This is a genomic window from Methylophilus sp. 42 (assembly GCF_000384155.1).
Classification (GTDB): domain Bacteria; phylum Pseudomonadota; class Gammaproteobacteria; order Burkholderiales; family Methylophilaceae; genus Methylophilus.
Genome location: NZ_KB913031.1, coordinates 2441850 through 2498651, shown reverse-complemented (window position 1 = coordinate 2498651; position 56802 = coordinate 2441850). Strand labels below are relative to the sequence as shown.

General features: G+C 51.2%; 60 protein-coding genes and 1 tRNA gene (2 of these 61 running past the window's edge). 45 read left to right on the top strand and 16 right to left on the bottom strand.

Annotated elements, in window-relative coordinates:
- The 5 genes from MET42_RS0111885 to MET42_RS0111865 form a co-directional block, all read right to left on the bottom strand.
- Window positions 1-109, bottom strand: the beginning of a protein-coding gene (locus tag MET42_RS0111885) for a trans-aconitate 2-methyltransferase (protein WP_019883247.1). Its footprint begins 527 nt before the window's first position; only the first 109 of its 636 coding nucleotides appear in the window; it begins with the start codon at window positions 107-109; its stop codon lies beyond the left edge, outside the window.
- A gap of 77 nt (window positions 110-186) precedes the next feature.
- Window positions 187-1215 (bottom strand): ABC transporter substrate-binding protein, encoded by a 1029-nt coding sequence (locus tag MET42_RS0111880; protein WP_019883246.1) that lies wholly within the window; start codon window positions 1213-1215, stop codon window positions 187-189.
- A 174-nt stretch (window positions 1216-1389) separates the two neighbouring features.
- On the bottom strand, window positions 1390-3231 hold the full coding sequence (locus MET42_RS0111875) for an ABC transporter ATP-binding protein (RefSeq protein WP_019883244.1): 1842 nt from the start codon (window positions 3229-3231) through the stop codon (window positions 1390-1392).
- Window positions 3224-5068: an ABC transporter ATP-binding protein gene (locus MET42_RS0111870; protein ID WP_019883243.1), complete on the bottom strand. Its 1845-nt coding sequence runs from the start codon at window positions 5066-5068 to the stop codon at window positions 3224-3226. The genes MET42_RS0111875 and MET42_RS0111870 overlap by 8 nt, the downstream gene beginning before the upstream one ends.
- Window positions 5069-5153: 85 nt before the next feature.
- Window positions 5154-7571 carry a TonB-dependent receptor gene (locus MET42_RS0111865; RefSeq protein WP_019883242.1) on the bottom strand — a complete coding sequence of 806 codons (2418 nt, stop codon included), beginning with the start codon at window positions 7569-7571 and terminating at the stop codon, window positions 5154-5156.
- Between the two features lie 375 nt (window positions 7572-7946).
- On the opposite strand from MET42_RS0111865, the gene MET42_RS0111860 reads away from it, so the two are divergent.
- The 16 genes from MET42_RS0111860 to MET42_RS0111785 all read left to right on the top strand — a co-directional run bounded on the left by MET42_RS0111860 (window position 7947) and on the right by MET42_RS0111785 (window position 23335).
- Window positions 7947-8252 (top strand): hypothetical protein, encoded by a 306-nt coding sequence (locus tag MET42_RS0111860; protein ID WP_232411546.1) that lies wholly within the window; start codon window positions 7947-7949, stop codon window positions 8250-8252.
- Between the two features lie 44 nt (window positions 8253-8296).
- Window positions 8297-9001: a class II aldolase/adducin family protein gene (locus MET42_RS0111855; protein ID WP_019883240.1), complete on the top strand. Its 705-nt coding sequence runs from the start codon at window positions 8297-8299 to the stop codon at window positions 8999-9001.
- 64 nt (window positions 9002-9065) lie between these two features.
- The gene (locus MET42_RS0111850; protein ID WP_019883239.1) at window positions 9066-10394 is read left to right on the top strand and encodes an LLM class flavin-dependent oxidoreductase; all 1329 of its coding nucleotides are present in this window, start codon (window positions 9066-9068) and stop codon (window positions 10392-10394) included.
- 8 nt (window positions 10395-10402) lie between these two features.
- A complete protein-coding gene (locus MET42_RS0111845; RefSeq protein WP_019883238.1) occupies window positions 10403-10945 on the top strand; it encodes a cytochrome b in 543 nt (180 codons plus the stop codon).
- Between the two features lie 228 nt (window positions 10946-11173).
- Window positions 11174-12235: a microcin C ABC transporter permease YejB gene (locus tag MET42_RS0111840; protein WP_019883237.1), complete on the top strand. Its 1062-nt coding sequence runs from the start codon at window positions 11174-11176 to the stop codon at window positions 12233-12235.
- Between the two features lie 13 nt (window positions 12236-12248).
- Complete coding sequence (locus MET42_RS0111835) at window positions 12249-13310, top strand: ABC transporter permease (RefSeq protein WP_019883236.1); 1062 nt, start codon at window positions 12249-12251, stop codon at window positions 13308-13310.
- Entirely contained in the window at window positions 13310-14911 is a 1602-nt protein-coding gene (locus tag MET42_RS0111830; protein ID WP_019883235.1) for an ABC transporter ATP-binding protein, read from the top strand. Before MET42_RS0111835 ends, MET42_RS0111830 begins: the two co-directional genes overlap by 1 nt.
- Before the next feature lie 16 nt (window positions 14912-14927).
- Window positions 14928-16796 (top strand): extracellular solute-binding protein, encoded by a 1869-nt coding sequence (locus MET42_RS0111825; protein ID WP_019883234.1) that lies wholly within the window; start codon window positions 14928-14930, stop codon window positions 16794-16796.
- 94 nt (window positions 16797-16890) lie between these two features.
- Window positions 16891-17493 carry a nitroreductase family protein gene (locus MET42_RS0111820; RefSeq protein ID WP_019883233.1) on the top strand — a complete coding sequence of 201 codons (603 nt, stop codon included), beginning with the start codon at window positions 16891-16893 and terminating at the stop codon, window positions 17491-17493.
- 23 nt (window positions 17494-17516) lie between these two features.
- Window positions 17517-17975, top strand: coding sequence for a bifunctional diaminohydroxyphosphoribosylaminopyrimidine deaminase/5-amino-6-(5-phosphoribosylamino)uracil reductase RibD (locus MET42_RS0111815; RefSeq protein WP_232411543.1), 459 nt, complete (start codon window positions 17517-17519; stop codon window positions 17973-17975).
- Between the two features lie 340 nt (window positions 17976-18315).
- Window positions 18316-19380: an LLM class flavin-dependent oxidoreductase gene (locus tag MET42_RS0111810; protein WP_019883231.1), complete on the top strand. Its 1065-nt coding sequence runs from the start codon at window positions 18316-18318 to the stop codon at window positions 19378-19380.
- Window positions 19381-19399: 19 nt separating this feature from the next.
- The gene (locus tag MET42_RS0111805; RefSeq protein ID WP_019883230.1) at window positions 19400-20560 is read left to right on the top strand and encodes an LLM class flavin-dependent oxidoreductase; all 1161 of its coding nucleotides are present in this window, start codon (window positions 19400-19402) and stop codon (window positions 20558-20560) included.
- Between the two features lie 86 nt (window positions 20561-20646).
- Complete coding sequence (locus tag MET42_RS0111800; protein WP_019883229.1) at window positions 20647-21198, top strand: hypothetical protein; 552 nt, start codon at window positions 20647-20649, stop codon at window positions 21196-21198.
- A gap of 14 nt (window positions 21199-21212) precedes the next feature.
- The gene (locus tag MET42_RS0111795; protein ID WP_019883228.1) at window positions 21213-21860 is read left to right on the top strand and encodes a class I SAM-dependent methyltransferase; all 648 of its coding nucleotides are present in this window, start codon (window positions 21213-21215) and stop codon (window positions 21858-21860) included.
- 50 nt (window positions 21861-21910) lie between these two features.
- Window positions 21911-22402, top strand: a complete 492-nt coding sequence (locus tag MET42_RS0111790; protein ID WP_019883226.1) for a GNAT family N-acetyltransferase — start codon at window positions 21911-21913, stop codon at window positions 22400-22402.
- 30 nt (window positions 22403-22432) lie between these two features.
- Window positions 22433-23335, top strand: coding sequence for a dienelactone hydrolase family protein (locus tag MET42_RS0111785; protein ID WP_019883224.1), 903 nt, complete (start codon window positions 22433-22435; stop codon window positions 23333-23335).
- Window positions 23336-23409: 74 nt separating this feature from the next.
- Here MET42_RS0111785 and MET42_RS0111780 read toward each other — a convergent pair whose 3' ends face one another.
- Together MET42_RS0111780 and MET42_RS0111775 are read right to left on the bottom strand one after the other, a co-directional pair.
- Entirely contained in the window at window positions 23410-23916 is a 507-nt protein-coding gene (locus MET42_RS0111780; RefSeq protein WP_019883223.1) for a DUF1993 family protein, read from the bottom strand.
- 35 nt (window positions 23917-23951) lie between these two features.
- Window positions 23952-25709 carry an ABC transporter ATP-binding protein gene (locus MET42_RS0111775; RefSeq protein ID WP_019883222.1) on the bottom strand — a complete coding sequence of 586 codons (1758 nt, stop codon included), beginning with the start codon at window positions 25707-25709 and terminating at the stop codon, window positions 23952-23954.
- A gap of 281 nt (window positions 25710-25990) precedes the next feature.
- On the opposite strand from MET42_RS0111775, the gene tatA reads away from it, so the two are divergent.
- Genes tatA through tatC form a run of 3 tightly spaced genes read left to right on the top strand, consistent with a single transcriptional unit; the run spans window position 25991 to window position 27260 of the window.
- A complete protein-coding gene (gene tatA, locus MET42_RS0111765) occupies window positions 25991-26164 on the top strand; it encodes a Sec-independent protein translocase subunit TatA (RefSeq protein ID WP_019883221.1) in 174 nt (57 codons plus the stop codon).
- Window positions 26157-26507, top strand: a complete 351-nt coding sequence (gene tatB / locus MET42_RS0111760) for a Sec-independent protein translocase protein TatB (RefSeq protein WP_019883220.1) — start codon at window positions 26157-26159, stop codon at window positions 26505-26507. Before tatA ends, tatB begins: the two co-directional genes overlap by 8 nt.
- A complete protein-coding gene (gene tatC, locus MET42_RS0111755; RefSeq protein ID WP_019883219.1) occupies window positions 26508-27260 on the top strand; it encodes a twin-arginine translocase subunit TatC in 753 nt (250 codons plus the stop codon).
- Window positions 27261-27297: 37 nt separating this feature from the next.
- On the opposite strand, the gene MET42_RS0111750 is transcribed toward tatC, so the two are convergent.
- Window positions 27298-28308 carry a helix-turn-helix domain-containing protein gene (locus MET42_RS0111750; RefSeq protein WP_019883218.1) on the bottom strand — a complete coding sequence of 337 codons (1011 nt, stop codon included), beginning with the start codon at window positions 28306-28308 and terminating at the stop codon, window positions 27298-27300.
- A 503-nt stretch (window positions 28309-28811) separates the two neighbouring features.
- Between MET42_RS0111750 and MET42_RS0111745 the strand changes: the two genes are divergently transcribed.
- From MET42_RS0111745 to MET42_RS0111680, 14 genes are all read left to right on the top strand, one after another.
- Window positions 28812-29654: a TorF family putative porin gene (locus MET42_RS0111745; RefSeq protein ID WP_019883217.1), complete on the top strand. Its 843-nt coding sequence runs from the start codon at window positions 28812-28814 to the stop codon at window positions 29652-29654.
- Between the two features lie 250 nt (window positions 29655-29904).
- Window positions 29905-30762: a methylamine utilization protein MauF gene (locus MET42_RS0111740; RefSeq protein ID WP_019883216.1), complete on the top strand. Its 858-nt coding sequence runs from the start codon at window positions 29905-29907 to the stop codon at window positions 30760-30762.
- A 61-nt stretch (window positions 30763-30823) separates the two neighbouring features.
- Entirely contained in the window at window positions 30824-32041 is a 1218-nt protein-coding gene (gene mauB / locus MET42_RS0111735) for a methylamine dehydrogenase (amicyanin) large subunit (RefSeq protein ID WP_029512424.1), read from the top strand.
- A gap of 7 nt (window positions 32042-32048) precedes the next feature.
- Window positions 32049-32621, top strand: coding sequence for a MauE/DoxX family redox-associated membrane protein (locus MET42_RS0111730; RefSeq protein ID WP_019883214.1), 573 nt, complete (start codon window positions 32049-32051; stop codon window positions 32619-32621).
- Window positions 32614-33249 carry a methylamine dehydrogenase accessory protein MauD gene (gene mauD, locus MET42_RS0111725; RefSeq protein WP_019883213.1) on the top strand — a complete coding sequence of 212 codons (636 nt, stop codon included), beginning with the start codon at window positions 32614-32616 and terminating at the stop codon, window positions 33247-33249. Before MET42_RS0111730 ends, mauD begins: the two co-directional genes overlap by 8 nt.
- Before the next feature lie 39 nt (window positions 33250-33288).
- Complete coding sequence (gene mauA / locus MET42_RS0111720; protein WP_019883212.1) at window positions 33289-33852, top strand: methylamine dehydrogenase (amicyanin) small subunit; 564 nt, start codon at window positions 33289-33291, stop codon at window positions 33850-33852.
- Between the two features lie 43 nt (window positions 33853-33895).
- The gene (gene mauG, locus MET42_RS0111715; protein WP_232411540.1) at window positions 33896-34903 is read left to right on the top strand and encodes a tryptophan tryptophylquinone biosynthesis enzyme MauG; all 1008 of its coding nucleotides are present in this window, start codon (window positions 33896-33898) and stop codon (window positions 34901-34903) included.
- Between the two features lie 48 nt (window positions 34904-34951).
- Window positions 34952-35449 carry a methylamine utilization protein gene (locus MET42_RS0111710; RefSeq protein WP_232411538.1) on the top strand — a complete coding sequence of 166 codons (498 nt, stop codon included), beginning with the start codon at window positions 34952-34954 and terminating at the stop codon, window positions 35447-35449.
- Window positions 35412-36092: a ferredoxin-type protein NapG gene (gene napG, locus MET42_RS0111705; protein WP_019883209.1), complete on the top strand. Its 681-nt coding sequence runs from the start codon at window positions 35412-35414 to the stop codon at window positions 36090-36092. The genes MET42_RS0111710 and napG overlap by 38 nt, the downstream gene beginning before the upstream one ends.
- Window positions 36093-36096: 4 nt before the next feature.
- Window positions 36097-36945, top strand: coding sequence for a quinol dehydrogenase ferredoxin subunit NapH (gene napH / locus MET42_RS0111700; RefSeq protein WP_029512422.1), 849 nt, complete (start codon window positions 36097-36099; stop codon window positions 36943-36945).
- Window positions 36946-37054: 109 nt separating this feature from the next.
- The gene (locus MET42_RS14435) at window positions 37055-37399 is read left to right on the top strand and encodes a c-type cytochrome (protein WP_051089056.1); all 345 of its coding nucleotides are present in this window, start codon (window positions 37055-37057) and stop codon (window positions 37397-37399) included.
- Between the two features lie 185 nt (window positions 37400-37584).
- The gene (locus MET42_RS14965; RefSeq protein WP_019883205.1) at window positions 37585-38364 is read left to right on the top strand and encodes a GAF domain-containing protein; all 780 of its coding nucleotides are present in this window, start codon (window positions 37585-37587) and stop codon (window positions 38362-38364) included.
- A 48-nt stretch (window positions 38365-38412) separates the two neighbouring features.
- Window positions 38413-39483, top strand: coding sequence for a sensor domain-containing diguanylate cyclase (locus MET42_RS14960; protein ID WP_019883204.1), 1071 nt, complete (start codon window positions 38413-38415; stop codon window positions 39481-39483).
- A 344-nt stretch (window positions 39484-39827) separates the two neighbouring features.
- Window positions 39828-40286 carry a DUF6232 family protein gene (locus MET42_RS0111680; protein WP_019883203.1) on the top strand — a complete coding sequence of 153 codons (459 nt, stop codon included), beginning with the start codon at window positions 39828-39830 and terminating at the stop codon, window positions 40284-40286.
- A gap of 11 nt (window positions 40287-40297) precedes the next feature.
- Here MET42_RS0111680 and MET42_RS0111675 read toward each other — a convergent pair whose 3' ends face one another.
- Window positions 40298-40687: a hypothetical protein gene (locus MET42_RS0111675; protein WP_019883202.1), complete on the bottom strand. Its 390-nt coding sequence runs from the start codon at window positions 40685-40687 to the stop codon at window positions 40298-40300.
- Window positions 40688-40850: 163 nt separating this feature from the next.
- Between MET42_RS0111675 and MET42_RS0111670 the strand changes: the two genes are divergently transcribed.
- Window positions 40851-41228: a DUF6232 family protein gene (locus MET42_RS0111670; RefSeq protein ID WP_019883201.1), complete on the top strand. Its 378-nt coding sequence runs from the start codon at window positions 40851-40853 to the stop codon at window positions 41226-41228.
- A gap of 81 nt (window positions 41229-41309) precedes the next feature.
- On the opposite strand, the gene MET42_RS0111665 is transcribed toward MET42_RS0111670, so the two are convergent.
- Window positions 41310-41945, bottom strand: coding sequence for a pyridoxamine 5'-phosphate oxidase family protein (locus tag MET42_RS0111665; protein ID WP_019883199.1), 636 nt, complete (start codon window positions 41943-41945; stop codon window positions 41310-41312).
- Window positions 41946-42066: 121 nt separating this feature from the next.
- On the opposite strand from MET42_RS0111665, the gene MET42_RS0111660 reads away from it, so the two are divergent.
- From MET42_RS0111660 to MET42_RS0111645, 4 genes are all read left to right on the top strand, one after another.
- Window positions 42067-42969, top strand: a complete 903-nt coding sequence (locus tag MET42_RS0111660; RefSeq protein WP_019883197.1) for a LysR family transcriptional regulator — start codon at window positions 42067-42069, stop codon at window positions 42967-42969.
- Window positions 42970-43080: 111 nt separating this feature from the next.
- Window positions 43081-43455: a DsrE family protein gene (locus MET42_RS0111655; protein WP_019883195.1), complete on the top strand. Its 375-nt coding sequence runs from the start codon at window positions 43081-43083 to the stop codon at window positions 43453-43455.
- A gap of 165 nt (window positions 43456-43620) precedes the next feature.
- A complete protein-coding gene (locus tag MET42_RS0111650) occupies window positions 43621-44241 on the top strand; it encodes a LexA family transcriptional regulator (RefSeq protein ID WP_019883194.1) in 621 nt (206 codons plus the stop codon).
- A 2-nt stretch (window positions 44242-44243) separates the two neighbouring features.
- Window positions 44244-45119, top strand: coding sequence for an alpha/beta fold hydrolase (locus MET42_RS0111645; RefSeq protein WP_019883193.1), 876 nt, complete (start codon window positions 44244-44246; stop codon window positions 45117-45119).
- A 74-nt stretch (window positions 45120-45193) separates the two neighbouring features.
- Here the strand turns inward: MET42_RS0111645 and MET42_RS0111640 are convergent, their stop codons facing one another.
- From MET42_RS0111640 to MET42_RS0111630, 3 genes are all read right to left on the bottom strand, one after another.
- Entirely contained in the window at window positions 45194-45445 is a 252-nt protein-coding gene (locus MET42_RS0111640) for a hypothetical protein (RefSeq protein ID WP_019883192.1), read from the bottom strand.
- Window positions 45446-45644: 199 nt separating this feature from the next.
- Complete coding sequence (locus tag MET42_RS0111635; RefSeq protein ID WP_019883191.1) at window positions 45645-46220, bottom strand: MOSC domain-containing protein; 576 nt, start codon at window positions 46218-46220, stop codon at window positions 45645-45647.
- Between the two features lie 27 nt (window positions 46221-46247).
- Entirely contained in the window at window positions 46248-46643 is a 396-nt protein-coding gene (locus tag MET42_RS0111630; RefSeq protein ID WP_029512419.1) for a YccF domain-containing protein, read from the bottom strand.
- A 724-nt stretch (window positions 46644-47367) separates the two neighbouring features.
- Here MET42_RS0111630 and MET42_RS0111625 point away from each other — a divergent pair.
- Complete coding sequence (locus MET42_RS0111625; RefSeq protein ID WP_019883188.1) at window positions 47368-48243, top strand: PhzF family phenazine biosynthesis protein; 876 nt, start codon at window positions 47368-47370, stop codon at window positions 48241-48243.
- A 317-nt stretch (window positions 48244-48560) separates the two neighbouring features.
- Here the strand turns inward: MET42_RS0111625 and MET42_RS0111620 are convergent.
- Window positions 48561-48637, bottom strand: a tRNA-Arg gene (locus MET42_RS0111620).
- A gap of 160 nt (window positions 48638-48797) precedes the next feature.
- On the opposite strand from MET42_RS0111620, the gene MET42_RS0111615 reads away from it, so the two are divergent.
- The 6 genes from MET42_RS0111615 to chrA all read left to right on the top strand — a co-directional run bounded on the left by MET42_RS0111615 (window position 48798) and on the right by chrA (window position 55398).
- Window positions 48798-49937: a sugar phosphate nucleotidyltransferase gene (locus MET42_RS0111615; protein ID WP_019883187.1), complete on the top strand. Its 1140-nt coding sequence runs from the start codon at window positions 48798-48800 to the stop codon at window positions 49935-49937.
- Between the two features lie 96 nt (window positions 49938-50033).
- Window positions 50034-51518 carry a choice-of-anchor I family protein gene (locus MET42_RS0111610; protein WP_019883186.1) on the top strand — a complete coding sequence of 495 codons (1485 nt, stop codon included), beginning with the start codon at window positions 50034-50036 and terminating at the stop codon, window positions 51516-51518.
- A 150-nt stretch (window positions 51519-51668) separates the two neighbouring features.
- On the top strand, window positions 51669-52172 hold the full coding sequence (locus MET42_RS0111605; RefSeq protein ID WP_019883185.1) for a cytochrome c5 family protein: 504 nt from the start codon (window positions 51669-51671) through the stop codon (window positions 52170-52172).
- A 78-nt stretch (window positions 52173-52250) separates the two neighbouring features.
- The gene (locus MET42_RS0111600) at window positions 52251-53090 is read left to right on the top strand and encodes a symmetrical bis(5'-nucleosyl)-tetraphosphatase (protein ID WP_029512418.1); all 840 of its coding nucleotides are present in this window, start codon (window positions 52251-52253) and stop codon (window positions 53088-53090) included.
- Window positions 53091-53104: 14 nt separating this feature from the next.
- Window positions 53105-53866, top strand: a complete 762-nt coding sequence (locus MET42_RS0111595; protein ID WP_019883183.1) for a TSUP family transporter — start codon at window positions 53105-53107, stop codon at window positions 53864-53866.
- A 164-nt stretch (window positions 53867-54030) separates the two neighbouring features.
- A complete protein-coding gene (gene chrA / locus MET42_RS0111590) occupies window positions 54031-55398 on the top strand; it encodes a chromate efflux transporter (protein ID WP_019883182.1) in 1368 nt (455 codons plus the stop codon).
- A 13-nt stretch (window positions 55399-55411) separates the two neighbouring features.
- On the opposite strand, the gene MET42_RS0111585 is transcribed toward chrA, so the two are convergent.
- Both MET42_RS0111585 and MET42_RS0111580 read right to left on the bottom strand, forming a co-directional pair.
- Entirely contained in the window at window positions 55412-56161 is a 750-nt protein-coding gene (locus MET42_RS0111585) for a 1-acyl-sn-glycerol-3-phosphate acyltransferase (RefSeq protein ID WP_232411536.1), read from the bottom strand.
- A gap of 1 nt (window position 56162) precedes the next feature.
- On the bottom strand, window positions 56163-56802 hold the 3' portion of the coding sequence (locus MET42_RS0111580; RefSeq protein ID WP_019883179.1) for a GNAT family N-acetyltransferase. 149 nt of this gene lie beyond the right edge of the window; only the last 640 of its 789 coding nucleotides appear in the window; its start codon lies off the right edge, out of view; the stop codon is at window positions 56163-56165.

Below are 56802 nucleotides of genomic sequence, written 5' to 3'. Positions count from 1 at the left end.
CTGCAATAAATTCAGTTCGCGCCGGGCGCTTGATCAATGCCGTGCGTGCCCACTCCTCGGCATCTGCCGTTTGCTTTAAGTCGATCGGGCTGGGAATCTCGGCAACCATGTGTCATGTCAATTATTGGTGTGGGTGAAACAACAGGTATTCCCGGTCGGCAATACCTGTCGATATGCGCTGGTGGATTAAGCGGCTTTTTTCTTCAGGCGGAACACTTCTGCCAGTGGTGCCGGGTCGATCCAGGCATTGACGTCAAAGTCGCCCTTGAGGAAGCCCCACTCCAGCAGGAAGTTTTTGTAGGCCTCCAGCCCGGCGATCGCTTGTGCATCCAGGTTGGTGCCTTGATGCAGATGCACGTCGTCACCGTAGGCTTTGCGTACCCACTCGTCAGTTGAACCAGATTCTTTGGCGATATAGGCCACAGTTTCAGCTTCGTGTTTGGCTGCCCATTCAGCCACATCTACAATGCGGCTCAAAAAACGGACTACCAGGTCAGGACGGTCGCGCAGCAACGCTGCGTCGACAGTAATTGGACGCGGTGCGCTGTTGTTTGATCGCACGATAGGATCGGGATGCTGACGAACATCGTAGATAATGGTGACGCCATGGGCATTGGCGCTTTCATAACCGCGGGCACCTTTCACATAAATGGCATCGACGAGGCCGCTCTCTAATGCCTTGTACTCCGCGGCATAGGCAGCACGCGTGCCTGCTGCCCAGCTGATGCTTGGCGGTTGTTTCTCAACTGGAATATCAACCAGCTCTACGTCTTTCGGTGTCAACCCAGCGGCTTCCAGGCTCACCACAATGCCGCGTAAAGCGCTGGCACGCTGGTGATCAATGCTGATGTCATGTACAGGCAACGCGATACGTTTGCCCTTGAGTTGTTCAACTTTTGTAATGCCTGAATTTGGCAGCGTCACGATCAATTGTGCTTCGTCTACCCAGTTGAGGCCGATGACTTTGGTGTCTGTGCCTCTGGCTTTGGCCCAGATCGCTGGCACGTTGCCGCCCTGGCGGAAAGAGTGCGGCAGGCGGTGGTCGTAGTGTGACTCCAGCAACTCTGGATCCTGGGTTTCCTGCAAGGTATTGATGGCGATGCCATCTTGCACAAATTCGCTGCTGATCCAGCCTTCGCGTGCGGCGAGGCCAAGTGGGGTGGGCACCGGGCAGCGGGTGTACCAAATGCTATCAATTTTGTTATCTGCGGACATGCTTGTCTCCTGATTGTGAGTGAATACGACTTGGGAACTCAATCAATTGCAGGAAGCGTGCCAGCGATTAATTCTATTAATAATCAAAAAGATAGCTGTTTTGGTATTGCACGGGAGCGGACACTTTGTTGCCTGTGCAACATCCGCTCCCGGCTAACTGTTGGTTTGACAGCATCAAGCGGCCAGCGAGGCCTCAGAGGCTTCCTGATAGGCTTTGTATAAGCCCGAATAATGGCCATCTAGTGCAATCAGCTGGCTATGCGAGCCTTTCTCTACCACTTGGCCATCACGAATCACGGCAATGGCATCGGCATCACGGATAGTCGATAAACGGTGCGCGATGATGATGGCGGTACGACCTTCACATAAGTGCCTGAAGGCAGTCTGGATTTTGCGCTCCGTTTGCAGATCGACGGCAGAGGTGGCTTCGTCCAGCACCAGGATGGCCGGGTTCGCCAGATAGGCCCTGACAATACACACCAACTGCCGCTGACCGTGGCTCAGAAACGCGCCCAACGGCCCGACTTGCGTCGCATACCCTTGCGGCAATCGCTCCAGAATTTCATCGGCGCCCAGTTCTTTGACCGCGTGTATCAGTTCAGCGTCACTGGCTTCGGGCGCGGCCAGGCGCAAATTCTCCAGCACGCTACCGCTGAACAACACATTATCCTGTAACACCAGGCCCACTTTACGTCGCAAGCTGGTTTGTGCGTAGTCTTTGACATTGATGCCATCAACCAGCACTTCGCCTGCATTCACTTCATAAAAACGGGTCAGCAGCTGCACAATCGTGCTTTTGCCGTGGCCGGTTGGCCCGACAATCGCCAGCACTTGGCCGGCCGGGATTTCCAGGCTCAGGTCCTGAATCACGTAGTGAGAGGCTTGCGGGTTGTATTTGAAATGCACATTATTAAAAGCAACATGGCCACGCACCGTCGGCAGTTGTGGCGTTGCCGGGTCCACAATTTCCGGCTCGGTATCCAGCAGCAGGAAGATGCGTTGTGCTGAAGAGGCACCCGTAGAATAACGTTCAAACAGGTCATTCAACTCTTGTAGCGGGCCTAGAAATAGCTGCACGTAAAACAGGCTCTGCGCGATCTGGCCGACGGTCATTTCATGTTCGACAATGCCCAAACTGCCGGTAGCGAGTAAAAAGGCCATGCCTACGGTGCTCAGTACTTGTGTCAGCGGTAAAAACCAGCTCGATCTGAGATTGCCTTTGATCAGGATGGTATTAAAGTCGTGCAATAACGCGCGGTAACGGGTCGCGTTATCTTCCTCAACGACCGTTTGTTTGATAATGCGTACGCCAGACACGGTTTCTACCAGGTGGGCGGTAAAGCGCGCCCTGGCCTCGGCCACTTTGGCCCAGTTTTTTTCCGAGATACGTTTAAATAACCAGGTCGCGGCAAACAGCACCGGCACGATGCTGGCCAGGGCGAGTAACAGCTTGGGGGAAATCACCCACAAGGCAACACTGGCAACCACAAAGCGTAACAACGCTGACAGAAGCTCTGGCGGGCCTTGAATCAGTAGCGGCTCCAGTGCATCAATATCACGGTCAGCACGCGAGATAATGCGCCCGGCTTTGGTCTGGTCAAAGTAGCGCATGCTCAGCTGTTGCAGGTGTGCGAACACCTGCACGCGCAAACTGTTGAGAATATGCACGGCCGCACTGCCGGAAAGATATTGCGATAAGCCGGACACACCGAAGCGCACGATCCAACTGAGGCCCATGCCTGCGCTCATCCAGACCAGCAAGGGCGTGTTGAGGGCTATGCCTTGGGCGGTCTGGATAAAGCCGTGATCAATGACTTCACGTAAAAACCATGGCCGGATAAAAATCACGCCGACTAGTAAGGCTTCAAGCAAAATAACCGCCGTCACTTTGCCTGAGACCTGTTTCAATAATGGCAGCAAGCGCCAGAACATATTACGGTCCAGGCTTTTTTTCGCTAACGCCTGCTCAAGCTCGATGTCATTCAGCGCGCGTTCTTGTCTTAATTTTTCAGCCATGTTGCACTCCAACTAAATCGCGGTAAGCGAAATGGGTTTGTATCAGGTCCTCATGCGTACCTTCGGCGATGATGCGTCCTTCAGCCAGCATTGCGACGCGATCTGCCAGTAAAATGGTTGAAAGCTTGCTGGCGATAATCAGCACCGTGGTGTTCTTGCCGCTGCTGTGGCGCAGGTTGCGGATGTTATCCAGCACCTTGCGTTCGGTAATGGCATCCAGTGCGCTGGTGGAATCATCCAGCACCAGTATCGATGGCGCCGATAAAAAAGCGCGTGCCAGGCTGATGCGTTGGCGTTGACCGCCAGACAGCGTGATGCCTCTGTCGCCGATTTTTGTCTGCAGGCCATCGCTGAGCTTTTCCAGTACTTCATCGGCGGCGGCGAGATGCAGCGCCTGTAACAGCTCTTCGTCGGTGGCATCCGGTTTAGCCAGGCGTAAGTTGGCCGCCAGCGTGTCAGAAAACAGGAAGCTTTCCTGTGGCACAACGTGTACAGATTTACGTAGCTGTTGCAGATTTAAGGTTTTGACATCGTGCCAGCCTGCCCAGGCTGAGCCGACTTCTACACTGCCGTGTTTGGCATCCAGCAACCGTGGCAGTAGTCCGGCCAGTGAGCTCTTGCCTGCGCCGGTTGCACCGACGATAGCCACGGTTTCACCCGGGCTGACTTCCAGGCTGCAATGATGCAAAATGGCCTGGTCACTATTCGGTGCCTGGGTTGTTACGTTAGTTAAACGAAACCCCAGTGCCTGCGTCGCCAGCGTGTGCGGGCCAGGCAGAATATGTGGTTCTTCATCCAGCAGCTCCCAGATGCGGGTGGCTGATGAGCGGGCATCAGCAAACACCTGCATCACGCGGCCGATACCTTCGACGCGGAACACCAGGGCATTGGCAATGAGCAAGGCCGCCACCAGTTGGCCAATATTCAAGCTACCTTTGCTGACCAGATACGCACCAAACGCCAGAATCCAAACCTGGCTAAAGCCAATCACAATCTGCGGTAAAGGAATTCTTTTGGCGGCAAATGCCAGGGCGGTATGCGCATGGGCGACAAAAGTATCGACCAGGCTGGCAAAGTGTTTAGTACGGGCGGACTCCAACCCGAACGCTTTAATCACACGAATGCCATTGACGCCTTCACTCAGCTCCTGGTTTACCTGGTCATAAGCATTGCCGACCTCGCGGTCGAGAATCACCAGCGTGTTGGTGTGTTTGACGAACAGCCACATGCCGGCAACGACCAGCAGTAGTGTGCCTAAACCAATCAGTGGGTGATACGCACTGAGGACCGCCACGGAGATCAGCACCCAGATGGTGGCCTCAAATACCTGTCGCCAGAAGTTAATCAGGGCGTCACGCACCTTATCAGCATCGCGCGTGGTGCGCGTCACAATTTCGCCAATGCCATGTTGCCAGTGATAGGCCAGGTCCAAACGTTGTACCTGGTGCAAAATGCGTTCGCGCAGGATATATAACAACTCCTGGCCAATAATGAGTGACATCACGCCACCGATATATTGCAAGACAGCGCGGCCAACAGCCACACCAATGAGCAGTGTCAGCCAGTGACGGGCATTGCTCACATCAAGCACACCCTGCGCATTGCGCGTAATAAATTCGCCAATATGGATGGATTGCACAATCTGTCCCACTAGCCACAGTTGCCATGCCATCCCCGCATTGACCAGGATAAACAGCAGGGCAGTGAAACTGAATTGCCACGGCATGTACGCATAGAGTGCGAGGCAGCGTAGCAAGGGTTGTTTTAATTGAAAGAAAGGTGCGCGCGGCGATGGCGCATGCAGCCCATTTTCTTGTGTATTGATATAGGACTTCAAGCAGTCCTCCTTTGTTTAAGGCTCAATCAAAAAACGCCAGAACACACGAGGTGCCCTGGCGCTGACAAAGGTGTTTTTACAGGCGTTAGAACGCTGCTGCGAAAGACACACCTACAGTTCTGACCGCACCCTGGTAAAGGTTGTCACCAAACACGCCTTGTCCGGCGCTGTATGATGGTGTCGAGTGTTGCAGATAGTGTTTATCAAACAGATTGTTGGCGTAGGCTGTCACCGTGTACTTATTGCCTGGGGTGATATACGAAATGCGCGCATTCACAATCGTAAAGGCCCCTTGCTCAAGTGCAGAGCGGTAAACGCCATTGCTATCAACTCCCTGAGGTGTGACAAAGTAGTATTGTTTGGACAGGAAACGTGCATCGCCCCCCACAACCACTTTGGCACCGTTATCGACATGGAATGTGTAATTGGTCAGCAGGTTGGCGGTGACGTTAGGCGCGCGCACCAGGCGGTTGCCATCAAAGTTACCACCGTTGTTCAAGATCTGGGCGTCTTCATATTTGGTGCTTAACAAGCCCAGGCTGCCGCTCACAAACCAGTCATTGGTTGGCAAGGCTTGCACTTCCAGTTCCAGGCCGTAAGACTTGGCTTTATTGACGTTTTGCAGGTAGGAGACCGTTGCGCCTGCCAATGCGTTAAAGCCTACCACGTTCACCTGGACATCTTGATAGTCGTAGTAGAACGCTGTGGCATTAAAATTCAACCGACCTGCCAGCCATTCAGACTTATAGCCTAACTCGTAAGAGTCCAGTTGCTCAGGTTTGACCTGGTTAACTGCGGCCAGGTTGGTTGCGGCCGTGTTAAAGCCGCCAGACTTGATGCCGTGCGCATACTTAAAGAAAACGCGGTCTGTTGGAGATAACTTGAGCTCAGGGGTGAAGTCGTAACTCCAGCGATCCCAGGTAGCAGAATCGTTGACACTGAAAGTCCCGGAGGTCAGCGTCCCGGCTGGAGAGAAGGCACCTGTATATGATTCCCACCAGCGGCCGAGGCTGCTGTATGAACCTACACCAGTGGAGCCTCTACGTTTTAAATCGTATTCCTTGCGCTCGCGACTCCAGCTCAACCCTGCAGACGTGGCGAAATCTTCAGTCCAGTTATAGGTCGTATTGCCAAATAATGAAAAGCTGGTGGTCTCGTGTTTGAGTACGCTGTCATTGTAGGTGACGCTGGCACCAGAGCCTGCATTACTGGAGTTTGCGACTTGTGAGGCCGGCAGCTTGCCCGTCTGTGTGGCGCTATCAATATTTTCCCTGAAGAGGTGTACGCCAGCCAGCCAGTTCCACTGGTCTTCGCGTGGCGAGGTGATGCGGAACTCTTGGGATACCTGGCGTGTTTCACTGTCCACGTGTTGACGGGAAAGTTCTAGTGGCGTGTTGTCATTATCGGTCAGGGCTTCGTTTTTAAAGCCTTCGAACCCCGTGATCGAAGTGAGGGCCAGTTTGCCGACATTCCATTTGAAGTTCAGATTGGCGCCGGTTTGCGAGGTGTTGCTCCAGTTGTCGGCATTGGTACTCACATCGTTATAACCGGTACTCGGTGCATAGCCACCACGTAATACCCCATTGGCGGCATAACTGTTGGTGTTAAGGATGGTGCCGTCCGTTTTGTACTTACGGTAGTGTACATTCAGCAAGGCTTCCGCATCGTCGGAAATCTTGCCTAGTAATTGGCCACGAATCGCGCCGTCTTGCAGGCCACCATCTTTGGTGCCGTTGAAAATATTGTTAAAACGGCCATCAATATCTTCCTGATAGACCGAAATACGTGCCCCCAGACGGTCTTCAATCAGCGGGACATTAAAACCTCCCTGTAGCACTTTATCGTTAAATGTGCCGTAATCTGCTTTGATATAGTCATCATTTTTGCCTTCTTTAAGTGAAGGTTTTTGCGAAATAATATTCACGGCACCGCCCGTGGTGTTTTTACCGTACTTGGTCCCTTGTGGGCCGCGCAGCACCTCTACACGCTCAAGGTCAAATAGCGGAAAACCTGTGGCAGAAGCGTTACTGATATACACCTCATCCAGGTAAAAACCAATCGGGCTCGCCAAGTCCAGCTGTTGCTGGCCTGCGCCGACCCCGCGAATCCACCAGCGTGGACGGCCATGTTGCTGACCCACTGCTGTGGCGTTAGGTACATAGTTGAATACTTCTTGTGCCGAGCGGCCGACACCTTGGTCCAGCAGGTCTTTGCCTTTCAGTACAGTGATTGGGGTAGCGATCTTTTGCGCGTTTTCCTTACGTCTGTTGGCGGTGACGGTCACGCTACCCAGTGAGGACTCTTGTGCCTGGGTTTCATCAGACTTTTTGTTGTCTGCCGTTTCTGCTTCCTGGCTTTCAACGACTTTTTCTTCTTCGGCCGCCCAGGCGGGATTGAGTGCTAATGAACCGGCAAATGCGCTTAACACGGCAGCTTTGACGGTGCGTTGTTTCCATAGATTGCTCGGCTGTTGCGCGCCGATGGTGTCTCTAGTTCTTTTCATAATGTTCCCTTGAGTTGAGATGAAGCACTTAAGAAAGTGTTGAAAGCTCAAGGGCATGAATCGTGCCAATCACTTGTTATGTTTTTAACTGTATGATTTTTAAGTGAAAAACATTTTTATGAGAGGTGCGGGAGGTAGTAAGAGTTGTTTTGTTAGCAACATTTTTCGCAAACAGTTAAGAGGCAGAATGTTGCTGAATGAACACTTGTAAGCAATCTGGATGACTTTCTCAACAGATCATCCCGGGCGGCATTCTTGACGGGAGAGCGCGTGAAAAAGGCCAGGTATTCAGCAGAAAAATAGTTGGCTTGGCTAGCACAAAAGCAGGTCGCACCCTCCAGAAAACGACATCCCCGCGATAAGTATGGATATTTGTTGCAACAGCAACAAAACAGGCATGGTGTGTTGCCAGATGAGCAGTGTGATGTTGATAGCAGCACTGTTTGTTTGATGTGCGCTAGCGTTGAGCAGGGGTGTGAAAAGGCTGAGCAGCCTCGTAGATACAGGGCTGTAGCGATATCACGCGGTGGCGCAGATGACGTTGGCATGTTGTTTGCCATTCAACCTGTCATTGACATCAAGACCGAAGTTGTCATGAGTCCGCTTGTCTCTTCGCAAAAACAGGCGATTCATTTGTCATGCCGTATGGGTCAAACAGCAACCGTAATTGACAACCTTTGAAGCCGCGCAAGCCGCGTAAGTTATTTAAACAGGAGACTTAAACCATGAGCGAAATCTTGACAGATTCAGATTTAATCAAATATGTAGAGCAGGCCAAGGCCGATGCTTTGCATTCTTTCAACTTTTTGAAAGAAACCGGTACCTTGTCTGCGACCTGGACTTATCACATCACGCACAAAATCCCAGGCCAGGACAAATTGCTCAATATCCGCTTTCCATGGCCATGGGAGCGTTCACGTGATCCAGTCGTGAGCATTGATACTTTCTCTGAAAAGAAAGATCACATCCTGCACGAATCGCGCATTGATGCCGACACTGTGATTCATGCACATACGCCTTATCTGGCGGCGTGGTCACTGGCACAAATCAACTTCCCGATTTTGTATGTGGCGGCGCAGCGTTATTTGCTGGCGCGCGAGATTCCTAACCATCTTGACCGCACCCGCAGCGTGTTGTCGATTATTTCCGAGCGCCTGGATAACCATCCCGAACTGGCACCACCGCCAGCCTTACTGGAGTCCAACGGTGGCGCCAATATCTGGGGCAAGGGCATTATCGGTACCTCACAGCTGGTACTGCTGATTGAAGAGGCTGCACGCTTCCAGTCACTGGCTGAACAAGTCGGTGGCGCTAAAGAATACACGCCGGGTGCACTCGAAGTGCAATGGAAACGCACTGGCCTGGTAGAAAAAGCCAAGCAATATTCCGGGCGTTTTATTGCCGATCTGCTCAAGCAAAAAGCAGCTTAATTTTATTTTTCTGTCAGTCGGGGCAAGGTCAGCTTGTCCCGACTTTTTATTGAAAGTGTTGATCATGAGTCAAAGCAAAAAAAGGCGATTGGCCCTGAATGTATTTTTGTTACGTTACGGACACCATCCGGCAGGCTGGTTGCACCCGACATGGACGGAGAACGGACGCCCGGATTTGCAGTGGTGGATACGTGCCGCCCAGATTGCCGAGGCAGCCAAGTTTGATACTTTTTTTGTGGCTGACTTTATTGGTCGTTCGGGTGTGATAGACAAACAGTCCGTCAAGAACCCGAACAACTTTCATTTCGAGCCATTCACTTTGCTGTCGGCAATTGCTTCTCAGACCAAAAATATCGGCCTGGTAGCGACAGTGAATACTAACTTTTCTGACCCATACAATGTGGCGCGCCAGTTCACCTCACTCGATCACTTGAGCGGTGGCCGCGCCGGCTGGAACGTGGTGTCGTCATTGAATCCTGTCACTGCCAAAAACTTTGGCATAGAAGCACCGATTACCCATGAGGAGCGCTATGAGCGCGCCAGTGAGTTTATCCAGTTAACCAAGGCGTTGTGGGATAGCTGGGATGACAATGCGTTTGATCACCCTAACCGCCAGAGCGGGCAATTTTATGATCCGGCTTCAGGCCATCCGGTCAATTTTAACGGCCAATATTTCAAGTCAGAAGGCCTGCTGGATTTCCCGCGGCCGATTCAAGGTTACCCGGTATTTGTGCAAGCAGGTAATTCTGAGACCGGCCGCGAATTTGCTGCACGCGAAGCCGAGATGACCTATAGCTCAGCCACGTCGTTAGAAGTGGCCAAGGCCTATTATGCTGACGTGAAATCACGCATGGCAAAATATGGCCGTGCTGAAGATCAGCTCAAAATTACGCCTGGCCTGAATGTCGTTGTCGCTGAAACGGATCAGGAAGCACAGGACAAATATGGCGAGTTGCAGGCATTGGTCGATTTTTCGGATTTAGAGTTTGGCGGGCAGGATTTATCCAAGTATCCACTCGATGGCCCATTGCCAGACCTAGCTTATGATCCGGGTGAGAATGGCCGTGGCCGTTTTCAGCAACAACTCGAATTAGCCCGCCGTGAAAACCTGACGATTCGTCAACTGGTACTGAAATTCCGCGTGGCGCGTGGTCATTTGCAAGCGATCGGTTCGGCGAAAAGCGTGGCTGACACCATAGAGCAATGGTTTGTGGAAAAAGGAGCAGATGGCTTTAATGTGGTCCCGCCATATTCGATCAAAGGCCTGGAAGACTTTACGCGTCTGGTGGTGCCGGAATTACAACGTCGCGGTATCTTCCGCACAGAGTATGAAGGCAAAACCTACCGTGAGAATCTGGGTCTCAATCGTCCGGTTAATCCTCATACAAAATAAGGTGTTTTATGCAAACGCGTACCCTCAAACGTTATAACAACACCGCGATTGTGCTGCACTGGTTGTTGGCACTGTTAATTATTGGCCTGTTAGTGGTCGGTTTCTTGATGCCTGACCTGCCTAAAACGCCGCTGCGCAAACTCATCTACAACTATCACAAGTCATTCGGTCTCATTGTATTTGCGCTGGTACTGTTCAGAATCTACTGGCGCCTCACGCATGCCGTGCCGGATCATGTGCCGGGCAGCCGCTGGCAAGTGCAGTTGGCACATTATGCGCATATTTTTATTTATGCGCTGATCCTTGTTGTGCCAGGTGCTGGGTTGTTAGCGAGCGCATTTAATCATGGCTTTAACCTGTTTGTGTTTCATTGGGAACCGCTGTTTGCTATCGATAAAGATCTGGCACACCAGATCATGGGTTGGCATGGTGTGACCGCCTATGTGTTGGCCGGGTTGCTGAGCCTGCATGTTGCCGCGTTTGTCTGGCACCAGTTTGTGCAAAAAAATGGTTTGATTAATCGACTCTGGTTTAGCTCTCCCCGTCACTGATTTAAATGTGTTTCCTGCAACAGCTGCCATCCGCAGCTGTTGGCAGCGCATCACACGCCCTGTTCCCCTTCTCTCGTGCTTTTGTCTTTAAAAATCCATAAGCTGATGATTTTAAATAAATAAGTTTAATTTCATTGCCGCCTGAAAAAGAAATCAACAGTTGGTACGGAAACTGCAATACCTCATCGACCCGATGTAGTCATCAACCTTGATCCCTTAGAAAATAATATGTGGCATTACCTGTTAAAACGCTTGCTGATGATGATACCCACCCTGATCGGGGTGATGACACTCACTTTTCTGGTGACCCAGTTTGTGCCCGGCGGGCCGGTCGATAGTGCCATTGCGCAAATTGATGCACAAGACGCACGCTCAGGTGCTGATGGTTCTTCCAGCACAGGTGGCTGGAGTTATAGTGGCAGGCAGGGCATCGATACGCAGCAGGTTGAACAACTTACTGCTTTGTATGGGTTTGATAAGCCTGTGCTGGAACGTTACTGGCAGATGCTGGTGAATTATGCGCACTTTGATCTGGGAGAAAGTTATTTCCGCAATCAGAGTGTCTGGGATCTGATTAAGGATAAATTAGGCGTTTCAGTGGCACTGGGCATCTGGACGTTTACATTGACCTATCTAATTGCAGTGCCATTAGGCGTCGCCAAAGCGGTCAGGGCGGGCAGCAGTTTTGACTTTATCACCAGTTTCCTGGTGCTGTTTGGTTATGCTATTCCTGGTTTTGTATTAGGTGTGCTGTTGATTGTACTGTTTGGCGGGGGGTCGTTCTGGGACGTGTTTCCGCTGCGTGGTTTAACTTCGGATAACTGGGCTGAACTCAGCCCGTTGGCCAAAACCACCGATTACTTGTGGCATATCACTTTGCCGGTGACGGCTTCTGTCGTCAGCACGTTTGCGTTCAAAACACTGCTGACGAAAAACACCTTTCTTGAAGAAATCCGCCGCCAGTATGTGCTGACGGCGCGTGCCAAAGGTTTGTCCGAGCGCCAGGTCTTGTGGAAGCATGTGTTCAGAAATGCTTTATTGCCCTTGATCACGGGCTTCCCTGCTACGTTCATCATGGCTTTTTTTACCGGCAGCCTGCTGATCGAGACTCTGTTCTCCCTAGATGGCCTGGGCCTGCTTTCATTTGAATCCATTAATAGCCGTGATTACCCGGTGGTACTGGGCACGCTATATCTGTTTACCTTAGTGGGGTTGTTTATCAAGTTGCTGGGCGATTTTGCTTACGTATTGGTGGATCCCCGCATCAAGTTTGATAGTCAAGATTCGTAAGGCCGGAGTCATCATGAGTCAAGTTATTCCCCATCTTTCTCCTGCCCGTCGCAATTGGCAGCGCTTCAAGCGCAATCGCCTGGGATACTGGAGCCTGATTGTATTTGTGGCACTGTATGTGCTGAGCCTGGCCGGGGAAGTGATTTCCAATGACCGGCCGCTGGTGGTGCGTTATGAGCAGCAATGGTATTTCCCTTTACTCAATGAGTATCCGGAATCCATCTTCGGCGGCAATTTACCTATTAAGGCCGACTACCACGACCCGTTTATCAAGGCACAACTGAGCAAAGCGGGCAATTTTGCCATTTATCCGCTCAACCCTTATTACTACGACACACTCAACTATTTTTCCAAGGCCGAGCATTATCCTGGCAAGCCGGATGATGAAAACCTGCTAGGTACCGATATTGCCGGTTATGACATTCTGGCCAGGCTCATTTATGGCTTCCGCGTCTCAGTCACGTTTGCGCTGGGCCTGACTGCGGTTGGTGTGGTGCTGGGTATCTTTTTTGGTGCTGTGCAAGGCTATTTTGCTGGCAAGACCGACCTGGTGATACAGCGCCTGATTGATATCTGGGGCTCCATGCCGGAGTTATACCTGCTGATTATTTTTGCCTCGATTTTTGATCACAGTTTGCTGTTGCTGTTTGGCTTGTTGTCGCTGTTCGGCTGGATCACGTTGTCTGACTATGTCCGCGCCGAGTTTTTGCGCAATCGCCAGCTTGAATATGTGAAGTCTGCCAGGGCGCTGGGCTTATCCAACACACAGATTATCTGGCGCCATATTCTGCCTAACAGCCTGACACCGGTGATCACCTTTTTACCGTTTCGTATGAGCGCCGCCATTATGGCGCTGGCCAGCCTGGATTTTCTCGGCCTGGGCGTGACTGCACCAGCGCCCAGCCTGGGGCAGTTGCTGCTACAAGGCAAGGAAAACCTCGATGCCTGGTGGATTGCACTGTCTTCTTTTAGTGTGTTGGTACTGACGTTGCTGTTACTGACTTTTACCGGCGAGGCGCTGCGTAATGCGCTGGATACCCGCATTTCTGATGCCAGACAAGGCGGGACGTTGTAATGACACAGCCATTATTATCCATAGAGAATTTCTCGGCCCGTTTTGACCAGAAAACCGTAGTTGAACAACTGAACCTGACCATACAAGGCGGCGAGCGGCTGGCACTGGTAGGTGAGTCTGGCTCGGGTAAAACCGTGACGGCACTCTCGATTTTAAAGCTGGTCGAAGCGGCGCAATTGAGCGGCAAGATCGTGTTTAACGGCGAAAACCTGCTGCAAAAATCCGCACGTGACATCCAGCGTGTACGTGGCGCCGACATTGCCATGATTTTCCAGGAGCCAATGACGGCACTCAATCCTTTGTTCACCATTGGCGAACAGATTGTGGAAACCATTATTGCGCATCAGGCCTTGTCACGTGCTGAAGCAACACAGAAAACGCTGGAATTGCTCACGCGCACCGGCATCCGCCAACCAGAAAAAAACATCAACAGTTATCCGCACCAGTTATCGGGCGGCCAGCGCCAACGCGCCATGATTGCCATGGCCTTGTCTTGCAAACCCAAGCTGCTGATTGCCGACGAGCCGACCACCGCACTGGATATGACCATCCGCGCACGCATTGTCAAATTACTGATTGAACTGCAGGAAGAAGACGTGCGTGCAAATGGCACGCAGGGGATGGCGATCCTGCTGATTACGCATGACCTCAACTTGGTGCGTAAATTTGCACACCGGGTGGCGGTCATGGAGCGTGGCCGCCTGGTGGAAACCGCCGATACGCAAACCTTGTTTGCGCAGCCGCAACATCCTTACACCATCAAGCTGATTAACAGCATCCCCGAGCGCAATGTGTTACCGGTGGCCAGTGATGCTAAAACCTTGCTGGAGGCACGCAAACTGCGCGTGGAGTATCCATTGCCCCGCAAAGGCTGGCGTGGTTTGTTGCAATCGCACAGCTTTACTGCCTTGCATGGCGCAGATGTGACGCTGCGTGAAGGTGAAACTGTGGGCATCGTCGGCGAGTCAGGCTCAGGCAAGTCGACACTGGCGCAGGCTGTGCTCAACCTGATCAAGGTCAAGTCGGGCACCATCGAAGTTGATGGCGCACCGCTGTATCAACTGAGCAAGCGTTTGCAGCGCGAAATGCGCGCCAGGTTGCAAGTGGTGTTCCAGGATCCGTTCGGCTCATTGTCACCGCGGCAGACCGTCCGCCAGATTGTCGGCGAGGGGCTGGAGTTGCATTTTCCAGCGCTGACTGCCGAAGAGCGTTACACACGCATTGTGCAGGTGCTGTCCGAAGTAGGCCTCAGTGCCCAGGTGCTGGATTCTTACCCACATGAGTTTTCTGGCGGCCAGCGTCAGCGTATTGCCATTGCGCGCGCATTTGTGCTGTCACCCAAAGTCGTCATTCTCGATGAGCCGACTTCAGCGCTGGATGTGTCGATCCAGAAACAGGTGCTGGAATTGCTAGTGAGCCTGCAGAAAAAGTTTGGGCTGAGTTATTTGCTCATCAGCCATGACCTGACCGTGATCCAGGCACTCGCGCACCGCGTGTATGTGCTCAAGGATGGCGAAATCATTGAGTCCGGCGATACCGAGCAAATCATACACACGCCACAGCATCCTTATACACAGTCACTGGTGCAAGCCTCGCTTTAATCAAGATAAAAACAATATGCATATTCGATCCAATCACTCTTTATTGCCCTGGGCCTTGCTGATGGCGCTGTCTTTTGTGACAGGTGTCATGCTGCCTATGGATAGTGCTTTGTCTGCGCACGCCGTGGCTCAGTTTGGCGAGCCAAAATATCCAGCCGATTTCAAACATTTTGACTATGCCAATCCTGACGCCCCCAAAGGCGGCCAGATTCGTTTTGCCGTGATCAGCCAGAACAGCGGCTTTGATAAATTCAATCCATTCAGCCTTAAAGGCAAGCCAGCCCCCGGCCTGATTGAACAGATGTTTGAAACACTGACGGTATACAGCCTGGATGAGATCAATACCCAATATGGCTTGCTGGCCGACGACATCAAGCTGGCGCCGGATTTCAGTGCCGTGACGTTTCATATCAATCCGTCTGCCAAGTTCTCCAACGGTGACCCGGTCACGGCCAAAGAGGTCAAATATTCGTTTGATACCTTGACCAATAAAGAAGGTAATCCACGCTTCAAGGCTTATTTCTCAGAGATTAAATCACTGACGGTGATTGATGCACAAACCGTGCATTTTGAGTTTAAACGCAAGGGCAGGGATTTGTCGTTTGTGGCAGGCAGCCTGCCAATATTTTCGCCCAAGTGGGGATTGAAAGCGGATGGTAGCCGTGTGCCATTTAACAAGATCGGCCTCGAAATCCCGGTGGCCTCCGGGCCTTATTTAATCGAGCGCGCGGTCAGCGGGCAAGATGTGGCTTATAGACGCAATCCTGCCTATTGGGGTAATCAGGTGCCGTCACGCGCGGGCAGTTACAACTTTGAACGCGTGATTTACCGCATTTATAAAGACACTGACACCATGGTCGCCGCGCTGCGTGCGGGGGACTTTGACTTTTTGAACGAAAACAAAATGCGTTACTGGTGCTGCCAGTATATTGGCAAGCGCTTTGATGAAGGCGAACTGGTCAAGGAGCTGGTGCCGCACCAGAATCCGGTTGCCATGAATGGCTGGATTGTGAATCTGCGCCGCGAAAAATTCCAGGATCCGCGCGTACGGCTGGCCTTAAACTACGCCATGGACTTCGAGTTTATGAACCAGAAGATCTTTGATAACGAATTCAAGCGTGTGAATAGCTATTTTGCCTATAGCCCATTGGCGGCCAAGGGTGTGCCCAGCGTGGAAGAGTTGGCAATTTTGGAGCCCTACCGTGACCAGTTACCGAAAGAGGTGTTTGGCCCCATGCTGGAGCAGCCGAATACAAAACCACCTGGCAGTATCCGCCAAAGCCTGACCAAGGCGCTGGAATTGTTAGGCCAGGCTGGTTGGCATAACCGTGATGGCGTGTTGCGTAACGCCAAAGGCGAACCGTTTGTGATTGAGGTGACTTTTGCTAACCGCGGGCAGACGCCTTATATGGATCCCGTGTGCTTGAATATGACCAAGCTGGGAATGATAGTCGTCAAACGGGTAGCGGATGCGGCCACCGCGCGCAGCCAGATGAGTAAGTTTGATTATGATTACACGACCATTGCATTACGCGAGGCCAGAATGCCTGGTGCTGAGCTCTGGCGTCAGTTCAACAGCAAGGATGCTGATGTCCCGGGCTCGGAAAACGTGATTGGTGTGAAGTCGCCGGTGCTGGATGCGCTGATCCAGAAGCTACTGGATGCCGATAGCCAGCATGAACTGGAAATAGCCGCACATGCACTGGACCGCGTGCTGGTGCATAGCCATTACGTCATTCCGTGGCGCTACCTGACCAAGCATTACATGATCTATCACCAACGTTTAAAACGCCCGCAAGTGCTGCCCAAGTACTACGGTGCGCAAGAGTGGGTGCTTGCCTACTGGTGGGATAGTCATGCAGCCATACCAACGTCCTCGCATTAAAAACAAACATGCATTCTGTGTGATTACTCACATTCTCATGGGATGCGAGGGTGATGCAATTTGACCTATTTTGAGATGACATCCGGAGAGTCATATGACACAACTATCTAATCGACATGCCCCACATCAAGTGGCTTCAATCTTTATTGACCGCTGGTCACCACGCGCCTACACCGGCGAGACGATTGATGACGCCACTTTGCTCAGCCTGTTTGAAGCCGCGCGCTGGGCCCCCTCGGCCAATAACTCGCAACCCTGGCGCTTTATTTATGCTAAAAATGGCTCTGCACACTGGGACGATTTGTTTGCATTGCTCAACGAGAACAACCAGCGCTGGGTCAATCGCGCCGCTGTGCTGATTGCACTGGTTTCCAAAAAGACACATGTGCGCCCGGGCGAGACGGCAGCATCGCCATTAAAAAATCATTCTTTAGACGCAGGTGCGGCATGGGCCAGCCTGGCTTTCCAGGCCTATCAACTGGGCTGGCGCACACGGGCGATTGGTGGCTTTAACCGTGATGCTGCGCCAGAAGTGTTAGGCGTGCCAGAAGGTTACCAAGTAGAAATCCTGATTGCCGTTGGTAAACAGGCGGATAAGTCTGTGTTGCCAGAAGACTTTCATGAGCGCGAGCAGCCCACGCCAAGAAAACCGGTTGAAAAGTTTGTTGCCGAAGGCAAGTTTAGCTTTGCAGAATAATCATCCTGTGAAAGGTTAATAGTGTGTCTTCGTTTTGCGAATACTTCATGCATCATGCCTTGCGGGTAGGCCGCCAGGCATGGCCTGCGTGTCGCCCCAATCCTCCGGTCGGATGTGTGCTGGTGAAGGAGGGCAGGGTGGTCGCGAGCGGCTATACGCAGTCACCTGGGCAGCCGCATGCAGAAGCCATGGCGTTGTCCAAGGTGTCAGGTGACCTGTCTGAGTTGACGGCCTTTGTGACACTGGAACCGTGTGCATTTCATGGTAGAACGCCGTCGTGTGCGAAAACGCTGGCAGCCAGTGGCATTAAACGGGTAGTCATCGCCACGCTTGATCCTGACCCTCGTAATGCTGGCGCAGGTGTTGATATTCTCAGGGCGGCAGGTGTAGAAGTGACTGTTGGCGTACTTGAGCAACGCGTGCTTAAAGATATTGGGGCATATCTTGCTGTGCCTGTCAGTCAACAGAAACGTATGGATTAGTCCTTTAGGATGTTGAGTGCTGCTACGGCCATGGCGCTCCCTATCTCACGTCGATTTATGCAGTATCGTTTTTCACAGGCATCTTGTAGTTGTAATAACAACACTTAAAGTAGGGGAAATGTTTGCAGGGCAACAATGCTGTTGCATTTGCGGCTTTTCTTGCTGGTGTGTCTACATTTGTTGAATGTTTAATTGTTTTTAATATTCATATAGATAGCACTATTTATCACTTCCAAGCTAACCCGTAAAACAGTTGGCACGGAACATGCCAATACATCTTCGTAGGTGCATATTTGCAACGGGCAGGCACAAGCTGCTTGCACAACGAAGGAGAAACATTTTGGCTAATCAATTTTATTGGCAATTACCCACTTCAGGCGATGCGCGCTATGGCAATGCGACTAGGCAGCGCCGCGGCGAAGCCTCTGATCCCAACTATCCCGTATTCGGTAACGGCGTGACTGACCCGCGTCGCAATGCGTTCAGTTATTTCGATTACATCCACCAGGTCACCAAAGCGGCTGACCTTTCCGGTTTTAATGGCATTTTTATTCCAGATAATCCGGATGGCGAAGAGCCGTGGATTGTCGCGGGCTATGTCGCACGCAGCACGCAGCGTTTGAAATTGCTCACCCAGTTTGATGCTTCACGCGGTTCTGCTGTCTATGCGGCCAAAAATGCGGTCAGTTTCCAGCGCTATACCGGTGGCCGGTTTGCCTGGCATATCACTGAAGGCAGCCAGGACGAGCGCATCCGCAAGCAATTGGGTGACTTTGTCCCCAAACAGGATATTTTGGCGCGCATTGATGAATTCATCACCGTGGCAAAAGGCGTCTTAACGACCTTCCCGTTTAATTTTGTCGGACGCTTTTTTGAAGTGCAGGATGGCGGTTTTCAAGGGCCTTTGTCTGACCGTCAAGTGCCAAGCATTTATTTGGGTGGCAACAGCACAGCTCAGCTTGAGCTATCCGCAAAGCATGCAGATGTGCATGTGCTGGATGCAGTGGAACATGATGCCATTGCGCAGCAAATTGCCGCGTATCGCCAGATTGCACAAGGCCGGGCAGTCGACTTTGCCTTGCGCATAGACGTGCTGGCCCGTGAAACGCGTGAAGAAGCCCTGGAGGATGCCAAACGTTTCCTGAATCAAACCGAGGCTGCTATCCCCGCCGATGACTCTCCATTGTTGTGGCCAGGCTTCTCTGAGCAACATACGGGCGCCAAAGCTTCACTGATCGGTAGCTATGACGAAGTGGCGGCCGCCTTGGCGGCCTACGCACATTTGGGCGTGACGCAATTTGTACTGGCCGCCGTGCCGCATTTTGAAGAGGCTTATCGTGTAGGCACGCATGTGTTGCCGCTGGTCCGCCAGTTAACTAATCCTGCGCAAAAGCAAGCCGCTTAGGACTTATAAGGAGAAAATAATGAGCATAGATGTTTTTTGGAGAATTCCAACCCATGGCGAGCCAGGGTCACACCGGGCGCGTGATCCCTTCCGTGGAGACTGGTTTCCTGGCAATGACAACAAGACCTTGAGTGGTCTGGGTGGCGGAGGTGACGATGGCTTCACCTACATCGACTACCTGGCAGAAATTGCACGTGCCGCTGAAATTTCCGGCTTCCAGGGCGGTTTGATTCCCTCTTTCCCGAATACGGATGAACCTTGGGTTATTTCTGCATTCCTGGCCCGCGAGACGAAAAATTTCCGCTTCATGATTCCGTTCCAGCCTGGGTTTCTTAACCCGGTGGTGGCTGCGCGCATGACTGCCAGCCTGCAACGTGCAACCGGTGGCCGCGCCTTATATAACATTATTACCGGTGGTGGCGGTCCTTCACAATTATGGTGGGGAGACCCGGTCAAACATGATGACCGTTATGGCCGTACCACTGAGTTCCTAGATGTGCTTAAAGGCATCTGGGCAGGTGGCCCGTTCTCCTATAATGGCCAGTTCTACCAGGTCGAAGATGCAGGCCTGCCAGACCCGCTGTCCAAAGAAGAGTACCCGGAAATCTACTTCTCAGGCTCTTCTGATGCCGCGCTGGCTTCGGCTTCCAAGCATGCGGATTACTACCTGTCATGGCTGGAGCCTTTTGACTTGATCAAAGACAAATTTGCGCGGGTGAAAGAGCGCACCGATCACCTCGGTCGCAAGATCAAGTGCTCCATTCGTGTCGATATCGTTGCGCGTCCAACCGAGGAAGAAGCATGGCGCGAAGTCAGCCGTGGCTTTGAGAATATTCCGAAAGAGATACTGGATCGTTACAAAGCACAAAACGCCGGGGATTCCGTGGGTGCCAGCCGCCAGCGTGGCCTGAGACCGCAAACCATTAACAGCTACAAAGACTTTATCCTGTCGCCCAATATCTGGACGGGATTCAGCTTGCTGCGCGGTGGCCAGACCTTGGGGATTGTCGGTAGCTATGAGAATGTCGCCGCCAGACTGGATGAGTTGGTGCAACTGGGTACAGATGCCTTTATCCTGGCCAGTACGCCGCATCTGGAAGAAGCGTATCGTGTCGGTGAAGAAGTGTTGCCGCTGGTACGTGGTAAATCAGGCGCGAGTAATTTGCGCGCAGTGGCTTAAGTTAACACGCTGGCAAACAAAGCCCTCATGCACAGCTTGCATGGGGGCTTTTTGGTATGAGTGAATAGTGAGAAAGTGTATATGGCATGACTGCCAAACTGATTGTAGATGCTAATTACAGGTTTATTGCGGCCTACCAGGAGGTCAACGCCAGAATTGCGCAACGTCAGCAAGCGCTGGCATTGTATGTCACGCTCACAGTCAGCTTGCTTGCCGCCCTCGTAGCACTGAAACCAGGCGAGGGGGCCAGCCAACTGCCCGTTGAGTGGCTGGTACTTGGTTTCCCTGTCTCGTCGACATGTCTCGCATTTTTGAACTACAAGGCTGAGCGGGCGATCACTAATTTGAGGGCCTTTTTGTCTGAGCTTGAGCGACTGCAAAACGCACATATTGAATTGCCCAGCTATAACACGGATCCAAAATGGGCGATGGGTGCGAATAAGGCCAGACGGTTTCATGATTACGCTGCGGCAGTATTAGTGGTTGGCGGCAATACGATTGGCCTGGGCGCCGTGTTAAAAATTTATCCTGAACACATGGCAGAGCACCATGTCGTGGTTTGGCTTTCTGTAGCGATTGCCATCGGTTCACTGCTGGCATTGTTATTGATTCCACGCTGGCGTTACAGGCCCGGTTGAATCTAAAGGAATGCATGAGCATTGACACAATACAGGCCTATTACTCAGCGAGAGCACGCGAATATGATCGTGTTTATTTAAAACCGGAGCGCCAGGCAGACCTGAGAAATATTGAGCACTGGTTGCCATCGGTGTTTAAGGGCCATTATCTGCTTGAAGTTGCTTGTGGCACGGGCTATTGGACGCAGTTCTTGGCACCGGTTGTTCAAGCATTACTTGCTATTGATGCATCGCCTGAGACACTCGCGATTGCTAATGAGCGCGTTCAGATATCACATGTACAGTTTGTGATTGGGGATGCCTATCATCCCCCAGTGCGTGAAGACGATTTTTCTGCCGCCTTTGCTGGATTCTGGCTTTCTCATGTACCACGTGAACGGCTTGGTTTATTTCTCCATCAACTCCATGCCTCGCTAAAACAGGGGGCACGTGTCGTGTTTCTGGACAATCGATATGTTGAGGCTAGTAGCACGCCGATTAGCGAACCAGACGCTTCAGGCAATACTTATCAGCTACGTCGTTTGGAGGATGGTTCTACACATCGCATACTGAAGAATTTTTTTACCGAGCAGGAGCTGCGAGGCGCGGTGAGTGCTTCGGCCAGCCAGGTTCGCTTTCATGCATGGCAACACTTTTGGGCACTTGAATATGTGCTGGCTTAGTATTCGAGCTTTTTGACTATTTCACCTGACAGGCCATGTAGCATTAAAAAATGACATATGAGATTAAACCTATAAGCGAGCATGACATTGATGGTTTTGCCGCTGCTGTAGATAGTGTTGCCAGAGAGCTTAAATACCTGTCTTTCACAGAAGGACCGCCGCATGAGATGACCGTTAATTTCGTGAGGAAAAATATTGCCGGACATTGGCCGCATTTTATTGCACTTTACAACCAGCAAGTCGTGGGTTGGTGTGATATTGCCTCACTTGATCGGCCGGTGTATGCACATGCAGGCGTGCTCGGAATAGGCGTGGTGCGCGGACATCGGCAACAGGGAATTGGCAAACGTTTAATGCAAGCTGCGCTGGAAGCTGCATGCGCGTCCGGTTTAACCAGGATTACATTAACAGTAAGAGAGCATAACGACGTTGCCATTAAGCTCTATGAACAATTTGGCTTCTTAAAAGAAGGACTTCACATCAATGCTGTGAAAGTTAATGAACACTATGAAAACTATATTTCAATGGCCTTGTTGCTCTAAACATATTTAAATTGCTAGGAGATGTATCCAATGTCTAATCCTCCCAAACACACTGCAAGTGACTTTCACCCGGAAGCGTTAAGGTTGTTTGATCAATTTGTACACGGTGACATAGACCGGCGTACATTTATCTCTAAAGCTGGCAGATTTGCCGGTGCATTTACGGCCGTCGGCTTGCTGGAGGCCTTGACCCCAAAGTTTGCCTATGCCCAGCGCATTGCGGGTAATGATGGCCGTATCCAGGCGCAGTATGTCGAAGTCGAGTCGCCCAAGGGCTATGGCAAAGTCAGAGGCTATCTGGTCAAGCCGGTCAACATCACTGGTAAATTGCCAGCTGTCCTGGTGATTCATGAGAATCGTGGGCTGAATCCGCATATCGAAGATATTGCCCGCCGCGTGGCGCTGGAGAACTTTATTGCTTTTGCGCCTGATGCGTTAACGCCGCTGGGCGGCTATCCGGGGGATGAGGATGCTGCGCGCGAGTTGTTTAAAAAGCTGGATCAGCCTAAAACCCAAGAGGACTTTGTGGCGGCATTTCACTGGCTGGCACAATTGCCTGAGAGCAATGGGCGAGTGGGGGCGATTGGTTTTTGCTATGGCGGCAGCCTGAGCAATCTTTTGGCGACGCGATTACCAACGTTGGCCGCAGCCGTGCCTTTTTACGGTAGTGCGCCGCCATTGGAGGCCGTGCCTGCCATCAAGTCACCATTGCTGATTCATTTTGCCGAGCAGGATGAGCGTGTTAATGCCAGCTGGCCGCCTTATGAACAGGCGCTGAAATCTGCGGGTAAAGCATATCAGGCCTATCAATATGCGGGCACCCAGCATGGGTTTAATAATGATACGACACCACGTTATGATGAGGCCGCCGCTACGCTGGCCTGGCAACGCAGTATAGACTTTTTTAACCAGCACTTGAGAACATCAGCATAAAAAAGCCAGCCCTGGTAAGCGGCTGGCGGGAAAGTAATAACAGTGGGCAATTGCCCACTTTTTTGTATATATGGTTAGCTTCTGCCTAAGAAATCCTGTTTACCAACATCCACACCGATATTGCGCAAAATGGCGTAGGCGGTGGTCAGGTGGAAGTAAAAGTTGGGCAAAATGTTATTCAGCAGATGTGGCTGGCCTTGTACGACGCGAACTTCGGTGCCACGCGGGATAGAGATTTCCCTGGTTTCCTGGCCATCAATCTGGCTGGCTTCCAGTGCGGACAAGAAATCGATGGATGCTTTGATCAAGGCTTGATACTCGGCAAAGGTGGTCAGTGGCAGGGCAAATTTTGGGGGNGGCAGGCCAGCCAGTCTGGCGGAGTAGCTGGTGGCATGATCCGCCACGCGCTGCAATTGGCGGCCAAAGGTAAACATATTGGGATAGAGGCGGGTTTCCAGCAGCACGCTTTGTTCTATCTTTTTTTCTGTGGCAAACGCAGCGGCTTTGTCCAGAATATGGGACAGATTGCCGAGAAACTTAATAAAGGTCGGGACGGATAATTGATATAAAGAAGTGCTCATTTTTTAATCACCATAAAGTGGGGTTGAAGTTAGGCTCAGGCAACGGCCAGATGCCCTTTGGATTGCAGTGAAAATAGTCGTGCATACAGCCCTTGCACGGCGAGCAGCTCGGCGTGATGGCCTCTTTCGATAATATGGCCGTGTTGCAATACCAGGATCATGTCTGCATTCATGACCGTGCTCAGACGGTGCGCGATGATGATGGAACTGCGGCCTGACACCAACTGCTCCAGGCCTTGCTGCACCAGGTGTTCTGATTCAGAGTCCAGTGCGCTGGTGGCTTCGTCCAGAATAATCAGCTGCGGATTTTTAAGAATGGCGCGGGCAATCGCCACGCGTTGTTTTTCGCCGCCAGACAGTTTAATACCGCGTTCACCGACCCGTGTTTCATACTGGTCATCCAGATGCTGTATAAATTCGTCAGCATGTGCTGCAACCGCTGCGGCAATCACGTCCTGGTTAGTCGCACCCGGTCTGGCAAAGGCAATGTTCTCGCCTATGCTGTCATTAAACAGGGCGACGTCTTGCAATACCACGCCCATCACGGCACGGATGCTGCGTTGCTGGTAATCCTTGAGGTCTATGCCGTTAATGAGGATGCGGCCTTCGGTCGGGTCATAAAAGCGCATCAGTAGTTTGACGATGGTGGTTTTGCCACTGCCGCTGGTGCCGACCAGTGCCAGTGTCTGGCCCGCATTGAGATGAAACGACACTTGATCTAAAGCACTGGTTTCTTTGCCAGGGTAACGGAAAGTGACTTGGTCAAAAGTGATGGTTTCCAACTGTTCCAGCACGATGGCATCAGGTTTGTCTCTGTGTTCTGCTTCTACATCCAGCAGTTCCACCAACCGCTCGGCACTACTCTCGATTTCACTGGCCTGGTTTACCTGTCTGGCAATCGGGCCGATAGTGCTGATCAGGCTTTGGCTCAAGGTCAGCACCAGCAGGATATCACCTGTGGTGTAAGCGCCTTTGAGCGCACCATTGACAGTGAGGGCTACTGCGGCAAACACGCCAAACGTATTCACCACATTGAGGCCTTGTTCTGACTTCCATTGGGTTTTATGCAGGTTGTCTCGCACCACGCGCCATTCGGCCTGGGTGGTGTCATAGCGTTGTTTCACTGCCGGTTCGCCGCCAAAGCTGCGTACGGTGGCAATGTTGCCAACCATTTCTGCCAGCAATCCGGTCATCCGGCCTGCCAGGGCTTGCCAGCCACGGCGATACTGGTGTGTCCAGCCTACGGTGCGGTAAGACACCCAGAAATTGATGGCCAGCACCCCGGCCATGATCAGGCCAATGACGGGCGCCTTGACCAGCAGCACGGTGATGATAAACAGCATTTGCAGGATGCCAGAGAGGGTGCCTTCAGTGAGCGAAGACAGCCACATGGTGATGCTGGTAATGGTGCCAAAGCGATCCATGATTTCGCCGACACGGGTTTTTTCAAAGTAATCAATCGATTTTTGCGTCATGTTATCGAACACGCGCTGGCGGAAAGTGCTCACGGTATCCAGCCACAAATCATCGGCCTGCTTGTTCTGGATCGCGCCGAATATCACCACCCCCAGGCGCAAGGCAAAAAATATCCCGAGTAATACGGTCACACTCCAGGTGGCTTGTTGCTGAGTGATAGTGCCTGACAGCAGGTGTGCAATGACATCAACAATCATCTTGTACAAATACGGGGTGGCGGTATTGATAAATCCCAATGCGGTACCGACCAGGATCACCCCAATGACTTTCCCTTTATATTCGGGAATAAACTGAATGGCACGCCATACGTTTTGCATAGTTAACTCTCTATTCTTTCGCTATGACCAGGGTTGTCCCTGATCCAACTGAAAGACTAATCAAACTTCGTGCCATGATTTTTGCTAATCAAAACAATGGGCTTCGAAGGCTTGATGATTTCAGGTGTTGTGAATGAAACACTGCACGACTATCGGCTGTTTGCTTGGCAACAGTATTGACTAATATGCCTGTACGAGGTTCATGCAGGTCATGCCAGTTTTTACTAACCCGGGTGCGCGTTATGGCGGATGATTGCATGCACAATCTAAGGAGACTTGAAATGGGAAGTTTTAGTATTTGGCACTGGCTGATTGTGCTGGCAGTGGTGACTATGGTGTTTGGCACCAAGCGGTTGCGTAACCTGGGCGGCGATGTGGGTGGCGCAGTTAAAAGCTTTAAAGAAGCCATGAATGAACAGCCCGCGGCGATAGAAGACCAATCCAAGCATGTTTGAAGTTGGTTTTTCCGAAATCATCGTCATCGTGGTGGTGGCGTTGATTGTGATTGGTCCGGACAAGTTGCCTAAGCTGGCCCGGACCTATGGCTTGCTGTATGGCCGGGTGCAGCGCTATATTTCTGGGGTCAAGCAGGATATTGACCGGCAGGTGGCGCTGGATACCATGAAAAAAGCCACAGCAGATGCGCAGCAGAAACTGCTGAGCATGCAGGCCAGCCTGATGGAAGTGCATGCCGAAATTGAAGACATGGTCATTGCGCAGCCTGTTGCCAAGCCAGTGCCTGTCACCGAGGTGGCTTATGTTGAGTCTGCGCAGGCAGAGCCTGTGACTATCAAATAAATGCATATGACACAACACGATACCCTCAGCCATTTTTACGAGCTGCGTACGCGGTGTATCCGTATCCTGATTGGCTTGTTGCTCGCAGCGATGTGTACCTTGCCGTTTGCCAATGAACTGCACCAGTTTTTTGTGGCGCCATTGCTCAGCCAACTGCCTGCAGGCGGCAAGATGATTGCGACTTCAGTGACGTCGCCTTTCATGATTCCGCTCAAAATTGCCTTGTATGTGGCCTTTGTCCTGAGCCTGCCCCATACCTTGTACCAGTTATGGAAGTTTGTGCAGCCCGGCCTGTATCCCAAGGAGAAATTGATTAGCGTGATGGGTGTACTGGCCAGTTTGTCACTGTTTATGCTCGGTGCCTGTTTTGCCTTTTATGTCGTTATTCCGGTCGTGTTCAAATTTATTATTGGCAGCGCCCCGGCGGGGGTGGCTGTGATGACGGAAATCGGTAATTATCTGGACTTCCTCATCTCCATCACGCTGGCATTTGGCGTCTCTTTCCAAACCCCGATTGTCGTAGTGGCGATTGCCTATATGGGCCTGGTCGAATTGAATACGCTGAAAGAAAGCCGTGGTTATGTGATTGTTGGTGCATTTGTGATTGGTGCCATTTTTACACCGCCCGATATCATTTCTCAGTGCATGCTCGCCATCCCGTTATGGCTGTTATATGAGCTGGGGTTGCTGGTAGCTCGTGTGTTGATTTACCGCCGCAATCGCGCAACGCTGGCGGCGTTACCCGGCACTTAAATGAATGGATGATTGAGGCGATGTGAAAAAAAGAGGCCTACTTTTGGCCTCTTGCTCTTTGTAAGGTATCAATGGGGCACTCGCCAAACAGTTCACGGTAATAGCGTGAAAACAGGCTCATATGCCAGAACCCCCACTTGCTGGCCACATGCGCGATGCTCGAAACATCTTTTGAGGCATTGAGCAACTCAATGCGGATACGTTGCAAACGCACATTGCGCATATAGGTCACTGGCGTAATGCCCAGCACACGGATAAAGGCGTGATTGAGTGTTCTGCGGCTCACTTTCAAGACCTTACACAATTCCTCTATCGTCAACGGAAAGCCGGGATTGGTTAAAGTCGAGCTGCGGACGCGGTTCACAATATAGCGTGGGATACGGTAGTCGAAATGCGGGTGCGTATTTTCACTGGCGTGGAATAGCGCATGCAAACAGGCTGACATCAGGTCTTCTTCAAAGCTTTCCCATTTTTGCCGGTTGTCCAGGTTCTGTTCCTGTTCGGCACCAAATTGCAAACCATAATGCAAAGTGCTCAGCAGCAGCTTGGCCACATTTGCCGGTAATAACTCCACCGGTTTGATCGCGCCCATGACCTGACCAAAATTCATCCAGTCTATTTTCTCTGCATAGGCTTCCAGCCGTTTGGCCGGAATCACCGCCACGGTAATTTCTGAAATGGTCGATGTCCTGAAATACAGCTCGGCATTTTTATCCAGCGTAATCAGTGAGTTGACCCGCACGGGTAGCAATCCCCAACTGGCTTCGCCTTCGACCACCGTGGTGAGCCCGATCACATAAGAGTCTTGCGGTGCACTGGCAATCTGGTCCACCGCCCGGTTCATGGTTTCAGTGAAAATTTGAATCCCATTACAGCTCACACTGTTCACTGCCCCTGAAAAAACACCTTTGCTCAGTTGCGTATAGTCTTGCGACCAAAACGGCAAAGCATCAGCCTGTTCAAGCACATCACCAGTATTGCGTTTCACCAAGTGAAAGTCAGGGCTGACCAGCTGGTCCAGCCCCAGTATTGTTTCTCTAAACCCCATTTTAATCGCTCCTGATATTCACCGCTTTAGAGAGTGCGGTGGGGATATCCATGAAAGTCCATTTATATAAATATTCGGACTAAATTCATTGTTTTTTATTATTTTTATTGCTTTTTAGGCCTTAAACACCCGGTTTTATTATTTTTTATGACAGAAAAACTGCCTGTCAGTGCCACTTTAGAGCGGAAATGTCCAGATGGATAGCAATAAACGGCAAAACACGCATGCTTTTTCTGCATTTTTCCGCAGCTTTGCCAATTCTTGCTACATCGCTTTCTGCATCGCCGCTATTGTCACATCGCTTCAAATTGAAATGAATCAACTAGCCGCTAGTGCTAGGCAGGGGGATATCCACGAGTGACCGTGGTGTTTGCATCATGACAAACAATGTTACAAAACACCAGTCACGACACACGGTTGCGCGTCTTCATTTCCCCGCCTTTCTTTCTAGCCTGGTTGTTAATCAACACTAAAAAATCAAAGAGCGATGAGAGAGGAAATCTATGCACGAGGAAAGAAAGCGCCAGTTTGGCGCATGCTTGTTATTTGCCCTGCTTACCAGCCAGGCACACGCAGAAGAGGTGATTGGTCTGGGTAAAGACGGTCAGGCTGAGCCAGCTGCATCCCCGCATCATTTCAATGGCAATGTGGGCATTTATAGCGATTATTTGTTCAGAGGCATTTCGTATGGCCGTGGCCGTGGCGCGTTTCAGGCGGCCGTGGATTATTCACATGATAGTGGCTGGTTTCTGGGCTTGGGCTATACCAATGTCAATAAAGATGCGATTTATGGCAATACCTATGAGATCGATCTGTATGGCGGCTTTAAAAAAACCTTTGCTAACGATGCCACAGTGACCGCAGGCTTTATTGAGTATTACTATCCGCAAAACCGGCACTATGTCGGCCAGCATCCGCATGTGGCAGAAGCCAATATCGCTGTCGATTACCATCAGTTCAATCTCAAATACTCACACTCACTGACAGACTGGTTTGGTGTGAACACGGTATCCATGGGGCACGCCATGATAGGCAATCACGAGATGGGCGAGGGTGGCTCCAAAGGCAGTCACTATGTAGAGGCGAGTTACACCACACCATTAGCCAATACCGGCATCAACTGTGTGTTTCATGTCGGCCACCAGGTGGTTAAAAACTATTACATCGGCAATTACACCGATTATTCGGTTGGCCTCAATAAAGATTTCAGCATCGGCAGTGTGAAAGGCTGGAACGCCGGTGTCAGTTATGTGGCGATTGATGCCAACGATGACTGGTACACCGCTGCGGATGGCTATAAAACCGCCCAGAACAAGTTTTTTGGCTATATCCGCCTGAATATGTAGTTCGCGTTCTAGCCCGCCAGCTGGCTTGCCAGGCCGGCTGTGCACGATTTATAGCCCCTTCCAGATATCTCCGACATGTCCTTCATAAGGAAGGGGCTTTTTTCTCAATAGTAAAAACTGGCATGACTTGGCCTTCATAAAACGTTCACAAAAGGGATATGCCGATTTTTGCTAAAGCCCGCTAAACAAGATCGCTATATTCATGCTTCATTCAAAACAAAGCTTAGGCCAACAGGCCAAAGGAGGAAATATGAGTATGAACATAGGGACTGCTGCCATCAGTCATGCGTCCCAAACTTACGCAGCTGAGACCTGTGTCCCTGATGCGTATCATTTTTCAAAATCACAATCGACCGGTACGCACTTCATCATGATGCTCACCGCGATTGCCGCCGGTGTGTTTGCCGGTCGCGTCATGCATAGCGCGATGTCGGTGGAGATGGCGCTCACTGGCTTGTTTGTGTTGCTGGCTTTTGTCGGCGGCTTGCTGTCTACCTGGTCTCCTTGCGGTTACTCAAGTTTAAGTTTATTGAGACCGGCAGGCCGCTACTCATTCGGCTCGGTTGCCCGTTGGGCGCCTACCTTTTTCACGCATGCCGTGGGCTATGCCATCGGTGCTGTGGTGCTCGGTGGCGCGCTGGGTGGTATCAGCTGGTTGTTGTTTGCCGACGTGCCATTGCAGTACTCGGTGATCGGCCTGGCAGCGCTGGCGATTGGTTACGGTTTGCACCAGTTCGGCTTTTTGAAAATGCCTTATCCGCAACGCCGTGCGCAAGTGCCACATGATGCACGTTTCCGCTTCCGTTCCTCTGTGATTGGCCTGCTGTATGGCTTCTCGCTGGGCATGAACTACCTTACTTATGTGCAAACGCCGATGCTGTACATCGTCACTGGCGTGGCTTTGCTCAGTGGGGGTGTCAAGGCAGGCATTGCCGTGATCGCCGTATTCAATATCGGTCGCTGCTTGCCAGTGGCAGTTAACTTCTTACCTGTTAAGGATCAGTCGGTTCAAGCCTGGTTGGCCCGTTGGCAGGAAAGTGCAGTTGAAGTTGATGGTTTCCTGTTATTGGCGATCGCTTCAGCAGCTTTAATGCTGGTGATGCTGTAAGCCGGTAGCAACACCAGACGCAATAGCAAGTTCTATCCATTTAAAAATATTAGGAGGATTTATGACAACATTCGATCATCCATCGATGATTCGTCAAGCTAAGCCGACAGGCTTGGCGGGGGGGCTGGTTTTGGCCGCACTCATGCTATCCAGCAGCCTGGCCATGGCGGATGCAACGCCAAACCAGCTCGGTTCAGAGATCACTGCCAAGTTGCAGGACGAGACTTCTATCTCGATTGCACCACCCAGTGATGCTAAGCGCGTCTATGTGCTGGATCCAGGTAACTTCCATATGACATCTACTGTTTATTCGATAGATGGCAAATCCAGCAAGCTGCTCGGCATGACTGATGCCGGTAAATTGCCTAACGTCATGGTGGCGTCAGATGGCAAGTTTTTAGCCATCGCCAATACCATGTATTCCCGCGTGGCACGTGGCAAGCGTGATGACTATCTGGAGTTAATTGATACCAGAACGCATGAGCCGATTGCCGATATCGATATTCCTGAAGGCCGTTTCCTGACCGGTGTGTTCGAGCGTACGGCGGGCTTGAGTGTGGATGACAAGCACCTGCTGTTCCAGCAGTTCTCACCTTCACCTGGTGTCGGTCTGGTGGACCTGGAGAAAAAAGCCTTCGTGAAAATCATGAATGTGCCGGATTGTTACCATATTTTTCCAACGGCAAACCAGAACTTCTTCATGCACTGTAGAGATGGTTCTCTGATGCAGTTCACCTATGACAACAAGGGCGCTACCAAGCAGAAGCCAACCAAGGTATTCCATACTGAAAAAGAGTATCTGCTGAATAACCCTTACTACTCAAACTCAAATAACCACCTGGCCTGGCCGACGTACGAAGGCAAGATTTTTCAGGCGAAATTATCTGAGAACGGTGCCGAATTCATCAAGCCAATTGAAGTGTTCACCGACAAGGAAAAAGCGGACAAATGGCGTCCAGGTGGCTGGCAAACCCTGACTTACCACAAAGCACGTAATGAGCTGTATTTGCTGGCAGACCAACGCGAAAAATGGACGCACAAATTGCCTAGCCGCTATGTGTTTGTGGTTGATGCGACCTCCGGCAAACGCCTGCGTCGTATCGAGTTGAAGCATGAAATTAACTCTATCGCTGTGAGCCAGGATGAGAAGCCGTACTTGTACGCGGTGTCTGAAGAAGCGAAAACACTGTTCACTTTTGATGCTGTGAGCGGCAAGGCCTTATCCAGTATTGATGAACTGGGCCGTGCACCTTCCATGATTTTCATTGCGGATAAGTGAGATCGATATGGACTCGATGGTGAATGATCCTACCGTTGCGATATTCGCGTCATTGTTTGTGGCGCTGATTCTCGCAGCAGCAGCAATTCCCAAGCTCCGCAGTCAGGATGAGTTCCTGGGCGTGGTGGCCAACTACAAGCTTTTGCCAGGGTTTCTGGTCGCACCTTTTGCCAAGTTATTGCCATGGGTGGAACTGGGGTGCGCAATCGCCTTGCTGGTGCCGTCACTGCGCACAGTCGCCGCCTGTGTGGCTGCCGGGCTGTTCATGCTGTTCTCTTTCGCCATTGCGGTGAATGTCGGCCGTGGCCGCACCCACATTGATTGTGGTTGTGTACGCCGCCCGACCAGCATGAGCCGTATCGGCATGTTTCACGTGCTGAGAGCCTTGGCCCTGGCTGGAATGAGCTTGTATGTCGCTGCGGTGCCGTTGGAGATAGCGAGCATCAGCGTGGAATCAGCCCTGACTGCATTGGCTTCGGCCGTCATGCTGTCACTGATTTACATGGCGGCAGACCTGATGGTTGGCTTTCCAGCGACCAAACATAAATTAGAAATCTATAAAGGAAATTCAAATGACTAGTGGAATCTTGATTGCATCAAATGTGCTGTTGTGGGGAGCATTTTTGGCATTGGCAGCATTAATGCTGGGCGTGATCCGTCAGATTGGTTTGTTACATGAACGTTCAGCACCGCTGGGCGCCATGATGATAGACCACGGTCCGGATGTCGGCGAACGTTCACCGATTTTCAATGTGAACACCTTCGACGGCGAGCCTGTCCTGGTTGGCCGCTCCATCACCCCAGGTCGTCCTAGCCTGCTGATGTTCACCGGCCCCTCCTGCCCGATCTGCCAGAAGCTGTTGCCTATCATCCGCTCTGTTGCGGCGATTGAAGAAACAGATGTGGTGCTGATCAGTGATGGTACCCAGGCAGAACACCGCCAGTTCCTCAAAGATCACCCGCTGGATGGTGAGTTGTATGTGGTTTCTGCCGAGATTGGCATGCGCTACCAGGTATCAAAAGTGCCTTACGGCGTGCTGCTGGATCAAGACGGCAAAATCCTGGCTAAAGGCCTGTGCAATACCCGAGAGCATGTAGAAAGCCTGTTCGAGACTATCCGTCATGGCCATTCAACCTTGCAGAACTACCTCAAGGATGAAAACACTGCCCCTAAATTTAAACAAGTGACCGCGAACAAAGTGCATTAAGCGCTGGTTCACGTCTTGATTACGGAGAGAGTAAACGAAATGAAAAAAGAAACTGGGTTTGACTCAAAAATTGAGAAGCTGGCACGGACCACCGCCAGCAAAACCGGCCGCCGTGGCTTTATCGGCCGCCTGGGTGGCTTCCTGGTCGGTTCTGCCTTGTTGCCATTGTTGCCGGTAGACCGCCGCTCACGCCTGGGTGGTGAAGTGCAGGCAGCTACCACTGGCAACCTGACCAGAAGCGGCTTCAAGCCGCAGGACAAGGATCCTAAAGCGTGTGACTACTGGCGCCATTGTACGATTGACGGCAACCTGTGTGACTGCTGCGGCGGTACCTTGACCTCTTGCCCACCAGGCAGCAGCCTGTCACCAAGCTCATGGGTGGCCAGTTGTTACAACCCGGGTGATCAGCAGACTTACCTGATTGCCTACCGCGATTGCTGTGGTAAACAGACTTGCGGCCGTTGTAACTGCGTCAACACACAAGGTGAATTGCCGGTGTACCGTCCAGAGTTCAACAACGATATCGTCTGGTGCTTTGGTGCTGACAATGATGCGATGACGTATCACTGCACCATCTCACCTATCGTGGGTAAAGCAAGCTAATTGCGTAACGCATATTAGCGCTTGTTGTTAAAGAAAAATCAGTATGTGGTTTAGAAACTGGGTTCTAATCATAAGCACGCTGATGGTGGTGAATACTGCCTGGTCCGCCGATCTTCCTCCGAGGGAAAAATTCAAGCGGCCAGACAGTATTCCATCACCCCTGTCTAACCCCCTGACCCTGGAAAAAGCCACGCTGGGAAAAACCCTGTTTTTCGATCAGCGCCTTTCAAGGTCAGGCGGGATGGCTTGTGCCACCTGTCATTCACCAGACCAGCGCTGGAGTGATGGCCGCAACTTGCCGTTGCAGGCAGAAGGCGTCAGCAATGCCCGTCGCACGCCGACGGTATTAAACAGTGCCTGGTTAAGTGCACTCATGTGGGATGGCCGTGCAGCGACCCTCGAAGCGCAGGCTGTGTTGCCGATTACCACGGCACATGAAATGAATTTTGACCTCACCAGCCTGGTGGGGCGTTTACAGCAAATCCAGGGTTACCGACTTTTGTTTACCCAGGCTTTTGGCGATGACAGTATTAACCAGCAGCGCATCACGCAGGCACTGGCCAGTTTCCAGCGTACGCTGGTGTCGAATCCGGCGCCGTTTGACCGCTGGGTAGAAGGCGACGAGCAGGCCATCAGTGAGCAGGCCAAGCGTGGATTTGTCGTGTTTAACGATAAAAATAAAGCTAATTGTGCCGCTTGCCATAGCGCATGGCGGTTTACCGACGACAGTTTTCATGACATCGGCTTGCCAAGCAAAGATTTAGGTCGTGGTGCCAAAGTACCCGCGCAGGTGACCTTGATGCAGCATGCCTTTAAAACCCCGTCTTTACGTGACCTGTCGATTGAAGGGCCGTATATGCATGATGGTTCCATCCGTGGCCTGAAAACAGTGATCAAGCATTACAAAAGTGAAGCCATTCAGCGTGAGAGTCTTTCCAAGGATATGCAGAAGTTTGAATTATCCGATCTGGAAGAAAGTGACCTGATTGCGTTTATCCAAAGCCTGGATGGTGGTGCCTTGAATATTCAAGCGCCGATGATGCCACAGTAGTCATCCTGAATGATGGCAAAAAAACAGATGAAAACGCATGTGCCCTTAATGATGAATATATCGCGCAAACTCTCCACCTGGATTGGCATGTATGCCTTGCTCATATTGCTGGCGTTTTACCTGGCCAGCTGTAGCACGCCCAGTCATGCGCCCATGAGCCGTGCGAATAATCACATCATTACCAGTCATGCCATGACGCTATCTGACCATGAGTTCGCGCCTGTGGATTTTGTACCACAGCCAGGCGACACCATTACCATCCGCAACCGTTCAGATATTTCGCACAGTATTTATGTGACTTACCCGGACGGAACCATGGTGAATATGGGCGTGCAAACCCCGGGCACCACCGTACACTGGCAGGTGCCAGCGGATGCCAAAGGCGAGTTTGTGCTGCAATGCTGGATACATCCGATTATTCGCGCCAATTTGCTTATAAATGCGGCGAACACGTCTTCTTCTGTTTCTAAGTCTGACTTACCTAGGTTCACTCGTCAGGAGATTCTCGATGGCCGACAAAATATCTGTAGCAGCCGAAATCGCTGAGCCTGAACGGCGTAAGGTTTTTCGCAAGATTTTCCGCCAGTTAGGCGCGGCGACCGTCATTACCATGTTTGGCAAAGCGGTACTGGATTCGCGTCCGGCGCGTGCGGCCAACGTGCTGCGGCCACCAGGCGCCTTGCCAGAGCTGGAGTTCAATGCCGCCTGTATCCGCTGTGGTCTGTGCGTAGAAGCCTGCCCCTATGACATTTTGCACCTGGCCAGCTGGAGTGATCCGGCGCCCACCGGCACACCTTATTTTGTCGGCCGCAATGACCCTTGCCGCATGTGTCCCGATATCCCTTGTGCGCGTGCCTGTCCGACGGGAGCGCTCAGTCCCTTGCTGACTGATATCAAAAAAGCTGATATGGGCGTCGCGGTGCTGGTCGGGCATGAGACCTGCCTCAATTACAAAGGCCTTACCTGCAGTATTTGTGTGCGCGTATGCCCGATTATTGGGGAAGCCATCTCGTTAAAGCCGATTAAAAACGAACGCGGTGTATTGCAGATTCCTACGGTAGATAGCAGTAAGTGCACCGGCTGCGGCACCTGTGAAAAACACTGCGTGCTATCTGAGGCGGCCATACGCGTGTTGCCGCGTGAATTGGGTTTAGGCGTTGAAGGTGCGCAATCGGTGGGCCGCTGGTAAGCCTATGCGACGTCTGCAAGCCATGCTCTACCGCAATCGCTGGCTGTTCAGTCGGCGTATCATTCAGTTACTGATTATTGCCGCTTTTGCCGTTGAATTGCCAGCCGGTGGCTATTTTGCACAAGGCAATCTGTCCTCCAGCGTCTGGTTCGGTATTGGCCTGACGGATCCTTATATCTGGCTGCAATCACTATTCGCTGGTGCTCCTTTGGGCAAGGCAGCGCTGATCGGTGTGGCTATCGTGGCCGTGTTTTACCTGCTTCTGGGCGGGCGCATTTACTGCAGTTGGGTATGCCCGATTAACCTGGTGACGGATTTGTCTTACTGGGTACGACAAAAGTTAAATATCAAAAGCAATTTCACGCTCTCAAAAAACCTGCGCGTGGCGATATTGGGGTTATCGCTGCTGCTGTCACTGCTTTCCGGCACCCTGGCCTGGGAGACGATCAATCCGATCACCTTGTTCCAGCGCGAACTGATGTGGGGTTCAGTCGCAGGCGCAACGGTGCTAGCCAGTATTTTCCTGTTCGATGTGTTTGTGACGCGCCGTGGCTGGTGCAGCCATATTTGCCCGGTCGGTGCGTTTTATTCCGAGCTGGGGCGAATGGGTCGTTTACGCGTCAAAGCTACCCAGCTGGGGGCTTGTCACGGTTGTGCTGAATGCATCAAGGTCTGCCCGGAGCCACATGTGCTGGCACCTGTGGTAGCGAAGAAAGCGGCTTTTGTCACGTCAGGTGATTGCACCCGCTGCGGGGCTTGCCTGGACCAGTGTTCGACGGGGGCTTTAGCGATGAATCTCAGCTTTAAAAAACAGGGCGAGTTCAAAGGCATTTCTGTGGTGAGTGAGCACTAGCCGTGCTTGTTTCAACCGTATGACGCAGATGCCAAGTGATGCCGATTTTTGCCATCAGACGCCCGCGCTGACCATTAGAATTCTCTTACCAAATACACTGGATTTCATGATGAACACTCAATCAAAACAAGCATGGTTACCCGTGACCACCCTCACCAGTTTGCTGTTTGTCGCAGCGCTGGGTTTGGCCTCACAAGCAGCCTGGGCTGATGGTGCGGCACTGGCAGACAAAGGCGGTTGCCTGGCTTGCCACAATGTCGATAGCCGCAAGGTTGGCCCGGCATTTAAAGATGTTTCTGCCAAATATAAAGGCCAGGATGTGCAGGCGACATTGATCGAAAAAATTAAAACAGGCGGACGTGGCAATTGGGGCGTGTTGCCTATGCCGCCTAATGCTGGCAAATTGAGCGATGAGGAATTCAAAGAAGTGGTGCAGTGGATTACTTCTCTATAAAAAATGGTTGATATCCATTCTGACGGGGCAATTGCCCCGTTTTTTTACATCTGTTGCTGGCATGGAGCTGCGTTTCTTGCTATGTTCAGTATTTGCGCAAAGATTTTTAGCTAAAAAGCGTTAATTTTATCGTTGGCGTGACGTTATTTCAGGTATTGAATGCCGCTCAATATGTGAGTACAAAAATGGTGAATGATGAACAGCGAAGATTAGAAAAACTCTACGCCCTAGGGCTGCTCGACTCTGCGCCTGAGGATTTTTTCGACACCATTACCAGGGTTGCCTCGACCATTCTTGATACACCGATCTCGCTGATTTCACTGGTGGATGAACATCGGCAATGGTTTAAGTCCAAACACGGGGTTGAGGTGTCAGAAACCGCACGCGATATTTCTTTTTGCACGCACGCGGTTGAAAGCGGTGAGCAGCTGATTGTTGAGAATGCGCTGACCGATGAGCGCTTTGCCAAAAATCCGCTGGTGTTGAATGCCCCCAATATCCGTTTTTATGCCGGCATCCCGATCAAAAGCCTGGAAGGTTATGCGCTGGGCACACTATGCGTCATTGATGAAAAACCTAAAAAACCTACTGAAAAAGAGTTGGCTGCGCTGAATGACCTGGCACATCTTGCGACGCGTGAGTTGCAGTTCCGTGAGCGCATGCTGGCAGCCAAACAATCGCTTCAAAGCTCTGAAAGCAAATTTAAAACCCTATTTGAAAATGCAGCCATTGGCATTGCCATGGTGAAGCCAAACGGCAGTTGGTTAGAAGTGAACGAAGAGTTATGCCGAATCGTTGACTATTCCAAGGCGGAGTTATTGCCGCTGACATTTCAGGATATTACTTTGCCTGAGGATTTAAACACTGATTTAAATCTGCTGGATCAATTAGTCGCCGGTAAGTTAAATCGTTATCAGCTTGAAAAAAGATACGTGAAAAAAAGTGGTGAGCCGGTGTGGGTTTAACTGACTGTCACCAAGCAGTTAAACCCCGCGGGCGAACTCGATTATTTTGTGGCGATTGTCAAAGATATCCAAAGTGCCAAAGAAACAGAAGCGGCGCTGACCTTGTTACGTAAAACGCTGGAAGAGAAAGTCAGCCAGCGTACTGAAGAGCTTAAACAGGCAAACAAATCCATGCTGGCGGCCTATCAGGAAAAAGCGGCCTCGGAGCAGCTGTTACAAAATGCAGAGTTAGAGCTGCGCACCATTTTAGATAACGCCAACGACGCCTACGTGTGCATGGATGCAGAAGGCATTGTCAAAGCCTGGAATAAGCAGGCGGAGCATATATTCGGCTGGGGCGATGAGGAGGCGATCGGTCGCAAGCTGGATAAGCTGATTATTCCTAATGAGTTGCAGCAGGCACATCAGGCAGGCATGCGGCGGTTTGCACTGGAAAAACAGTCAGACATGATGGGCAAGCGCATCGAGCTTGAAGCGATGAGGAAAGATGGCGTGCGTATCCCGATAGAGTTGCAGGTGAATGTGCTGGAGATCAATGATCAAACGCTGTTTACCTCGTTTCTCAGGGATATTACCGATAGAAAACAACTGGAAAGTCTACTCAAAAACGAAGCCCGCAATGACCCCTTAACCGGCCTGCCCAACCGGCGCAAGCTGGAAGAGATACTGCCTATTGCGGTGCAACGTGCCAAAGCCAATCAAACTACGCTGTCTATTTTGTTTGTTGACCTGGATGGTTTTAAATCGGTGAATGATACTTATGGCCACAATGTCGGCGATATGCTGTTGCGCGAGGTTGCCAACAGGATAGATAAGTCCACGCGTCAGTCTGACACGGTTGCCCGCTATGCCGGTGACGAGTTTATTATTGTGCTGGAAGGGGTCAGTCAAGTTTCTGACGCGACCAGAATTGCAGAAAAAATTCTGCATACGATCTCAGAACCATTTCACTTTAACCAGGTGACCTTAAATATCACCGTCAGTATTGGTATTGCTTATTACACCAGTGAGCATTCTCAGGAAACGCAACCCACCGAGCTTATCCGGCAAGCGGACAAGGCCATGTATACCGCCAAGAAAAACGGTAAAAATGGTGTGTTTATGGTTGAAACAGTGTAGATCATTATTGAGGCAGGGTAGACATGCCACTGCCAGTCATCTTAACGTATGAAAATAATGCACATGACATCTTGCATGGGCGTATAGTGAATTGAAACCCTCTCGGATATCGTCTTACCTTCTCCTCTTTGTGGTCGTTTGAGGTCTTCTCACTTAAGTCATTGTCTTTATTTGTCGTTTTAAGCCTCTTGCTCGTGCTTCCCTAGTAGCGCTTTTACTTCAGTGGCATGCGTTTGAGTCGTATAGATTCACAACGTAACACGCAGTGTGCGTGGGTGTCTTCGTGATTGCTGCTCTTTCATCCCTGACTCGCCCCCGTCTAGATAGCTCTAAAGGAGCAAGCCATGGATAGAAAAGTATTTTTCAGCGATGGTGGTGTCATCATCAGCGACAGCCGCTTTATCGCGAGCGGTTATATATACAATATACGTGACATCATTTCAGTACGGCTGGGCGTGGTTGAGCCGCCGCGAAGTCTGGCGGTTTTCATCCTCTCTATCGGATTATTATTTCTGCTGACCGAAGGCGCGCTATTTGTCGTGGGCGGTTGTTTAATCGCGCTTGGTGTGATGACGTGGCTGTTTGTCAAAACGAGCTATGTTGTGGTGATAAAGACTGCCACGGGCGAGCATAAGGTACTGAAAGATCACAATAGCAGCTATATTGAGCAGGTTATTCGGGCGCTGGATGCTGCCTTGATTAATCGAGGCGTGTCTGCGGTGAGTGGTTCTGTGCCTGTGCGAGGATCATCTCACGTCACGCATACGGATTTTCCACCGATGTCACCGCCACTGATTGAGTGAGGCGGTGCTTGCTACTCGTCTTCACTGAAGGCGCCGTGAAAATCGATCAGTTCGATCACGCCTTTGGCGCGCATATGGCCAATAAAGCCGCTGCCTTCTTTTGTCAGCTGGCTTTCTTGCGATTGCCTGCCTTCCCGAATGTCGCCATTGGCCCTTAACGGACGGCGGAAAACGGCTTGATGAAACCTGAGTGAGGCTTCGCCTATGCCTTTGCGTTTGCACTTTTCCAGGTCCAGCACGGTGATCAGGTAGCTCTCGGCACCTTGTATGCCTTTGCTAAACTGAAAATCAATCACACCGACCTGCTCGTGATCGAGTAAGACAACAATTTCCTCGCCTGTTTCGTTGAGATTCAGGGTATAAGTCTGGCCATCTTTTGCCAGAAACGTTTTTTGATGCATATCGCTATCCTTATATGTCTGTGCCAGCACAGGGTTTGCACCTTATTCAAGGCAAGTATAGCGGTTACTGGTCACCAAAAAGCCCCGCTAAATTGTTATTAATAGTTAATTATTGATATTTTCGTGTTAAAATTTTATTCATTGATAACAATGGAGATGCGCTATGGAAGAAGCAATCTATTTCAGCCATCAAGGCGTCAGCGTGAGTAACAGTCGCTTTATTGTTAACGGTAAAACCATCGCCATTAAAAGCGTGACCACGATAGAGCGCAGAATCCTCAAACCGCAACTTGGTTTTGCCCGCGTATGCCTATTCGGTGGCCTGGCGCTGTTGTTCGGCAGTGGCAGCTTGCCGCTGGTGGGTATTTTTTCAATCATTTATGGCGGTGTGCTGTGGTTTTTAGCCACGCCCAGATATTCAATCGTCATCCACACGCCAGCAGGTGAACATCAGGCATTAGTCAGCGAAAACAGCTTGGACGCAGAAAACGTGCTCACAGCTTTGAATGTAGCGATTGCTTTAAGAGGCGATGCCAGCTAGGGACTCTTTAAGTTGTTGAATGGCTGCGTTTCCCGCAGCCATTCAATCATGAAGCGCAGACTGATATAACACTGACGCTTATCACCCCGCGAGTTTCTGCTCTAACTCTTTCAATCGCGCCTCCAAAGCGGCAATCTTTTGATCACGCGCCTGAATCGCTGGTATGACATCCTCTACTTTCAACAGCTTGGGGATATGTTTAGGGCAGTTCGCATCCCAGGCCTTGATCGTAAACACAATCACACGCTCCACCCTTGCCTGATAATCCGGCGAATAGACGCGAGCTGCCAAGTCACGGTCGTCTGTCACCACTTTAGCTTCTCCCCAGATTTTGATGCGTTGCGCATTGGCATAATCCATCAGAAATAGCTGGGCTTTCGGATTTTCATCCAGATTACCCGCAGTGATGTATTGCTTGTTACCGGCATAATCCGCAAAGGCCAGTGTTTGCTCGTCGAGCACATGTAAAAAACCACGCGGGCCGCCGCGATGCTGCATATAAGGTTGCCCCTGGGCATTGGCGGTAGCCATATACATGCTGGTTTGCTCAGCAATAAAGTCGGCAAGCACAGGCGTGACACGGGACTCCCAGCCGCGCGTACTCTCGAATTTCGCATAGCCCGCTCTTGAGCCATGTTGTTCTTGCCTGGCTTTCACCGCCGGGGTGAACGCGATATCGCTGGGGGACGCGAAATCTGCAAGCAAATGTGTCGTCATGATTTTCTCCTGGCTTTGTTTACGTATGGACAAATTCTAGTCAATAATGCGAATGAGAGAATCAGGGCTAGCTGCAATACATTATTTCATCAGGAGAAATACTATCGACCAGTTTCACTTAATGCGTGTGTTTGCGAGCGTGGCCGAAGAGGGCGGATTTGCGGCAGCCTCACGCAAGCTGGATATTTCTCCAGCGGCGGTGACGCGTGCTGTGGTTGCCCTAGAGGAGCAGTTAGGCGCCAGGCTGTTACAAAGAACGACGCGCAATGTGCGCTTCACGGACGCAGGCCGCCAGTATTACGAGCATGTACGCGCCATCCTGGTGAGTATCGCAGAGGCGAATGAGGCCGTCGCCGAGAGTAATGCCACGCCACGCGGTACGCTGTCGATCACGGCGCCGGTGATGTTCGGCCGCATGTTCGTCATGCCATGCATTATTGACTATATGCAACGCTATCCGCAGGTCAAAATCATTGCGCATTTGGTCGACCGCGTGACCAACCTGGTGGATGAAGGCATGGATGTGGCGATCCGTATTGGTCACTTGCCTGATTCCGGGCTGCGGGCCATCAAAGTGGGGGAGGTCAGGCGTGTGTTATGTGCATCGCCCGCTTATCTCGAAAAGTCCGGCACGCCCAAGCTGCCTGCTGACCTTTCAAAGCATTCCATCATCTCATCAAGCGCCGTTTCACCGCATACTGAGTGGCATTTTCGATCTCATAGTGAGCAATCTAATGGCGAGCCTTTATTGCTGAGGATGGATCCGCGATTGACCGTCACCAGCAATGATGCGGCCTTAGCCGCTGCAGCAGGTGGTTTAGGTATCGCGCGATTGCTTTCATATCAGGTATGGAGTGAAGTAGAAAATAAGGCATTGCGACTGATCCTTGAAACTTTTGAAGAAGCCCCCTGGCCGGTACATGTCGTGCACCGGGAAGACAAATTAGGCTCTTCCAAAGTCCGTAGCTTTATAGACGAGATGGTCGAAAATTTACGCAGCCATCCCACCTTAAATCCCAAGTGATCTTACGCTAGGCGAAACAATCCATTTCCCCCTGAGTAGTTTTTCTTGCTGCCTTCTGTACCTAGAATCCGGCTGTCAATCAATGACATGACCAGATCAAAGGAGATCACTATGAAAGCAGCTATCATTATTTTTTCAGACCCAACACACGGCGGCGAAGAGGCACTTGGCCGCGCATTCAATGGCCTAGCAGCCGCCTACGACTTCAAGCAAAACAACATAGACGTCGCTATTTATTTTCAAGGCACCGGCACGCGCTGGGTCAGCCATCTGACTAAAGTCGGCCATCCGCTCTATCAACTATATGCCGCAGTTTCTGACGTGACGGTTGGCGTTTCGTGCGGGTGCGCCGATGTCTTCGGTGCGCGCGAGGATGCTGAGGCGAATGGTTTTAATCTGGTGACGGATAACAGTGTGCCGGGAACCTCGGGGCTGCCAAGCATTGCCCAGTTATCACATGACGGGTACACGATTTTCAGTTTTTGATGATCGTGAAACCTCGCAGCCGGGCCCCTGTTGAAAGGGGCTGGCTGTCATCGCATTGACCATTTTGCAGCCTTGATTTGCCGTTCTCGGGTGATGTCAGACTATTTACATAAAATAATCTGATTTTTGTTACAATAAAAACTGATTGTTGTTACAATAAAATCCATGGACAGTGAAGACAAAAAAAATGGTGGCAAACGGCCTGGTTCAGGACGCAAGCTTGGGACGGGTACCTATAAGGAAAATACCAGTGTCATCCGTGTGCCTGACAGCCAAAAGCCGGTCATCGCCAATTTTCTGGAGGCGTATGCGAAGAAGCAACGCCTTCAACAACTGGAAGGCCAGCTGGATAGTATTGCGGAGTTTACGCAGCTATGTGAAGAGCTGGATAACTTAAGCCTGCCACTGTATCAGTCCAAGGTGCCCGCTGGTTTGCCATCGCCGGCAGATAGCGATGAAGAGTCGCGTATGGACCCTAATGGCTATCTGATTGATGACCCGGCAAATACCTTTTTTGTCACGATCCAGGGGGAGTCGATGATCGAAGCGGGCTTGCTACCCGGCGATAAAGCGATTGTGAATAAAAGAAAGCAGGCCTCCATAGGTGACATCGTGCTGGCCATGATTGATGGCGAGTTCACCATCAAGACCTTAGCCAAACAGAAGAATGGTGATCCCAAGCTATTGCCGGCCAACTCCTCAGGTAAATATGAACCCATCCTCATCCAGGGCAGAATGCAGTTCGCCATCTGGGGTGTCGTCACCGGTTCTTTCAGAAAGTTTTAATCATGACCCGTAAAAACATTATTTCAGCCAACTGGACGAATGCCGTGTGCCGGGCAAACGGCATCAATATTCACTATTTAAGAACAGGCGGCAACAAGCCCACCTTGATCGCGCTGCATGATCTCACCGCGAGTGGCGCGTGCTGGTCACAATTGGCACGTGAGCTTGAAGACCACTTTGACATCATCATGCCGGATGCGCGCGGCCATGGTCAGTCAAGTGCTCCTCTGCATGGATACACCTATCAAGACCACGCCAATGACGTGATCGAACTGATCAGAACGCTAGACATTCAATCGCCTTACCTGCTCGGCCACTCAATGGGCGGCATGACCGCCGCCATGGTTGCCAGCCGCTTAGGCTTTGCGATTGAAGGCATTGTGCTGACCGACCCGACATTTATCAGCCCTGAGTGGCAAGGTCAGCTGGATGAGCGTGAGGCGGTTAAACAGCACCGCCAGATATTGCGGTCCAGCAAAACAGACTTGTTTAAAGAAGCCAAAGCCAGATATCGCTATCGCTCATCTGAGCTGCTGGAACATATGGTTCAAGCCAGGTTCCGCACCAATCCGCGTGCTTTCGATGTGCTGATTCCGCCACACCCGGAGTTTGATGAACTGGTTCGGAATATTTATGTGCCGACCCTGTTAGTGCTTGGCAGCGAAGGCATTGTTTCTACTGAAACCGCGCGTGAGTTACACGTACTCAACCCAGACCTGCAATACAAGTTAATTCCTGATGTTGGGCATGGGCTGCCATATGATGAGCCTGAACGTTTAGCGGCTGCGATTCATACATTCTTAAAACCAACATTCACACCTACCCGGCCCCTGAAGGCGCCAGGCAGTTTTTCAGTCAGTGCCGCAAGTGCTTATTAGGTCGGGAGGCTGCTTCAGTTGAGGTGTGGTGAGTTCACCATCGGCTGGTGAAAAAATAGAGAATGAATGGCGATTCAAGACTCAAACTTCATTAACACTTCTTCATCCGCCACCATGTCCAAAATCTCATCACTGAATGCATCCGTGCACTCGCTAGACCATTCTGCCCCCGCATTGGCATCTGTGGTAAACATGGGCAAAAAGCTCATGTACATAAATCGCCCATCTTCAAGCTTAATTGCTTGCACATCGTCCGGGTGCTCGACCAGATTCCAAGTATCAGGTACATCCATTTCCAGCTGAACAGTGACTAATAGTTTTTTCATACCGCGTCCTTCATCAAATAATGTGCGGTGACTATAGGCGAAATACAAGGAAACACCTAGCTAAGTTTTTATGAGAGTGTGGATAGTAAGGAGCACGGATATACATCACCACTAATTAACTGGCCATCTGTCGAGAATATGAAAGTGGGCACTGGTCAATTAAGACTTCGTTGGATTGAGTGACAGTTGAAACCTATTGCTAGTCATTGCCGAAAAGGGATAGGGAGGATTGCTGAGGTGTATCAGTGTCAGTCCCTACAACGACCTGTACAGTATCTCCAGTATGTAACAGACCACCGCGCAGAATGCGCGCCGTTATACCGCCATGGCCGCGCATAGCGTTGTAACCGCCTGCCCCTAGCACTTGTTCCATTTTTGAGCAGGGCTCACAAGGGCCTGTTATCTCCAACACTACATTACCGATCAATAGATGCAATGGCTGATCTTTAAATAGCGATTTTGTCGCCAGCAGATTGATGCCGGAAACAATCAAATTACGCCTGAGCAAAGCCGGATCAATCTGTAAGTGACCCGTGAACGCTGCTATCACTGGTAAATGCTCTGCTTGCAGCAATGTTACTTGTCGTTTACTTCCATTCGGAGCCGATGACTGGCGCAAACTTGCGCGATCTCCCTGTAATCCAAGGTTGGCAGTGGCATGCACTTGATCTTGTAGCAAACAAGGCTGGCCACGACCAGGACGCAAGTAAATGGCATCCAGCCGCCCATGCTGGCTAAAATGTTGAGTCAATTGACGCAGGGTAACGGTTTGCATGAATGCTCGTGTGGATTGTTGGTAAAGCTATTTACTCACTATTGTTTTACCAATGGGAGCGAGTGAAATGACAGCAAGTTTTAGATGTTGAATACCAAAAGGAATGCCGATGATCGTGACGAAGCAAGCAAGTGCAGAAACCAGATGACCAATTGCCAACCATGCGCCGGCAAAGATAAACCAAATGACGTTTCCAACAAACCCAAGTACACCGGTACCAATATCATCCTTCTGATTTAACACGTTGCGACTCACTGCTTCTCGACCAAATGGTAAGAAGGTAAATTGGCCAATGACAAAACAGGCTTTTCCCCAAGGGATGCCAATGATCGTTATGAACGCCAAAATACCAAAGAACCACCAGGCCAGGCCCATGAAAAAGCCGCCAAAGATGAACCAAAGAAAATTACCAATACTGCGCATTTTTATTCCCCCAGTTTGTATGCGAATTTAAACCAATTTCATATGGCTGACGAGATCATTGGTTAAACATAACTTAAAAAGGGCTGCCCTACAACGACCTGTACAATATCTTCCCCTGTGGCTGGAAAAATTCCTACCTCCACGCCAAGCCAACATAACGGCCAACGAACGCCATCGAGATTACCATCGTATCAACCAGACTATTATGACTAGACTTGGGGCAACAGATGGTGTGAGTTTCGGAACGAGCTTGAAGATGGTCAACGTGAAAACTGCAGAAATAACTAAATGCTGAAATCTGAAATGCTGTTCAGGATTGAGAAAAGAAAAACGGCTCACATTTCTGCAAGCCGTCTTTTATATTAAGGTGTGCGGGGATCGAACCCACGCCAAACGGATTGAAAGAAAGCTAAACGGTTTTACAACTATTATTAATCAATGACTTACAACGCTCGCAACTTTGTATTTTTAGTCTAAATTAGTTACATTCAGTCACTTTCAATCTAATTAAGTTACGTTTTAGCTACGGACTCGAACAGATTAAAAACCTAATTCAAAGGGTCAATCAAGAATTGTATAGCCAAATTTAGAGCATCAACACTTTCTCCTCCAGTTGCTTTTGTGTAACTCAAAACGGCACTGATGATTGCATTACAAGGCTCGATCATATAACTATACACTTAGGGCATAATTACAAGCTCTAAGGAGTAAGCAGGAAAAGTAATTGAGAGTTGCATTTAAACAAGTTGATGTATTCACAAAGACACCATTCAAAGGGAATCCTGTTGCTGTGATTCTTGAAGGTGATGGCTTAACGACCATTCAAATGCAGCAAATAGCCAACTGGACAAACCTATCCGAGACCACCTTCGTACTGACTCCAAGTGATGCTAAAGCTGATTATCGAGTGCGTATCTTTACACCTAATGCTGAGCTGCCATTCGCTGGTCATCCAACACTAGGCACTGCTCATGCCTTGCTAGAAGCTGGGATTATTCATGACCGTGAAGGTGTGGTGATTCAGGAGTGCGAAGCTGGTCTAATCAAACTGACCGTGACTGTAGATTCTGAAGGTGAACAGAGCATTGCTTTTGATTTACCTGAGCCTAAGTTATCTCAATTAACAGTCAGCCAGCATGATGAGCTAGAAGCTATCTTAGGATGTCCCTTGAAGTCGGACAGCAAACCTATGTTGGTTGATGTGGGTGCTCGCTGGTTAGTTACTCAATTATCGAGCGCTAAGGATGTCTTGGCAGCTAAACCAGATCTACAGCGGATGAAGATTCAAGACAGTGCACATGGATATACTGGAGTCGTAATCTTTGGAGAGTATGAAGCAGATTCTATTGCGTCTCTTGAGGTGAGAGCTTTTGCGCCAGCTCATGGTGTGAATGAAGACCCAGTGTGTGGAAGTGGTAACGGTGCTGTAGCTGCTTACATTCGTGCCACTGGTCAAGTAGAACTTTTGGGGAAAGACCTTATAGCCTCTCAAGGTGCTGCTATTGGCCGGGCTGGTTTTTTGCAGTTGTCCATTAGTGATTCAGTGATTCAGGTTGGTGGTAATTCACTAACATGCATACAAGGTACACTAACCATCTAATGTACTGCCACCTAACATTCGGATCCTGTATTAACGTTCGTCACTTCAAAAATCCTGAAACACCGGAATTCTGAAAAACTGCTAAAACTTTGCTTGCTTGAAAATAGTGAAAAACTGAAATCTAAAACTCTGAGTAGCCGTTCGGCATTGAGAAAAGAAAAACGGCTCACATTTCTGCGAGCCGTCTTTTGTATTTTGGTAGGGTGTGCGGGGATCGAACCCACGACAAACGGATTAAAAGTCCGCTAGTCTTGAATATTTTCAAGCGGTTAAAAAAGCCAAGTTAGTAATCACTATCTTGGCTTTGCTTTTCTGACTGGTGCGCCCGGCGGGAGTCGAACCCACGACCCTTGGCTTCGGAAACCAATACTCTATCCAGCTGAGCTACGGGCGCAATCCTGCCATTATAGCAAATAAGTCGCGCTGGCTTGGCGCGTGCCGTCTATTTTCTCTTCTTGCCTGCTGCGCACAACTACGCGTCTGAAATAATATTGTCATAGTGCGGGGCTATGCTTGCCTGAGGAAATATTAAGATTGTTTAAGGGTATTGCACTATGAAAGCCATGATTTTGGCCGCGGGTAAGGGCACACGTGTTCGTCCGCTGACGTATGAATTGCCTAAGCCGATGATCCCGGTGTTGGGTAAGCCGGTGATGGCGTATCTGATCGAGCATCTGGCCATGCATGGCGTAGCCGATATCATGGTGAATGTGAGTTATCTGCACCAGAAGATTCAGGATTACTTTGAAGATGGCCATCGTTTTGGCGTGAATATTGGCTATTCGTTTGAGGGCGATATTGTCGACGGCAAGATCGTGCCACATGCGGTGGGCTCTGCCGGAGGCATGCGCAAGATCCAGGACTTTAGTGGCTTTTTTGATGACACGACGATTGTATTGTGCGGTGATGCGATTATTGACCTGGACATTACGCGGGCGGTGAAAGAGCACAAGGAAAAAGGCGCGTTGGCGAGCCTGGTGACCATGCAGGTGCCTATGGATAAGGTGTCTGGCTATGGTGTGGTGGTGACTAATAATGAAGGCCGTATCATTTCTTTTCAGGAGAAGCCTAGCCAGTTAGAGGCGCGCTCCAACTGGGCGAGTACCGGTATTTATATTTTCGAACCTGAAGTATTAGACCTGATTCCTTCCGGCAGTGAGTTTGATATTGGCTCGGATTTGTTCCCTTTATTGGTGCAGCGCGGCCTGCCGTTTTACGCGATCCAGCATCCGTTTAACTGGATTGATATTGGCGTGGTAAGCGATTACTGGCTGGTGATGCAGCAAATGATGCAGGGTTTTTTCCCATCGATGCCGATTCCGGGCAAGCAGGTCAAACCTGGTGTGTGGGTAGGGCTGAATGTGCATATTGATTGGGAACACACGCAGATTGAGGGGCCGGTGTATATCGGCTCCGGTTCGCGTATTGATAAAAATACCCGGATTATCGGCCCGACCTGGATTAACGCTGGTTGCCATATCCAGCGCGACAGCACGGTGATTCGCTCGATTTTGTTTGATTACACGCGTATTGCCCAGGGTTATGCGATTGAAGACCGCATTGTGTGCGGCGAGTATTGTGTCGACCGCAATGGCCGCATGGTGCATATGGATGATGACAATTGCGACATTATCTGGACTGATGCACGCGAGAAAGTGGTTTATCCGCAAAACTACGCTTATGCCAGACTGTAGTCTGTAGTCCGTTGCCATGTTTCTGACATGCCAGCGTCAAGGATTTGTCATGTTGGGTGACTATGCTCTCTGGAATTTTGAGGAGAGGGTAAACACATGAAAAAAATGACTTTAATGATGGGCTTGCTGTTCGGTAGCATGAGCATGGCACAAGCGGCAACAACGTACCAAATTAGCAAAGAGTGGACATTTGCCCACAGTGGTGGTGGCTATTTGTCTGAAATCCCGGCCTTTGATGCGACCACCAACACTTTGTGGGTGGCTGGCGTAAAAGGGGTAGACGTATTAGATGCGCACACCGGTAGCTTGCTGCAACGCATTGATACCAGTGCTTATGGCAGTATCAACAGCGTGAGCATCAGTAACGGCATGGCTGCATTTGCCATTGAAAACAATACACGTACCAATGCTGGTATCGTGCAGTTGTATAACACTTCCAGCAGAAGCCTGGCCGCAGGCACCAACACATTCACCGTGGGTGCATTGCCAGACATGCTGACATTCACTCCAGATGGCAGCAAAATTCTGGTCGCCAACGAAGGCACGCCAAATGTCTATGGCTCACGTATCGGCAACAGCGTACCACGCGTCTATGGCGCATCTGCCAATGACCCGGTCGGTAGCGTCACAATTATTGATGTGACCAGCCGCACTGTGGCTGCGACGGCCACTTTGGCCGGTGTGGCAACTTCTGGCAGCCATATCCGCACCAACACCGGTATGGACTTCGAGCCGGAATATATTGCAGTAAGTGCTGACGGCAGCAAAGCCTATGTCACGCTGCAAGAAGCCAACGCGATTGGTATCCTGGACCTGAACACAAACTCTTTCACAAAAGTGGTGGGCCTGGGCGCGAAAGACTTCAGTCAGCCGGGTAACAGTATCGACCCGCTCAATAATGGCAGCGTTAATTTTATCAGCGCTAACGTAAAGGGCTTGTACATGCCTGATGGGATTGCGACCTACGACGTGGCTGGCAATACTTACCTGGTGACAGCTAACGAAGGTGATTTCCGTGAAGATGACGGTGACCGCTCTGCTGCCAGTTCACTGGGCGCGACTGGCGACTTGGCCAATATCCGCGTGTCGAATACTGATTCATCTCCAGGCGATCTGTACGCAGCAGGCGCACGCTCTTTCAGCATCCGTGATGCTGATGGCAACCTGGTGTACGACAGTGGCGATATCCTCGATAAAGAAGCGTTTGCACGTGGTATTTATGATGATGGCCGTAGCCGTGACAAAGGTGTGGAGCCAGAAGGCGTAGACCTGTTCACACTGGGTGGCCGCACCATTGCTGCGGTGGGTCTGGAAAGAACCCTGAAAGGCGCGATTGCGCTGTTTGATATTACTGACCCGACCAAGGTCAGCTTTATCGACATGATCGTGTCTGATGGTGATCTGGCGCCAGAAGGCCTGGTCGCCTTTGAAAAAGACGGCTCTATCTTCCTGGCATTTGCCAACGAAGGTTCCAACACGACTTCCTTGTTCCGTATCAGTGCAGTGCCTGAGCCAGGCTCTGCTGCAATGCTGGGCTTGGGCCTGGTCGCGATGGCTGCCATGCGTCGTCGTCAGAAGTAATCGGACATTCTGACTACATTCAGCCGGGCATGGCAACATGCCCGGCTGTTTGTTTTTAGGTACATGGAAAAGCCCGCGCGCGCGTTTCCTGTCCAGTCGTTCTGCGTTATAATCGCGGGGATATTTTTTCTAACGCAACGGGATACGGATATGTCGGATTACAAACAAGGTTCAAGCATTAAAGAGTTAATTATTGCGATTCCAGGTGCCATTGTTGGTTTCACTTTGCTGGTCTCGCTACTGGCTTACCTGTTTGGCGTGTTTGGCAGTGAAAAAGCCGCACCTTCCAAAGAAGAAACTGACGCAGTCGAGCAAAAAGTCGTGGCCAATATCAAACCGGTGGCGACCATTGAAGTGGCTGAAGCTGCTGGCGCTCACGTTGAAAAAAGTGGTGAAGAAATTGTGAAAGGCACTTGTGTGGCCTGTCATGGCGTAGGGGCATTGGGTGCGCCAAAAATTGGTAATGCTGGGGACTGGGGTCCACGTATTGCGCAAGGCTATGAGACACTGGTAAAACATGCGACAGAAGGCATTCGTAGCATGCCACCACGCGGCGGAGCGGCTGACCTGAGTGATCATGAAGTGGCAGATGCCGTGGCTTATATGGCAAATCAGGCTGGTGCAAAGTTTGATCCTGCCAGCTTGAAGAAGTAATTGCTGTGAATGTGAGAAGCCGCTTGATTCAAGCGGCTTTTTTATTGGTGAATTCGTTTTTCTGGCAAAGTAGAATCCATGGCGAGATACGCAATTGGGGATATCCAGGGCTGCTACCACTCCCTGATGCATTTACTGGCACAGGTGGACTTTCAGCCTGGCCGTGACAGCCTGTGGCTGGTAGGCGATTTGATTAATCGCGGTACCGGCTCTCTGGAGGTGTTGCGTTGGGTATACACGCACCGCGAGCATGTGCGGCTGGTGCTGGGTAACCATGACCTGCACGCAATTGCTGTGGCACATCATATCCGGCCACCGCATCGCTTTGATACGCTGACAGCATTGTTTTCTGCCGATGATGGCGTCGCCTTGCTCAGCTGGTTACGCCAACAGCCGCTGATGGTGCTGGAAGACGATTTTGCCATGCTGCACGCCGGGCTCTATCCACAATGGACCTTGCCAGAGGCCAGGGCGCTGGCGGTCGAGGTTGAGGCTGTGTTGCAGTCAGCAGATTATTTAAGCTTTTTGCAGCAGATGTATGGCAACCACCCTGCCGCCTGGGATGATCGCTTAACCGGTGTTGATCGCTTGCGCGCGATTACCAATGCCCTGACGCGCATGCGTTTGCTCGATGACACTGGGGTGATGGAATTTGCCTTCAAAGGCGAGGTGCAGGATATTCCGGCTGGCTATCAGCCCTGGTTCAAAGTCGCTACGCGGCAATCGGCGCAAGCCAGTCAAACCATCCTGTTCGGACATTGGTCAGCGCTTGGTTTGTATCAGGGCGAGGGCGTGATTGCGCTGGATACAGGTTGTTTGTGGGGACGACAGCTGACGGCTTATACGCTGGAAACAGGTGCGTTTACCCAAGTGCCCTTAGATCCGCGCGACCGGCCAGCAGGCACGGTTGGCGAGTAGTTGGCACGCCTGTGATGGAGTTGTGGCTGGTCGTGGTGGCCGCCTTTCTGGCCGGAGTCATGGATGCGATGGTCGGTGGCGGCGGGCTGGTCACCGTGCCTGCGCTGCTGTCGACGTATACGTCACTGCCGCCTGCCTTACTGCTCGGTACCAATAAATGTTCCAGTGTGTTTGGCACCACCGTGGCCGCCTGGCGCTATAGCCATCGCGTGCAGCTGGATTGGGCCTGGCTGGTCCCCGCTGCGCTAGTGGCATTTATTGGCGCAGGCCTGGGGGCGTGGACGCTGACCTGGACGGATCCACAATTCTTGCGCAAATTGCTGCCCTGGGTATTGCTGCTGGTGCTGGTTTACACCTTAAAATCTCCGCAATTTGGCCTGCATCATGCACCGAGAGGCCAGAGTGCTCGCGCACGCTTGTGGCTGGCCCTGGCGATTGGGGCCGGGATCGGTTGGTATGACGGTTTTTTCGGGCCAGGCACCGGTAGTTTCTTTATTTTTCTGCTGGTGCGTTGGCTGGGACAAGACTTTCTGCATGCCTCTGCCGCGGCGAAAGTGCTGAATGCGACCACCAATCTTGCCGCACTGCTGATGCTGGCCGCAACTGGTCATGTGTGGTGGCAGGTCGGCCTGATTATGGCCGTGGCTAATGTGGCGGGTAGCCTGGTGGGGACTGCACTGGCACTCAAGCATGGTGCCGGGCTGGTGCGCAGGGTATTTATGCTGGTGGTGGTGCTACTGATTTTAAAAACGGGCGTAGATGCCTATGTCGTTTAAAGGCGTCATGCTTGTCACAGCCGTCATGGCCAATCGCGCGCAACATGTTATGATGCGCACTGGGGATTCAGCAGCCTCCCCGCTTCAAGACGCTTTGCGTCCAAGGACTGCTCAAATCTTGGGTCATGCTCGGCCGTGAGCACTATCCTATGAAATGAGGCCTTATGCACGCACATCATTCTTCTGATATGACTTCCTCCACTGACATACACACATCACCTGCACCAGTGTCGCTCAGGCAGGCTTTCTGGTATTGGCTCAAACTCGGCCTGATCAGTTTTGGCGGCCCGGCCGGGCAAATTGCCATCATGCATCATGACCTGGTCGAGCAAAAACGCTGGATATCTGAAAAACGTTTTTTACATGCGCTCAATTATTGCATGGTCTTGCCTGGCCCGGAGGCGCAGCAATTGGCCACCTATATTGGCTGGCTCATGCATCGCACCTGGGGCGGCGTGATCGCCGGCGTGCTGTTTGTCTTGCCTTCGTTTTTTATGCTGGTGTTACTGGCCTGGGTCTATATGGCTTATGGTCACGTGCCGACGGTGGCGGGTGCTTTATACGGCATTAAACCGGCGGTGGTAGCGATTGTATTGTTTGCGGCTTACCGCATTGGCACGCGCGCGTTAAAAAACCGCGTCATGTGGGCGATTTCTGCCTTGGCCTTTGTGGCGATTTTCCTGTTCAAATTGCCGTTTCCTTTGATCGTGCTGACCGCGGCAAGCCTGGGTTTTATCGGTGGGCATCTGGCTCCCAAACTCTTTACCGTGGGCGGCCATGGTGCAGCCACGCATCATTTTGGCCGTGCCCTGATCGATGATGACACGCCCACACCGGCACATGCACGTTTTAGCTGGCTGGGCATGGTGCGCATTGCAGTCACGGGGGCGGTACTCTGGCTGCTGGTGATGGCTGGCTTGTGGTGGCACTTCGGCTGGCAGGGGGCGTTGACGCAAATGGGCTGGTTTTTCAGCAAAGCGGCCTTGCTGACTTTTGGCGGTGCCTATGCCGTCTTGCCTTATGTCTATCAGGGCGCCGTGGATCATTACCACTGGCTCAGCCCGGCGCAGATGATGGATGGTCTTGCCCTGGGCGAAACCACGCCCGGCCCATTGATTATGGTGGTAACCTTTGTCGGTTTTGTTGGTGGTTGGCTCAACCAGGCACTGGCAGCAGATGGGCCATTGCTGGCGGGTTTTTTGGCGGCGACGGTGGTGACTTTTTTCACCTTTTTGCCCAGTTTTGTATTTATTTTTAGCGGTGCGCCGCTGATTGAAAATACACGTGACAATGTACGCCTCACGGCACCACTGAGTGCCATTACCGCTGCCGTGGTCGGCGTGATTTTAAATCTGGCCCTGTTTTTTGCTTACCATGTGTTTTTGCAGAGCACATGGTTCCCTGGTATAGACTGGCTAGCCATCGGCCTGGCCGTCGTGGCCTGGTTGGCGCTGGCGCGTTTTAAACTGAATGTGATTGCCGTGATTGCTGCGTCTGCAGTGGTGGGGATGCTGGTGCAATGGCTGCGCTAGGTCAGCCGGCCATTTAACCAAATAATGTTGCGGTAATCTGCGCGTGTGCTTGTTGAGCCAGCTGTTGTCGTGATTGTCCGCTGGCTGCAATTGGCGTACCAAAATGCAAGTGCACCGTCGGTTGCTGCATTTTCAGGTAGGCGTTCATCGACTCGATGATCGAGGTGTCGCCAGCGTAAGCTACGTCCAGGTTCGGTTGGCCATCAGGCAGTGGGTAATGAATAGCTACCGGGATGATTTTGGTGTTGGCTTCAATAGCCGCCTGAATCAGGCTGCTTTTAAACGGCAGTACACTCAGGCCCTCGGTGGTAGTCCCTTCCGGAAACACGCATAGATTGTCATTCAATTTGAGCGCATGGCTGCAAATATTCACCACACGCGCCGCATCGCGGTTGCGCGTACGGTTGATAAAAATGGTGCCGGACTTTCTGACCAGGTAACCAAAGACTGGCCAGTCCCTGATCTCCAGCTTGGCGACAAAGTGCACCGGGATGATGCTGTTGATGGCATGAATATCTGACCAGGAAATATGGTTGGCCACAAACAATACGCCGTGGGTGCGGATATCGGGTAATTCGCCGCTGGTAGTCACGCGCAGGTTAAAGCAGTGCAACAGGCGCTTGCACCACCATTGAATCAGGCCGAGCCGCATCCAGCGGTTGCACACTGGCAACACAATGGCGGCTAAGGTGACACCTGTCAGGACATGCAGTGTGATGCGGGTGATACGCCACCCGCGAACGATCATTGAGGTTTGTGGCAAGTTATTTCAAGAAATGCGCAGCATATCTGGGATTCATTCGAGACAGGGGTAACAATACCAGCATATCTGCCGTATTAAAAGCAGGGTCCCAGGCTGGTTCGCCGCAAATATAGGCGCCCAGTCGCAAGTAGCCTTTGACCAGTGGCGGGCAAGCGACGGTCAGGGATTGATCCAGGGCATCAATCGGTAATGGATTGTGCGGGAACACTCGGTATTCTGCAGGCGACAAATAGTCGTCACGCAAGTTGTTAAACAGGGACGCCGCGGTATGGCCACCGTCGTGCATGGAGATGCTGGCGCAACCGATCATGTACTCATACTGGCGCGCCATCATGTATTTGGCCAGGCCTGCCCACAGCATAGTGATGGTGCCGCCGCTACGATAGTCCGCATGTACGCAGGCGCGGCCGACTTCTACCGTGCGGTCCGCCAGCGGGGCCAAACGACTTAAATCAAACTCGCCAGCGGAGTAGTAACCACCTGCCAGCATGGCTTGCATCGGGTTCAATATACGGTAAGTGCCAACGACTTGCTGGGTCGCATCGTCGCGCACCAGTAAATGATCACAAAATGCATCAAAGCCATCGACATCCAGCCCTTGCTGGCCTTTGATTTGTGCGCCCATTTCTTCAGCAAACACC

Excerpts from the sequence above, each read along its gene's own strand:
- chrA (WP_019883182.1), top strand. The coding sequence starts at position 54,031 with ATGCACGCACATCATTCTTCTGATATGACTTCCTCCACTGACATACAC.
- MET42_RS0111745 (WP_019883217.1), top strand. The coding sequence starts at position 28,812 with ATGCACGAGGAAAGAAAGCGCCAGTTTGGCGCATGCTTGTTATTTGCC.
- MET42_RS0111805 (WP_019883230.1), top strand. The coding sequence starts at position 19,400 with ATGAGCATAGATGTTTTTTGGAGAATTCCAACCCATGGCGAGCCAGGG.
- MET42_RS0111660 (WP_019883197.1), top strand. The coding sequence starts at position 42,067 with ATGCGTGTGTTTGCGAGCGTGGCCGAAGAGGGCGGATTTGCGGCAGCC.
- MET42_RS0111750 (WP_019883218.1), bottom strand. The coding sequence starts at position 28,308 with ATGGGGTTTAGAGAAACAATACTGGGGCTGGACCAGCTGGTCAGCCCT.
- MET42_RS0111865 (WP_019883242.1), bottom strand. The coding sequence starts at position 7,571 with ATGAAAAGAACTAGAGACACCATCGGCGCGCAACAGCCGAGCAATCTA.
- MET42_RS0111785 (WP_019883224.1), top strand. The coding sequence starts at position 22,433 with ATGTCTAATCCTCCCAAACACACTGCAAGTGACTTTCACCCGGAAGCG.
- MET42_RS0111825 (WP_019883234.1), top strand. The coding sequence starts at position 14,928 with ATGCATATTCGATCCAATCACTCTTTATTGCCCTGGGCCTTGCTGATG.
- mauA (WP_019883212.1), top strand. The coding sequence starts at position 33,289 with ATGAAAAAAGAAACTGGGTTTGACTCAAAAATTGAGAAGCTGGCACGG.
- MET42_RS0111740 (WP_019883216.1), top strand. The coding sequence starts at position 29,905 with ATGAGTATGAACATAGGGACTGCTGCCATCAGTCATGCGTCCCAAACT.
- MET42_RS0111710 (WP_232411538.1), top strand. The coding sequence starts at position 34,952 with ATGATGAATATATCGCGCAAACTCTCCACCTGGATTGGCATGTATGCC.
- MET42_RS0111775 (WP_019883222.1), bottom strand. The coding sequence starts at position 25,709 with ATGCAAAACGTATGGCGTGCCATTCAGTTTATTCCCGAATATAAAGGG.
- MET42_RS14965 (WP_019883205.1), top strand. The coding sequence starts at position 37,585 with ATGGTGAATGATGAACAGCGAAGATTAGAAAAACTCTACGCCCTAGGG.
- MET42_RS0111830 (WP_019883235.1), top strand. The coding sequence starts at position 13,310 with ATGACACAGCCATTATTATCCATAGAGAATTTCTCGGCCCGTTTTGAC.
- MET42_RS0111615 (WP_019883187.1), top strand. The coding sequence starts at position 48,798 with ATGAAAGCCATGATTTTGGCCGCGGGTAAGGGCACACGTGTTCGTCCG.
- mauG (WP_232411540.1), top strand. The coding sequence starts at position 33,896 with ATGTGGTTTAGAAACTGGGTTCTAATCATAAGCACGCTGATGGTGGTG.
- MET42_RS0111790 (WP_019883226.1), top strand. The coding sequence starts at position 21,911 with ATGACATATGAGATTAAACCTATAAGCGAGCATGACATTGATGGTTTT.
- MET42_RS0111795 (WP_019883228.1), top strand. The coding sequence starts at position 21,213 with ATGAGCATTGACACAATACAGGCCTATTACTCAGCGAGAGCACGCGAA.
- MET42_RS0111650 (WP_019883194.1), top strand. The coding sequence starts at position 43,621 with ATGGACAGTGAAGACAAAAAAAATGGTGGCAAACGGCCTGGTTCAGGA.
- MET42_RS0111820 (WP_019883233.1), top strand. The coding sequence starts at position 16,891 with ATGACACAACTATCTAATCGACATGCCCCACATCAAGTGGCTTCAATC.
- MET42_RS0111675 (WP_019883202.1), bottom strand. The coding sequence starts at position 40,687 with ATGCATCAAAAAACGTTTCTGGCAAAAGATGGCCAGACTTATACCCTG.
- MET42_RS0111665 (WP_019883199.1), bottom strand. The coding sequence starts at position 41,945 with ATGACGACACATTTGCTTGCAGATTTCGCGTCCCCCAGCGATATCGCG.
- MET42_RS0111880 (WP_019883246.1), bottom strand. The coding sequence starts at position 1,215 with ATGTCCGCAGATAACAAAATTGATAGCATTTGGTACACCCGCTGCCCG.
- mauB (WP_029512424.1), top strand. The coding sequence starts at position 30,824 with ATGACAACATTCGATCATCCATCGATGATTCGTCAAGCTAAGCCGACA.
- MET42_RS0111800 (WP_019883229.1), top strand. The coding sequence starts at position 20,647 with ATGACTGCCAAACTGATTGTAGATGCTAATTACAGGTTTATTGCGGCC.
- MET42_RS0111645 (WP_019883193.1), top strand. The coding sequence starts at position 44,244 with ATGACCCGTAAAAACATTATTTCAGCCAACTGGACGAATGCCGTGTGC.
- tatC (WP_019883219.1), top strand. The coding sequence starts at position 26,508 with ATGCATATGACACAACACGATACCCTCAGCCATTTTTACGAGCTGCGT.
- MET42_RS0111840 (WP_019883237.1), top strand. The coding sequence starts at position 11,174 with ATGTGGCATTACCTGTTAAAACGCTTGCTGATGATGATACCCACCCTG.
- tatB (WP_019883220.1), top strand. The coding sequence starts at position 26,157 with ATGTTTGAAGTTGGTTTTTCCGAAATCATCGTCATCGTGGTGGTGGCG.
- MET42_RS14435 (WP_051089056.1), top strand. The coding sequence starts at position 37,055 with ATGAACACTCAATCAAAACAAGCATGGTTACCCGTGACCACCCTCACC.
- MET42_RS0111655 (WP_019883195.1), top strand. The coding sequence starts at position 43,081 with ATGAAAGCAGCTATCATTATTTTTTCAGACCCAACACACGGCGGCGAA.
- MET42_RS0111600 (WP_029512418.1), top strand. The coding sequence starts at position 52,251 with ATGGCGAGATACGCAATTGGGGATATCCAGGGCTGCTACCACTCCCTG.
- MET42_RS0111730 (WP_019883214.1), top strand. The coding sequence starts at position 32,049 with ATGGACTCGATGGTGAATGATCCTACCGTTGCGATATTCGCGTCATTG.
- MET42_RS0111850 (WP_019883239.1), top strand. The coding sequence starts at position 9,066 with ATGAGTCAAAGCAAAAAAAGGCGATTGGCCCTGAATGTATTTTTGTTA.
- MET42_RS0111845 (WP_019883238.1), top strand. The coding sequence starts at position 10,403 with ATGCAAACGCGTACCCTCAAACGTTATAACAACACCGCGATTGTGCTG.
- MET42_RS0111595 (WP_019883183.1), top strand. The coding sequence starts at position 53,105 with ATGGAGTTGTGGCTGGTCGTGGTGGCCGCCTTTCTGGCCGGAGTCATG.
- MET42_RS0111640 (WP_019883192.1), bottom strand. The coding sequence starts at position 45,445 with ATGAAAAAACTATTAGTCACTGTTCAGCTGGAAATGGATGTACCTGAT.
- napH (WP_029512422.1), top strand. The coding sequence starts at position 36,097 with ATGCGACGTCTGCAAGCCATGCTCTACCGCAATCGCTGGCTGTTCAGT.
- MET42_RS0111605 (WP_019883185.1), top strand. The coding sequence starts at position 51,669 with ATGTCGGATTACAAACAAGGTTCAAGCATTAAAGAGTTAATTATTGCG.
- napG (WP_019883209.1), top strand. The coding sequence starts at position 35,412 with ATGGCCGACAAAATATCTGTAGCAGCCGAAATCGCTGAGCCTGAACGG.
- MET42_RS0111855 (WP_019883240.1), top strand. The coding sequence starts at position 8,297 with ATGAGCGAAATCTTGACAGATTCAGATTTAATCAAATATGTAGAGCAG.
- MET42_RS0111630 (WP_029512419.1), bottom strand. The coding sequence starts at position 46,643 with ATGCGCAGTATTGGTAATTTTCTTTGGTTCATCTTTGGCGGCTTTTTC.
- tatA (WP_019883221.1), top strand. The coding sequence starts at position 25,991 with ATGGGAAGTTTTAGTATTTGGCACTGGCTGATTGTGCTGGCAGTGGTG.
- MET42_RS0111680 (WP_019883203.1), top strand. The coding sequence starts at position 39,828 with ATGGATAGAAAAGTATTTTTCAGCGATGGTGGTGTCATCATCAGCGAC.
- MET42_RS0111835 (WP_019883236.1), top strand. The coding sequence starts at position 12,249 with ATGAGTCAAGTTATTCCCCATCTTTCTCCTGCCCGTCGCAATTGGCAG.
- MET42_RS0111670 (WP_019883201.1), top strand. The coding sequence starts at position 40,851 with ATGGAAGAAGCAATCTATTTCAGCCATCAAGGCGTCAGCGTGAGTAAC.
- mauD (WP_019883213.1), top strand. The coding sequence starts at position 32,614 with ATGACTAGTGGAATCTTGATTGCATCAAATGTGCTGTTGTGGGGAGCA.
- MET42_RS0111635 (WP_019883191.1), bottom strand. The coding sequence starts at position 46,220 with ATGCAAACCGTTACCCTGCGTCAATTGACTCAACATTTTAGCCAGCAT.
- MET42_RS0111610 (WP_019883186.1), top strand. The coding sequence starts at position 50,034 with ATGAAAAAAATGACTTTAATGATGGGCTTGCTGTTCGGTAGCATGAGC.
- MET42_RS0111875 (WP_019883244.1), bottom strand. The coding sequence starts at position 3,231 with ATGGCTGAAAAATTAAGACAAGAACGCGCGCTGAATGACATCGAGCTT.